The organism is Microbispora oryzae (assembly GCF_017896165.1).
Classification (GTDB): Bacteria; Actinomycetota; Actinomycetes; order Streptosporangiales; family Streptosporangiaceae; genus Microbispora; species Microbispora oryzae.
On record NZ_JAFCNB010000019.1, the window covers coordinates 57672 to 115342 of the forward strand.

Annotated in this window: 38 protein-coding genes and 1 pseudogene (1 of these 39 only partly in view); 17 read left to right on the forward strand and 22 right to left on the reverse strand. The window is 68.1% G+C overall.

Annotation, left to right across the window (positions count from 1 at the left end; translation table 11 throughout):
• Positions 1 to 143 precede the first annotated feature (143 nt).
• The 4 genes and pseudogenes from JOL79_RS26780 to JOL79_RS35980 form a co-directional block, all read left to right on the forward strand.
• Positions 144 to 2084 carry an McrB family protein gene (locus tag JOL79_RS26780; RefSeq protein ID WP_372446814.1) on the forward strand — a complete coding sequence of 647 codons (1941 nt, stop codon included), beginning with the start codon at positions 144 to 146 and terminating at the stop codon, positions 2082 to 2084.
• Entirely contained in the window at positions 2081 to 3274 is a 1194-nt protein-coding gene (locus JOL79_RS26785; RefSeq protein WP_210158669.1) for an McrC family protein, read from the forward strand. Before JOL79_RS26780 ends, JOL79_RS26785 begins: the two co-directional genes overlap by 4 nt.
• Before the next feature lie 271 nt (positions 3275 to 3545).
• Positions 3546 to 6899: a type I restriction-modification system subunit M gene (locus JOL79_RS26790; protein WP_307848742.1), complete on the forward strand. Its 3354-nt coding sequence runs from the start codon at positions 3546 to 3548 to the stop codon at positions 6897 to 6899.
• Positions 6900 to 7899: 1000 nt separating this feature from the next.
• Positions 7900 to 8574: pseudogene (locus JOL79_RS35980) on the forward strand (ISL3 family transposase); the annotation flags it as partial.
• Positions 8575 to 11202: 2628 nt separating this feature from the next.
• Here the strand turns inward: JOL79_RS35980 and JOL79_RS26800 are convergent.
• The 4 genes from JOL79_RS26800 to JOL79_RS26815 form a co-directional block, all read right to left on the reverse strand.
• Entirely contained in the window at positions 11203 to 11931 is a 729-nt protein-coding gene (locus JOL79_RS26800; protein ID WP_307848743.1) for a DUF2637 domain-containing protein, read from the reverse strand.
• 301 nt (positions 11932 to 12232) lie between these two features.
• A complete protein-coding gene (locus JOL79_RS35165) occupies positions 12233 to 13576 on the reverse strand; it encodes a tyrosine-type recombinase/integrase (protein WP_372446815.1) in 1344 nt (447 codons plus the stop codon).
• 476 nt (positions 13577 to 14052) lie between these two features.
• Positions 14053 to 15534 carry an RICIN domain-containing protein gene (locus JOL79_RS26810; RefSeq protein ID WP_210158672.1) on the reverse strand — a complete coding sequence of 494 codons (1482 nt, stop codon included), beginning with the start codon at positions 15532 to 15534 and terminating at the stop codon, positions 14053 to 14055.
• A gap of 689 nt (positions 15535 to 16223) precedes the next feature.
• Entirely contained in the window at positions 16224 to 18386 is a 2163-nt protein-coding gene (locus JOL79_RS26815) for a vWA domain-containing protein (RefSeq protein ID WP_230985562.1), read from the reverse strand.
• 684 nt (positions 18387 to 19070) lie between these two features.
• On the opposite strand from JOL79_RS26815, the gene JOL79_RS26820 reads away from it, so the two are divergent.
• Positions 19071 to 19316, forward strand: a complete 246-nt coding sequence (locus tag JOL79_RS26820; RefSeq protein ID WP_269143940.1) for a winged helix-turn-helix transcriptional regulator — start codon at positions 19071 to 19073, stop codon at positions 19314 to 19316.
• A 36-nt stretch (positions 19317 to 19352) separates the two neighbouring features.
• Here the strand turns inward: JOL79_RS26820 and JOL79_RS26825 are convergent, their stop codons facing one another.
• Both JOL79_RS26825 and JOL79_RS26830 read right to left on the reverse strand, forming a co-directional pair.
• Positions 19353 to 19886, reverse strand: coding sequence for a P-loop NTPase family protein (locus JOL79_RS26825; RefSeq protein WP_307848744.1), 534 nt, complete (start codon positions 19884 to 19886; stop codon positions 19353 to 19355).
• A 165-nt stretch (positions 19887 to 20051) separates the two neighbouring features.
• Positions 20052 to 21566: a non-reducing end alpha-L-arabinofuranosidase family hydrolase gene (locus tag JOL79_RS26830; protein WP_210158675.1), complete on the reverse strand. Its 1515-nt coding sequence runs from the start codon at positions 21564 to 21566 to the stop codon at positions 20052 to 20054.
• A gap of 19 nt (positions 21567 to 21585) precedes the next feature.
• Here JOL79_RS26830 and JOL79_RS26835 point away from each other — a divergent pair, with 19 nt between their 5' ends.
• Positions 21586 to 21726 carry a hypothetical protein gene (locus tag JOL79_RS26835; RefSeq protein ID WP_210158676.1) on the forward strand — a complete coding sequence of 47 codons (141 nt, stop codon included), beginning with the start codon at positions 21586 to 21588 and terminating at the stop codon, positions 21724 to 21726.
• Between the two features lie 608 nt (positions 21727 to 22334).
• Positions 22335 to 23501: an aromatic ring-hydroxylating oxygenase subunit alpha gene (locus JOL79_RS26840; protein ID WP_307848745.1), complete on the forward strand. Its 1167-nt coding sequence runs from the start codon at positions 22335 to 22337 to the stop codon at positions 23499 to 23501.
• On the opposite strand, the gene JOL79_RS26845 is transcribed toward JOL79_RS26840, so the two are convergent.
• A complete protein-coding gene (locus tag JOL79_RS26845; RefSeq protein ID WP_210158677.1) occupies positions 23429 to 23917 on the reverse strand; it encodes a hypothetical protein in 489 nt (162 codons plus the stop codon). The genes JOL79_RS26840 and JOL79_RS26845 overlap by 73 nt on opposite strands.
• A 20-nt stretch (positions 23918 to 23937) precedes the next feature.
• On the opposite strand from JOL79_RS26845, the gene JOL79_RS26850 reads away from it, so the two are divergent.
• Both JOL79_RS26850 and JOL79_RS26855 read left to right on the forward strand, forming a co-directional pair.
• Entirely contained in the window at positions 23938 to 24111 is a 174-nt protein-coding gene (locus JOL79_RS26850; RefSeq protein ID WP_210158678.1) for a hypothetical protein, read from the forward strand.
• A 112-nt stretch (positions 24112 to 24223) separates the two neighbouring features.
• Positions 24224 to 25549, forward strand: coding sequence for a hypothetical protein (locus JOL79_RS26855; protein WP_210158679.1), 1326 nt, complete (start codon positions 24224 to 24226; stop codon positions 25547 to 25549).
• A gap of 68 nt (positions 25550 to 25617) precedes the next feature.
• Here JOL79_RS26855 and JOL79_RS34530 read toward each other — a convergent pair whose 3' ends face one another.
• Positions 25618 to 26175, reverse strand: a complete 558-nt coding sequence (locus JOL79_RS34530) for a TetR/AcrR family transcriptional regulator (RefSeq protein ID WP_307848746.1) — start codon at positions 26173 to 26175, stop codon at positions 25618 to 25620.
• An 83-nt stretch (positions 26176 to 26258) separates the two neighbouring features.
• On the opposite strand from JOL79_RS34530, the gene JOL79_RS26865 reads away from it, so the two are divergent.
• Positions 26259 to 26672 carry a nuclear transport factor 2 family protein gene (locus tag JOL79_RS26865; RefSeq protein ID WP_210158680.1) on the forward strand — a complete coding sequence of 138 codons (414 nt, stop codon included), beginning with the start codon at positions 26259 to 26261 and terminating at the stop codon, positions 26670 to 26672.
• Between the two features lie 114 nt (positions 26673 to 26786).
• Here JOL79_RS26865 and JOL79_RS26870 read toward each other — a convergent pair whose 3' ends face one another.
• Complete coding sequence (locus JOL79_RS26870; RefSeq protein ID WP_210158681.1) at positions 26787 to 27296, reverse strand: MarR family winged helix-turn-helix transcriptional regulator; 510 nt, start codon at positions 27294 to 27296, stop codon at positions 26787 to 26789.
• A 75-nt stretch (positions 27297 to 27371) separates the two neighbouring features.
• On the opposite strand from JOL79_RS26870, the gene JOL79_RS26875 reads away from it, so the two are divergent.
• Positions 27372 to 27950: a cupin domain-containing protein gene (locus tag JOL79_RS26875; RefSeq protein WP_210158682.1), complete on the forward strand. Its 579-nt coding sequence runs from the start codon at positions 27372 to 27374 to the stop codon at positions 27948 to 27950.
• Entirely contained in the window at positions 27941 to 28108 is a 168-nt protein-coding gene (locus tag JOL79_RS26880) for a DoxX family protein (protein WP_210158683.1), read from the forward strand. Before JOL79_RS26875 ends, JOL79_RS26880 begins: the two co-directional genes overlap by 10 nt.
• Before the next feature lie 225 nt (positions 28109 to 28333).
• Here the strand turns inward: JOL79_RS26880 and JOL79_RS26885 are convergent, their stop codons facing one another.
• Both JOL79_RS26885 and JOL79_RS35615 read right to left on the reverse strand, forming a co-directional pair.
• Positions 28334 to 30145: a cellulose binding domain-containing protein gene (locus JOL79_RS26885; RefSeq protein WP_307848748.1), complete on the reverse strand. Its 1812-nt coding sequence runs from the start codon at positions 30143 to 30145 to the stop codon at positions 28334 to 28336.
• A gap of 443 nt (positions 30146 to 30588) precedes the next feature.
• Entirely contained in the window at positions 30589 to 34776 is a 4188-nt protein-coding gene (locus tag JOL79_RS35615; protein WP_210158684.1) for an nSTAND1 domain-containing NTPase, read from the reverse strand.
• Between the two features lie 759 nt (positions 34777 to 35535).
• Here JOL79_RS35615 and JOL79_RS26900 point away from each other — a divergent pair.
• Positions 35536 to 37734 (forward strand): cellulose binding domain-containing protein, encoded by a 2199-nt coding sequence (locus JOL79_RS26900; RefSeq protein WP_230985548.1) that lies wholly within the window; start codon positions 35536 to 35538, stop codon positions 37732 to 37734.
• 158 nt (positions 37735 to 37892) lie between these two features.
• A complete protein-coding gene (locus JOL79_RS26905; RefSeq protein ID WP_210158685.1) occupies positions 37893 to 39380 on the forward strand; it encodes an arabinofuranosidase catalytic domain-containing protein in 1488 nt (495 codons plus the stop codon).
• Positions 39381 to 39461: 81 nt separating this feature from the next.
• Here the strand turns inward: JOL79_RS26905 and JOL79_RS26910 are convergent, their stop codons facing one another.
• From JOL79_RS26910 to JOL79_RS26930, 5 genes are all read right to left on the reverse strand, one after another.
• Positions 39462 to 40664 (reverse strand): glycosyltransferase, encoded by a 1203-nt coding sequence (locus tag JOL79_RS26910; RefSeq protein ID WP_210158686.1) that lies wholly within the window; start codon positions 40662 to 40664, stop codon positions 39462 to 39464.
• Between the two features lie 192 nt (positions 40665 to 40856).
• Positions 40857 to 41903 carry an ABC transporter ATP-binding protein gene (locus tag JOL79_RS26915; protein ID WP_210158687.1) on the reverse strand — a complete coding sequence of 349 codons (1047 nt, stop codon included), beginning with the start codon at positions 41901 to 41903 and terminating at the stop codon, positions 40857 to 40859.
• Entirely contained in the window at positions 41885 to 42694 is an 810-nt protein-coding gene (gene modB, locus JOL79_RS26920; RefSeq protein WP_210158688.1) for a molybdate ABC transporter permease subunit, read from the reverse strand. Before modB ends, JOL79_RS26915 begins: the two co-directional genes overlap by 19 nt.
• Positions 42691 to 43503, reverse strand: a complete 813-nt coding sequence (gene modA / locus JOL79_RS26925) for a molybdate ABC transporter substrate-binding protein (protein WP_307848750.1) — start codon at positions 43501 to 43503, stop codon at positions 42691 to 42693. The genes modB and modA overlap by 4 nt, the downstream gene beginning before the upstream one ends.
• A 196-nt stretch (positions 43504 to 43699) precedes the next feature.
• Positions 43700 to 44527: a class I SAM-dependent methyltransferase gene (locus tag JOL79_RS26930; protein ID WP_210158689.1), complete on the reverse strand. Its 828-nt coding sequence runs from the start codon at positions 44525 to 44527 to the stop codon at positions 43700 to 43702.
• Positions 44528 to 44588: 61 nt separating this feature from the next.
• Here JOL79_RS26930 and JOL79_RS26935 point away from each other — a divergent pair, with 61 nt between their 5' ends.
• Positions 44589 to 45179: a TetR/AcrR family transcriptional regulator gene (locus tag JOL79_RS26935; RefSeq protein WP_210158690.1), complete on the forward strand. Its 591-nt coding sequence runs from the start codon at positions 44589 to 44591 to the stop codon at positions 45177 to 45179.
• 214 nt (positions 45180 to 45393) lie between these two features.
• Entirely contained in the window at positions 45394 to 49728 is a 4335-nt protein-coding gene (locus JOL79_RS26940; protein WP_210158691.1) for a bifunctional nitrate reductase/sulfite reductase flavoprotein subunit alpha, read from the forward strand.
• 40 nt (positions 49729 to 49768) lie between these two features.
• Here the strand turns inward: JOL79_RS26940 and JOL79_RS26945 are convergent, their stop codons facing one another.
• Complete coding sequence (locus tag JOL79_RS26945; RefSeq protein ID WP_307848751.1) at positions 49769 to 50542, reverse strand: TetR/AcrR family transcriptional regulator; 774 nt, start codon at positions 50540 to 50542, stop codon at positions 49769 to 49771.
• Positions 50543 to 50697: 155 nt separating this feature from the next.
• On the opposite strand from JOL79_RS26945, the gene JOL79_RS26950 reads away from it, so the two are divergent.
• Positions 50698 to 51708, forward strand: coding sequence for an aldo/keto reductase (locus JOL79_RS26950; protein ID WP_307848752.1), 1011 nt, complete (start codon positions 50698 to 50700; stop codon positions 51706 to 51708).
• A 69-nt stretch (positions 51709 to 51777) separates the two neighbouring features.
• Here JOL79_RS26950 and JOL79_RS26955 read toward each other — a convergent pair whose 3' ends face one another.
• The 5 genes from JOL79_RS26955 to JOL79_RS26975 all read right to left on the reverse strand — a co-directional run.
• Positions 51778 to 53739, reverse strand: a complete 1962-nt coding sequence (locus JOL79_RS26955) for an alpha-L-fucosidase (protein WP_210158692.1) — start codon at positions 53737 to 53739, stop codon at positions 51778 to 51780.
• 270 nt (positions 53740 to 54009) lie between these two features.
• Positions 54010 to 55104, reverse strand: coding sequence for a sensor histidine kinase (locus tag JOL79_RS26960; RefSeq protein ID WP_210158693.1), 1095 nt, complete (start codon positions 55102 to 55104; stop codon positions 54010 to 54012).
• 38 nt (positions 55105 to 55142) lie between these two features.
• Entirely contained in the window at positions 55143 to 55796 is a 654-nt protein-coding gene (locus JOL79_RS26965; protein ID WP_210158694.1) for a response regulator transcription factor, read from the reverse strand.
• A 36-nt stretch (positions 55797 to 55832) separates the two neighbouring features.
• Positions 55833 to 57080: an ABC transporter permease gene (locus JOL79_RS26970; RefSeq protein ID WP_210158695.1), complete on the reverse strand. Its 1248-nt coding sequence runs from the start codon at positions 57078 to 57080 to the stop codon at positions 55833 to 55835.
• Positions 57073 to 57671 carry the 3' portion of an ABC transporter ATP-binding protein gene (locus JOL79_RS26975; RefSeq protein WP_210158696.1) on the reverse strand. 139 nt of this gene lie beyond the right edge of the window, so the window shows 599 of its 738 coding nt (coding positions 140–738); its start codon lies beyond the right edge, outside the window; its stop codon occupies positions 57073 to 57075. The genes JOL79_RS26970 and JOL79_RS26975 overlap by 8 nt, the downstream gene beginning before the upstream one ends.

Here is a 57671-nt window from a genome sequence, read left to right on the forward strand (position 1 = left end):
TGTTCCGTACCGCCATGGAAGTGCTCCGGGACAGCCCGGAACCCCTGACCAAGCGACAGGTCACGGAGGCGATCGCGAGCCGGTTCAAGTTCACTCCGTATGAGGACCAGCGCGACGACCACGGCCGCCCTCGCTGGGAGGTGATGCTCGGCTGGCGGACCGGCGACGCCGGCACCGTCGGTTGGATCACCAAGCGCGATGGCCAGTGGGCGCTCACCGAGCCCGGCATCGACGCCCTGGAAACATACTCCGAAGCCGAACTTTTCGCGGAACTCCTGCGTCGCTACCAGGAGATCAGGAAGCACCGTATCCAGGCACACAAGGCGCTGTCGGGCAGCGAGCAGTTGCTCGCGAATGCCCTTGGTGCGGTTCCCGGAGGGAGCTGGACCTCGTACCGCGACCTCGCCGAGGCGACCGGCCTGCCGGAGGAGCAGCTTTCCCATTTTCTCGCGCATGTCGACATCCCCGGTGCGTACCGGGTCGCTTATGAGGACGGCACGCTGCCCAGCGACGGTATGCGTCACTTCCGCTACCGGGGCGGCGACATCGCACGACGGCTCAAAGCCGAAGGTGCGACGTTCGACGACCAGGGTCGCCTGGCCGCCGAGGACCATGTGACCGGCGGGGAAATCCGGGAACGCCTGGCCCAGCTCCCACCTGCTGATCCGGAGTCGCAAGTCCAGCGGGCCTGGCTGGTGCGCGGGTCATCGGTGGACGGGCGGGACCTGGTACCTATCTGGTTGCACAAGGAGTCCGCCTCTCTGGCAGCGTCCAGCCTGCAGGAGATCCCCATCCCCGTTCCCCGCGACGAGTTGAAGGCGATCGTCGAAGACAACTACCAGCACAAGTCCTACGCGGTGCGTGAGACGAAGCTCGCCGAGTTCGACGCGTTCTGCAACCGGATGCGGCCCGGCGACTATGTTCTCACCACCACTCAGGGCAAAACATACGTCGGCCGGATCACCGGGGACGCCGCGTACGTCGCCTCCTCCGACAAGCGCTCCAACCTCCGTCGGTCCGTTGAGTGGCTCAACCCCACGGCTCCGGTGCCGTTCGCGAACCTGCCCCAGCCGCTCCCGGCCAAGCTGCACAGCCAGTCGGACGTGGTCGAGCTGACCGAGAACATCGGCGCGATCGAGGAACTGCTGGCCGCCCTCGACATCGACCTCGGCGACGCCGCGCCCGACCCGACCAAGGAACTGGCCTTCCCCACGATCAGCCAGGATCTGGCCGACGAGATTCTTGTCGACCTCACGCAACTCCAGCGGCTCGCCGACCTCCTCTGGGAGAACAAGCAGCTCATCCTGTACGGCCCGCCCGGCACCGGAAAGACCTTCATCGCTCGGAAACTGGCCGGGAACCTCGCCGAACCGAGCGCAATCAAGCTGGTGCAGTTTCACCCGTCCTACACCTACGAGGACTTCTTCGAGGGTTTCCGCCCGGTGCAGCGCGCGGACGGGCAACTCGCCTTCGAGCTACGCCCAGGGCCGTTCCGGCAGCTCGTCGAGGCTGCCAGGCAGCACCCATCTGATCCGTACATTTTGATCATCGACGAGATCAACCGGGCGAACCTGGCCAAGGTCTTCGGCGAGCTGTACTTCTTGCTCGAATACCGTGACGACGCCATCGGGCTGCTCTACTCGGGCGAGACCGACTTCACGTTGCCTCCGAACGTGTTCGTGATCGGCACCATGAACACCACCGACCGATCAATCGCACTGGTGGACGCGGCGATGCGCCGCCGGTTCCGCTTCGTCGAGCTGCACCCAAACCTCGATCCCGTCAAAGGCCTGCTCGGCCGCTGGCTGGAGCGTCTCCGCAAGGATGACGAGGCTGCCGTACACAACCTGGACGCCCCCGAGGTGCTGGACACGCTCAACGCCCGGATTGAGGATCACGACCTGGCGATCGGCCCGTCGTATCTGATGAAGCCCGGGGTCTACCGACGCGAGGACGGATTGGCCGACGTCTGGGAGACCGCGATCTTGCCGTTACTCGCCGAGCATCACTACGGCAGCCCACCTAGCGTTCTCGACCGCTACCGCCTCGCCTCCCTCCGCCGAGGGCCGGCCGCGCCCGAATGAGGATCGAGGTCGCCGAAACCGGCCACACTCTGGAACAGCTCACGCCCTCGCAGGGACGCCGGCTGGCAAGCTCCGGAGTCGTGGACGCGCGGCCGTCGCCGTACGAGCCGGACCTGTGGGAGATCACTCCGCGCGGCAAGGTCGGCGTTGCGCTGATTGGCGACGTCGAGGTGTGGGTGACGCCGAAACTGCCGATCGACCGGCTGCTCTTCCTGGTCGGCTACGCGGTCGATCCCAAAGGGTGGCGGGACGAGACCGTCCACCTGGACGTCAGGGACGGGCTGATCCCGGCCGTGGCACAGGCCCTGTGGCGACAGAGCGAGCGTGCCCTGCGGCAGGGTCTGCTCCAGGGATACCGCACCGTCGAGGAGACCTCGTACGTGCTCCGCGGGCGCCTCCGGGAAGCCGATCAGCTCCGGCGGCACCATGGGGGCGTTATCCCCATGGAGATTCGCCACGACGACTTCACCGTGGACACCCCCGAGAACCAGATCCTTCTGGCCGCCATCACGCGACTACTGACCGTACATCGAGTGGATGGAGAGTCCCGGCGGCGGCTGGCCGCTCTGCGGGCCAGACTGGCGAACGTCACCACCCTGGTCCGGGGGACTTCGCTACCGGACTGGCACGCCTCACGACTGAACACGCGCTATCACACTGCGCTGCGGCTGGCTGAGATCGTCTGGAGAGCGACCTCCCCGGAGCACTCCCCCGGCTCCCTGGCCGCCAACGGCTTCCTCTTCGACCTCCCGAAGATCTTCGAGGACTTCGTGACCGTGGCCGTCTCGGAGGAACTTCACGCCAGGTACGGCGGAGCCGCGTACCCCCAGTACAACTGCCACCTGGACGAGGCCCTGGCCGTACGGATGCGGCCCGACCTGGTGTGGGAGCTGAGCGGCCGCCCGGCGGCAGTGGTTGACGCCAAGTACAAGCGAGAAAAACCAGCCGGCTACCCGGACGCGGACCTCTATCAGATGCTGGCCTACTGCACCGCGCTGCGGCTGCCGCGCGGCCATCTGATCTACGCTAAGGGGAACGCCCCCGCAGCCTCGCACGTAGTGCGGCATGCGGGGACAGAGATCGTCTGTCACGCGCTCGACCTCATGCTGCCCGCCGAGCGACTCCTTGCCCAGGTAAGCGGCATCGTCACCGAACTGGCTTCTGAAGTGCAGACGGCCCCAAATACGTGAGCTGTGATCCGGGAGTTGGGCTCTCCGCACAGTCTGATTCGTACCTGGGCAGTATCAAAGCGCTTCCTCCCGCGCAAGGTCGTCTTGGTCAGCTGCAAGTGCTGACCCCGACTCGCTTTGCCCGTCCATACAGGTCGCCTCCTGAGCATGTCCGTCACGCTCAGGCGCGAGCACGGCACGAGCGTCGAGGTCGGCGCCATATCGGCCGAGCCCATAAGTGACGGGAAGACCGCGTAGCTGTGCCCTCCTGTTGAGGACCCCTTCAGCAAGAATGCTGGGCACGATCCGCCGCCAAGCGGGGCTCAGGATCATCATCCCTCTCCATCTTCAACATCTGAAGTTGAAGTGCGATGATCATATTCGTTCGACGGCCGAGCCGACGGAGGGCTCTATGAGTACTGGATCGAATCATTTGGCGGAGCTGATTTGGTCCGTCGCCGACCTGCTGCGCGGCGACTTCAAACGGCACGAATACGGCAAGATCATCCTACCGCTCACGGTCTTGCGCCGTCTCGAATGCGTCCTGGCACCGACCCGTGACAAGGTCGCCGACGCCTACGAAGCTGGCGAGCAGCGAGAGCTCTTCCTACGCCAAGCTGCCGGACACAGTTTCTACAACATCAGCCGCTACACGCTGAAAGAGATCGCTGGTGATCCCAAGCACGTTGCCGGCCGCCTGACCCGTTACGTAACGACCTTCTCCACGAACGTTCGTGAAGTGCTGGAGAAGTACGACTTCGCCCATCAGATCAAGAGGCTTGACGATGCTGAAATCCTCTACCAGATCGTCAGCAAGTTCGCCGACCTCGACCTGCGGCCTGAAGTGGTCCCCAACCAGCAGATGGGCTACGTATTCGAGGACCTGATCCGGCGCTTTCCTGGCGTCTCCGCCGAGACGACCGGTGAGCACGTCACGCCCCGCGAGGTAATTGAGCTGATGGTGAACCTGCTCATCGTCCCCGACGCTGACCTGCTGCAGGAGAGCGGCGTCGTCCGCACCGTGTACGACCCTGCCTGCGGCACCGGCGGCATGTTGTCGACCGCGGAAGAGCACATCACCGCTTTCAACCCCGGCTCCACCATCAAAGTGTCCGGGCAGGAGATCAACCCAGAGACGTGGGCTATCTGCCGCTCCAACCTCATGATCAAGGGCCAGGTCCCCGACAACATCGCCTTCGGCAATTCCTTCACCGAGGACGGCCACCTGCGCGAGACTTTCGACTACATGCTCTGCAATCCGCCTTTTGGGGTGGACTGGAAGAAGATCAAAGATGAGATCGAGGCCGATTCCGAGGGCAAGTTCCGGGCTGGCCTGCCCCGGACCAACGACGGGTCGCTCCTGTTTCTCCAGCACATGATCTCGAAGATGAAGGCGCCCGCGATTGGCGGCAGCCGCATCGCGATCGTCCTCAACAAATCCCCACTGTTCACCGGCATTGCTGGATCAGGCGAGTCGGAGATCCGCCGCTGGATCCTGGAGAACGACTGGCTGGAGGCGATCGTCGCCCTCCCGGACCAGCTCTTCTACCACACTGGGATCTCCACGTACTTCTGGATCCTCACCAACCGCAAGACCCCTGACCACCAGGGCAAAGTCATCCTGCTGGACGCCCGGGACCATTGGCAGAGGATGCGCAGATCGCTCGGCGACAAGCGCAAGGAAATCGGCAAGGACCAGATTAAGGAGATCACCTGCCTGTACGGCGAAGCCCTCACCGTGGCCGACGATCCCGACCATCCGCTACACGGGAAGGTCAAGGTCTTCCGCAACGAAGACTTCGGCTACCGCCGCATCACCGTCGAGCACCCGCTCAAACTCCGCTTCGAGCTCACCGAGGAGACCCTCGAAGCCATCCGCCACTCTGCCAAGCTCGGCGTTCACATCGACACCGAGAAGCTGGCCGACGCTCTTCGACTTCGCATCGGAACCACGTCGACGACGAAAGACAAGGTCTTCGCATCCATGAGGAAGGCGGTGGGCACCGCTGGTCTGCAGTGGCCGTCAAAGGCACTGTTCTTGGACACGCTGCGTGATCTCATTGGCGTCCGCGATACCCAGGGCGAGGTCCAGTACAAGAACAAGAAGATCGAACCCGACCCCGAGCTGCGCGACTACGCGAACGTCCCCTTGAGCGAGGACGTCGAAGAGTACCTAAAACGGGAGATCCACCCACGCTCCCCCGACGCTTGGATCGACCATCCCAAGACCAAAATCGGCTACGAGATCTCCCCGATGCTCTTCTTCCATACGGAACTTAATTGCACCTTCGAACCGCTTTCGCGGTTCGTCCAAATAGAGGCTAGACGAATAAGTCGACCACTTCGTGACGGTGAAGCAAAAATAACCGACAGGCCTAGATATCTCAGAGCGCAAGATTTGTATCAGACTGACTCGGCCGCGGACCTACCAGACTCCCCCACAGAAGGCCCAGTGCTTACACCGTGCACAGGTGGTGATCTCGTAGGACGCCCAGGGAATTGGCGGCTACTTCCTGCAGACTTTGGCGAGGCAGCTACCTTGATGTTTGTCTTGCGGCCGCTGCGTGGGAATGGCAGAGCACTTTGTGAATGGCTCAACTTACGAAACGATGTGGGGCAATTTTCGCATGCGCGGGATTTGATGAATCTACCTGTCCCCGTTGACCTCGTCGCCGATGAGGCGGTTGACAACTTTCTTGAAGAAGTGCAAGAAGCCCGGCGCACGCTAAGAGAGTCAATATCAGGCATTTTACCTAACGTATTCGCGAGCAGCGAGACAGACGTTCGGCGTAAACGCAATGAGATACGGTACGCCGCCTACGAGGCACAGTTGATTAGCGAGCTGGTACGCCCTCTAGACGATCCTATCTGGCGAGCAGAGTGGAGCTATCCTTATCATGTCGCTGCACTAGCCCGCAGATACCGGATCAGTACTCATCCGGCCGAGCGCAAAGACTCACTCCTCAAACTCGGCGAGGGAATTGCGCGAATGCTAGGGCTGCTGGCGCTCTCCGATCTCATCGTCGAAAAAGGCTTCTCGAGAAGTCTTCGCGATCAATTCTACAGGGGCGCCACCTTTGGCACTTGGCTGTCCATGATGGGCAGATTTCTCGATGAGGTCAGTTCACCCCGCCTGCAAGAGCTAGTGAGATTACACGAAGGCGACAACTCGCCACGCGTACTACTTGACGCAATTAGAAATTTCAGGAACGACTCGCATCACGCACACGGCGTGCGAACCAACCACGAACTCAATGAGGAAGTAGAGAAACTTGAGCCCTATGTTCTATCGGCCCTCAGCTCTGTCAGCTGGCTCTCTGGTGCACATTGGGACTGGGTGGAGAGGTGCGAATATCTCGACGAATCATCGTACAAGCTTGTAGGCTTGCGACTTCGTGGAAGCCATCCGAGCTGGGAACCCTTCGAACGTCCCAGCACATTCCCGCTCAAACCCGAAAGAATCTATATCGACAGCACCCCTTCAGGAACTCCAGTTGATCTTTGGCCTCTCGCCGCTGTTAGCGTATGCCCAGAGTGTCGAAGTCGCGAACTATTCCTACTTAATCAGGTTCAAGACGGTCTTCTAACCCTCCGAAGCTTGGAAGAGCACTCGTTACAAATCCCAGAGACCGGTGTCTGGTCGTAGCCGCCAGATAGAAAGCAAGCGATCTGGGGCGTCAGGTCAGTTCAACTCTCCAGCGAGTCCGGCCTTTTTGACCAGGCGGCCCCATCGGGCGCTGCGAGCAAAAGCCTGAGCGATGGCGACGCCGCTGGGCAACTTACCGTCCCTTGGCGGTTCTGCTGGGCGCACGAAAGCCCGAGGCTAGAACGCCGGGTGAGCCTGCCAGCTGCTGCCGCCGCCGCCCAGGCGGTCCAAACAGCCGCCCAGCGGGGGCACTCAGTTGCTGTCATACGCCTACAGGAGGTCTGGACGAAGGTTCGTTCGCTCCATCCTGACCCTGGAGGAGCTTACGCGGACGCCGTTCGCTCCGTTGAGGCAATCGCTGCCCCGCTGTTCCTGCCTAACCACCCAGCCCCGACGCTCGGCAAGGTTCACAAGCACCTCAGAGATTCGCTTCATAGGTACGAGTTGGTGATCTCTGACCAGCATGGCGCGCCAGCCGGTATCGAGATAGTCCCCAGCATGATCGGGACCCTGTGGTTCGGACATCGTGACCGGCACGAAGGCGGTCCCACAAGCGCCCCAATTAGCCAGGCTTCAGCGGAAGCGGCTGTCATGCTAGCGACGGCCTTGGTCCAGTTGCTCGTTACTGACTCGGTGCGATGCAAGCTCTAGAACAACCTTGCCGTCCTCGCGCGCATGCGCCCGACATCAAACGGAAACCGACAGGCTGCTCACTTTGGCAGGTTGGCAGTCCATACGTGTGTGAGAGCATGAAGACGCTCGAGAGGCCGCGGCGAAGGTCGCCCGCGAGGTGACAGGCCGGAAGTCACGAGGCCTTACCCTGGGCGACACCTCTTCGCAACGAATACTTGACTGACTTGCCGCACCTGACCCCAGGGGGAGGCGGCCGGCTCTCCAACCAGCCACGATCTGCGGCGTGTTGATCAGTGAGATTGTCGGGGCGTTGTTCCCTCACCTGGCCCGCGTGTGTATTGACCAGGTGTTGCGTGCGGGAAGGACGGTGCGGATCCGGGCCAGCACCGGCACTGTGGAGGCTGCGTGCCCGGACTGCGGAGTTCGGTCGCGGCGCAGGCACAGTCACTATGAACGGCGGTTGTCCGACACCGCAGCCGGCGGCCAGGAACTGCTCATTCACCTGCGGGTACACCGATTCTTCTGCCGCAACACCACCTGCGTGAGGGCGACGTTCGTTGAGCAGATTCCTGGCCTGACGGTGCGATACGGCCGCCGCAGCATCCCGGCGGCCAGGGCGTTGCGGGCGATTGCGCTGGCGCTGGGCGGTCGCGCTGGGGCCCGGCTTACCCAGCGCCTGGCCACCTCAGTGAGCCGGACGACGCTGATCAGGCTGATTCGCGGCCTGCCCGAGCCGCCCCTCGCGGCGGGCCCGCGGGTGCTCGGCGTGGACGACTTCGCCTACCGGCGGGGCCACTCCTACGGCACCATCCTGATCGACATCTCCACCAGCAGGGTGGTCGACGTGCTGCCTGATCGGACGGCCGAGACCCTCGCGGCCTGGCTGCAGGCTCACCCCGGCGTCGAGATCGTGTGCCGGGACCGGGCCAGCGCCTATGCCGAGGGTGTGGCCCGCGGCGCACCGCATGCGACCCAGGTTGCAGATCGCTGGCACCTGTGGAGGAACCTCGGCGAGGCCGTCGAACGCACCCTCACCCGGCACCGCCATCACCTGCCGTCCCTGATCCCCGCGCTCAGCACTCACCCCACACCTTCTCCACCGCTGCAGGCGCCCAACCCGCCTCGGATACCCGCCGACCGCGACGACCGGATCGCCGTCCGCACCCGGGAACGGCATGCCGTCGTTCACGCTCTGCTGAAGCAAGGCCACGGCGTCCGGGAGATTGCCCGTCGGCTGAACCTCGGTCTCAACACCGTCCGGCGCTTCGCTCGCGCCGGCAACCCTGAAGACCTGCTCGTACACACCGGCACCGGCCAACGCCCCAAGGCCTTGGACGCTTATGACGGCTACCTGCTCAAGCGGTGGGCACAAGGATGCACCAACGCCGAAGTCTTCTGCCGTGAACTGCGGAATCTCGGTTACCGCGGCAGCAGCACCGCCGTCCGCCAATACGTCCGCCCCTGGCGAGCCGGCCTACCACCCACCCCGGCTTCGCCCCGCCCGCCCACGGTCCGGCAGGCCACAAGCTGGTTCCTGCGCAACCCCGCCCGCCTCGAACCCAGCGAGCAACGCCAGCTCGACACACTCACCGCCTCATGTCCCCAGCTGGCAGCGCTCCGGGTCCACGTGCGCCAGTTCGCCGAAATGATGGTTCGGTACTCCGCGACGACCTGCCTGACCTGCGCTCCTTCGTCACCGGGCTACGCCGCGACCAAGACGCCGTCACCGCCGGGCTCACCCTGCCCTACAGCTCTGGTCTCGTCGAAGGGCACGTCAACCGGGACAAAATGCTCAAGCGGCAGATGTACGGCCGCGCCAACCCCGATCTCCTGCGCAAACGCCTCCTGCTGAGCGACTGACCAGGGTCTGATCACGGAAAGTGTGCCTGATCCAGTTTTCACGCGTCGTCGACACCCGATCGCGGTGTGCAGGCGCTGGTGATTGAACCAGTCTGTGGCTCAACGAGGTGACGTCAGCCGAGTGAATAACACCTGGTCCCGGACGATGACTGGGGCAGGGCGTGCCGCAGCGGTGCAACTCGCATACCAAATGCGAGAGGACCGTTCCGCCTCGTCCGCGCCGACCTCATCCCAGCCGACTCCATCAGCCCGTGTTGACGACGATGACGACAGCGCTGGAGACAACTCTGGCTACTGTGAGCGCCGACCCCTGGCCTTGGGACGGCCCTTGGAAGTGGAGCGGTTGGCCCACCTGACAAAACAGAGGGTTGCAGGCTCGGGACCTAGTTCGGATGCCCGGCCCGACAGGACTGGCCGTCATAACTGAGTGGCTCGCGAATCTCCAGTTAAGTTGCAGTGCTTGGACTAAGTGACTGACTGGATAGCGTGACGGTTGACCTCGTCGGCGTCCCTGCCAGGGATGCGCCAATCATGCCGCTCCTGGTTCGGCCCTGCTGTGATAGGCCCAGCAGCAGCCGTAGCCGCGGAGATTTATTCCTGACCAGCGCACTCCGCAAGTGCCGCATCGAACGGCCACCACCCGCTGACCAGCCCAGGCCAGCGAGACTCTCGGAGCGGGCAGGAAGTGTGCCGCCGCCCTGGCGGTAAGGCTCTCCTCCGCAGTTTGCACTTCGAGAATAATTATTTATTTCCGGACCAGGGCTATCTCCACCGTCTCAACGGCTGAAACTACCCGAGGTCGTGCTCAGGGCGTTCCGGCTCGGCTTTGCTCTGCAACCTGTCTGCTGGATCTGCCAGATACGGTGACGGCGGCTCCTGACTCTGCTCGGGACTGCGCTGGTCATGGCTTGCACGTGCGAGCTCGCAGGAGGTAGGCGAGCCTCGCCGACAACTTCATCGCCGCGAGCGCTGCTGACACGCAGTCAGTAGGAGCAGGACGAGCGGATGAGCTCTCCGCAGTCTCTACCGCTGTACCCAACAACCGATGCGGCGGGTAGCGGCTCCAGACGGCCCCGATGTCGCCGCTGAGAGGCGGACACCTCCGGTCCGTACCCCCCTACCAGGGCATTTTTAAGCGAGATCGTTGATTTGGAATTGCTAAGCTGGCCGAAATCGTGAGAGACTGAAAGTTTGGGCGCAGACTTGACGATCTTGGGCATGCTGAAGTAGCCTAATCGCGCGCCGCTCCGGCACGGCTCCAACCAAGGCCGGAGCGGCGCTGTCGAAGTAACCGTCAGATAGGAAACCCCGACGTGGAAAGATTACCCGCACGTGGCGGCTCCGCCCTGCCTCTCCTCCTCCTCGGAGCGCTAACGGTGGCGCTGATTGCTCTCCGCGTTAGACCGGACAAGGTTCGACTGATCCTCGCGGACCTTGTGCCGATAGCGACGATGTCCTGCACGCCGCAAGAGGAGCTCTCGGCTGGCGACAAGAGCTAGCAGGGGTAGGGGTGCCCAAACATGGCGCACCCCTACATCCCGCACGCACGACGTTCGCGAAAGCTCAAGCCGGGTTGATCGAGGGAATTCCTCACCTCAAGGCAGATGCTGTACAGCAGCGCTCTACAGCAACAGTCCTTACAAGATTGCGCCGCATCAAGTCCTCGCATCTACCGCCGAAGCGGGGGTGGCGCCATCAACGAGCGTCCTGTCCTTCTGGTAGTGAGATCGTGTGAGCAGCCGCATCTCAGGACGAGCCGGCCAAATTTGCGTCGGGAGTGTCAGCAGCTCTTCGAGTTATTCGTTTGAGTTCAACCTCTCCCGGTCACCCCGGGCCGGAGTAGCGCCCTCGTGGGTGCGTCGGTCAGTTCACCGGCGAGGCCGGCCTTCTTCACCAAGCGGCCCCAACGGGGGCTGCGGGCAAAAGCCCGAGCAATAGCGACGCCGCTGGGTAGGTCTCCGTCTTCCTGACGGTTCCGCTGTGCCCACCGCCAGGCCGCTCGCTGTAGTGTCCGGCCATTCCCATGAGGCTCAGTAGACAGTTCCGCGTTCTCTTGCTGCTCGTCTTGCTGCTCGACGGGGTCAGCATCCGCATCGGTGGCAGGCTCAGGGGCCGACAAGTCTGGGGCCTCTGGCTGAGCTCCCGTGCAGCGGCGGATCTGGGACATCAGGAGTTCATAACTGCCGATCAAGGCTAGGGACGGCCATGCGGCGATGATGCGACCAATCAGGCTCGGCTCGGCGACGGCGATGTTGGCGCCGAGGCTGGCCAGGCTACCCATCGCGAGCAGGTTCCACGCCAGAACGCCGCCGCGGCTGCCGTACCGGTTGGCCAGGAGGATGGACATCGAGGCGACGACGATCAGGCCATCGACGGCGAGCGGAATGAGCACCGCCGCCAAACGATCCTCGCCGTGACGCAAACACAGCTCGTGCATGTGACGAAACGACACGACGGCCGCGATCAGCGCCAGTAGCGCGACGCCCGCGATCGTGGTACGCCGGATGCGGCGCACAGCCAGGGAGAGATCGGTTTCCACAACCGCTCACCTCTGGCCGAGCAGGAAGCGGGTGGTGAGGGCGAAGGGATGTGCAATTGCTTTGTCTCCCCCCACCGTCATAAACCGCCAAGGGCACCGGGAACGGGACATCCCAACCCCAGCATTCACTCGCATTGACAGCGAACCGACGAGGATACGGCGTGACGATCGTCGCGCGTCGGATGGGTGGGCGAGGATGCATCCTCTCCTCCGGGTCTCGCCCGCTGTTCTCCCTCTGATTAGGGCTCTCCTTTCCGCGAATCGGGATTGGGCCGAAGGCGCCGTACTGAAGCAGACCTGCTCACCTCGCGCACCGATTCCGAATCTTCGAGAACGCCTCCAGCGCGGTCTCGTCGGCGTCATCGAGGGTGTGCAGGTACTTCTCGGTGGTGGCGATGGAGGCGTGGCCAAGCCGCTCCTTGACCACCTGCAGGTCGGCGCCGCCAGCGAGCAACCATGAGGCATGTGCGTGCCGCATGTCGTGAATGCGCACGTGGATCCCCAAGTCGGCTTCCTTCAGCGCGGGCTTCCAGACCTGCCGTCGAAACCAGTCGGCCGGGATGTGGCCGTCGGTGTCGCGCTGCCGAGGCTGGCGTGGGGTGTCCTTCCCTTCCTCGCCTCGGCGTTTCGCCCGGTACTGCGCGAAAGCGGCGCGGCAGTGCTCGCAGCGGCACTTGCCCGCGTTGTAGGCGGACAAGGTCCCGTGCTTGTACGTCTTGCCGTTCTCGTTTGGCTTGGTCCAGCCGAGCGTGTCCACATCGGGAAGCGCCTTGGTCCGCAAACGAGCCCGCGGAACATGCTTCCAGGTGAAGAACAGGTCGTCGCGCTCCAGGCCTTCGCTCCTGATGTGCTCCTCGAGCTTGTCGACCATCTGCCGGCTCAGCTTGAACCGACGGAACTCCTTGTCCTTGGGGTACTCCTTGACGATGAAGCGTCCGCCGTCCGGGTGGAACTTCGGATTGACCTCGACCACGGCGCGGCTCACGGTCAGGATCCGGGTTCTCGTGTTGAGGTCCTTCACTCGAAGTTCGGACAGCTCTCCCCACCGAAGCCCAGTCTCGATCGCGGTTTCGACGAGCAACTGAGTGTCGCTGTCGGGCAGGGCTTGATAGAGCACGTCGAACTGCTCGGGCGTGATCACAGTCCGGGGCTTCACGGCCACGGTCGGCGTTCTCACACCACGGCCGGGGTGGATGTACGTCACCTGGTCGTTGAGCGCGGTCGTGAAGATGACGCTGAGCAGAACTTTGGCGTACTTGATGGTCGGCGCCTTGACGCCGTCGTCCTTCAGCTTGGCGATCCACGCCCTGACGTGCTCGGGAAGGATGTCGACCATTCGCATGGGACCAAAGGTCGGCAGGATGTGCCTGTTCAGCGTGTACGTGTAGCTCTGCATGGTCGACGGCTCCACCTGGTGGTTGGGAAGCCAGGTGTTCTTCACGTACTCGGCGAAGGTCTGCTTGCCCCGGCTGGGATGGCCGATCTTCCCCTGGTCCATACGGGCTTCGGCCTGCTGCCAGGCTTTGTCCGCCGCCCGCTTCGATGAGTAAGTGCCCGCTGAGACAACGTTCCCGCGTATGTCCTTGTAGCAGGCCGTGTAGCGAACCCGACCGCGCGAGTCGAGCCGCTTGAACGAGTAGCCCAATTCACCCCCTTGATCGTCCGTTAGTGCTGCGTTAGTGGACCCTGAACCAGGAGCTGACATTCGGCAGGACCACGTAACACTCACACTAGGGCTTCTACCTGGGGTTTTACACAGATGGTGATGCCTTAAACACCTTCTGTTGAAGCGGCGCTCGCGGTTCGGGACGAAGAGGCCGTGGGTTCAAATCCCGCCACCCCGACCCAGAAGTACCAGCTGAGAGGCCGGTTCCGATCATCGGAACCGGCCTTCTGCGTTACTGAGTGACTAGGAACCGCCTCGGCTTCGGTGGAGACCCCAGGGGTTGATTCCAGCGGGTTCGCCGGCGCACGGTGGCCGCCTGCGGCCAGGATGCCGGTTCCCTTGTACGGGGATGCGGTGGCGCTGGGGGTGTCCGCATCCCCGGCGCCGAGCGCACAGCACAAGATCGGCACCGGGGAGGGGTGTACCGCGGATCCGCGGTTACGTCGAGACCACCGTTAGACGGCCGTGCGCGACCACTGCTGGTTGGCGCCGGTGTTGCACGGATACTGCTTGAGGATCACGCCATCCGCGGTCGATGCGGCCGGTACGTCCACGCATTTGCCGCTGTGTCGTGCCCGGAGCTGGAAGTAGCCACCGTTGGCGACCATCTGGAACTGCTGGTTGGTGCCGGTGCCACAGGTGTACTGGATGAGCTCGGCGCCGTCGGCGGTTGAAGCGCCCACCACATCAAGACACTTGCCGCTGTGGCGGCTGATGATGCGCCAGTAGCCGCTGCCGGCGTCCTGGAAGCGCCACTGTTGCCACGCATTGCCGCCGTAGGTGTACTGGTCGACGCGCGCGCTGTTGCTGGTGCTTGCTTGTTGGACGTCCATGGCCTTGCCGCTGTGGCGCGCGTTGATCCGGTAGAACGTCTCCGGCGCTGGCGTGGGGGTGGGGGATTGGGTGGGGGTGGAGTCGCCGACGGTGTCGCCCCAGCCGTAGCGGACCCGGTCGGCGCCGGACTGGTTGCGGACGGCCAAGGTGAGGTTGGTGCCGCTGCCGCCGAGGGCCCACATCGAGTAGTGGTCGTAGCCGAGGCCCGCGGTGACCTTGCCCCCGAGGGCGGGCCAGTAGGTGCCGCCCATCTGGTTGTCCCGCATCACCTGGGCCACAGCACGGAGGTAACGCACGAAGTTGTCGGTGCTGTTCGGGTCGGCGTAGTTGAGGCCATCGGACATCGGTGCGCCGTACTCGGTCGTGATCGCGCGGGAAGCGCAGTTGCCCAGAAGCGTCTGGATGTGGCTTCGGAAGGCGTCGTAGGTCATCGCGCTGTAGAAGAAGGCGTAGTAGTGGAAGGACAGCAGCGTCGAGTTGAAGCGGCTGTCGTTGCAGATGTCCCGGAGGTCCTGGCTGAAGCCGGTGCCGCCGATGAGTACCCGGCCGGGCACCGCCGAGGTGTGAGCGCTGAGCCAGTTCGCCGCGACGTTGCGCCATTCCGACGATGAGTAGCCGTGCGGCTCGTTCATCGGCTCGAAGTAGACGTTGCTGTTCGAGCCGTACGTGCTGATCACGCTGGACCACATCGCGTTCCATGCGGCGAGGTTCGTGATCCTGCCGCCGGAGGCGGCACCGTCCTCCCAGTAGGCCAGGATGACCTTGAATCCACGTTCAGTGGCGGCGTCGATGGCGCCGCGGTAGGAGTTCCACCAGGTCGTGTCGGCCACCGTATGGGTGTTGATGGGCAACCGGACGGTGTTGACGCCCATGATGTATTCCATGTAGTCGTAGAGCGAGTTGGCCTTGGCCCGTACCGTCGCGTTGCTGTCAGACTGGCTCAGGCCCTGCACGACGAGCGGGCCGGTGCTGAAGTTGTCACCCAGCACGGCCCAGTTCATGCCACGGAATTGGCTGGTGGCGGCATTGGCCGACGGCGCGGGGACGAGGGTCGCCACTGCGGTGAGCGCGGTCAACGCAAGGGCGATCAGCAACTGGCGCAACGACCAGATGCTCCGCGATGGTCCTGATGAGTAATCATCAGACGCCATGCTCAGTGCCATGAAATGTCCCATCACTAGATCTCGAATTGCCGGATCAACCTTCGCTTGTGCACATTGTTAGCGCTAACAAAAATGCCGACCACCACGGAGGCCTCACGCTAGAGAGGAGGCGGTAGTGCGTCAACGGAAAGGGAGACGACCTACTCGAACCGCTGGTCCGCGACGGGCACCGCTGTAAATTTCAGGCAGACGTCCTGGTCGCGCCAACGCCCCGATGGCGCCGATGCAACTCCACCGCACCTCTGCCGACGCGCAGGCCGATGACCGGGACAAGGGCCGGCACCACGAGGATGGTCTGGAGCCTCGACCGTGAAAGCCTCCGCCGTGGCGTGGCTGGGGTCGCGCCGGTGCGCACGACGGGGCCGTCCGAGGTCTCCTGCCGCTGCCAGGTCACGGTCACCTCGGCCGGGCTGGGCACCCCGGCTCCTCCGCCGTAATTCAACGGGATGGCCCCGGTGGCAGGAACGGCAGGTGCGCCTTTCAGGCACACCGCTGGGCGGTGAAGACGGTGACCTTCGTCAGCTCCTGGCGTTCTACCAGCGGGAAGCTCACGTCAGGTTAGGTAGCGGGCCGGGCGGAGCCACGGTGGTCCGCCCGGCCTTGGGTTTTATTGGTTCAGGTGGATGGGGTTATGGACAGTTGCCGATGTCGCTCTCGGATGAGGCCAGGACGACGTTGGTCTTGGCCAGGCCGAGGGCGTCGACGGTGACGTGGACGGCGTTGACGGTCAGGCCCTTGTCAGGGGTGGTGAATGAGGTCTGCTCGTTGAGGACGAGCTTGACGACGCCGACATTGACCGTGGTGTTGGGCTGGATAGTGGTGGGTTCCGCGATGACCACCGTGTTGCCGACCTTGAGGAAGGCGATCGTGGTGGTTCCGGTGGACCCGGCGCAGGTGGTGGTGGAACTGGAGTTGATCGTCTTGACGCTGATCACCGGGATGCCGGTGATCCCGATGGTGGTGTCGTCGATGGACGCGGTCGCCACGGATTTGCCGGGGAATTCCGTGGTGGCCACCTTGGCGCACAGGGCGTGCGCGCTGATCAGCCCGCTGAGAGTGGCGGTGCAGGGCACCGAGGTGGTGCCGGTCGAGGTGGTGGAGACAGGGCCGGTGTCGGGGGTGCGCGCGATGTTGACCAGTTGGAGGCCGGCCAGGGTGGCGCCGGCGGTCAGGCCGTAGGCCCGTCCGGTGAGCCGCTGCGGCGTGACGGTGACCTGTTCGTCGCTGCACGGGGAGGTGACGGAGTTGTTGTTGTCGTCGCCGTTGTAGGTGGCGGTCCACCGGTAGGTGCCGGCCGCGCCGATGGTCACGTCGCCGGACACGGCGATGCCGTTTCCGAACAGCGTGCCGGTTGGGGTGGCGATGGGCGTCGTGCAATCGGTGTCACCGGGAGCGTACAGCTTGAATGTGACTTGGCCGTCGGGGTGGAACCCGCCGGAGAGGTTCGCGGTGTCGGACACGACGCCGCCGGCCGGTACGGACCCCGAGGGAGTGGTGGTGATGCCCGGGGTCGCCTTGACGACCACGACCTGTTCGTCGCCGCACTCGGACGTGACCGGGTTGTTGCTGTCATCGCCGCTGTAGGAGGCCACCCATCGGTAGGTGCCCACTCCACCCGCGGCGATGTTCCCGGACGCGGCGGTGCCGCTGCCCGACACCGTCCCGGTACGAGTCGCGATGGGCGTCGAACAGTCGGTGTCACCGGGTCCGAACAGCTCGAACTTGACGGTGCCCGTGGGGTGGTACCCGCCGGTCAAGGTCGCCGTATCCGAGACGTTCCCGCCCGCGGGCGCCGTGCCCGATGGCGTCGTGGCGATCGACGGCGTCACCTTCGGGACGTGTTCGGTGATCGTTTCAGTGAAGCCCGGTGACAGGACGCCGTTGAGCAGGAAGTCCACCTTGCAGGTAACGGTGCTTCCCGGTACGGCTCCGGCGCCGACGGAGACGTTCTCACTGAAGGTGGCGTCATCGCCGCTGGTCACCGTCCGGCTGCCCGGACTCAGGGACACCGACAGGTTCGAGTCACAGTCGCGCAGCTGGTGGGTGACTGTGACCGGCAGGTTGTGCAGGGCCGTCAGGATGGTGTCGCTGACCTCCGAGGCGTTGAGGCCGGAGAACAGCTGTCCACCCGTGGCGTCCGTGATCGCGGTCGCCTGCCCGCCCGAGTTGAGCCCGGACAGGTCGAACGCGAGTACCGTGATGTCGGCCGCCTGCAGCGCGCTGATCGCAGCGGCCAGCGTATGGCCGTTGCTGGGGTCATGGCTGGGCGCGTCCCCGATCAGCAGCACGATCCGGGTGCTGTTCGGCCGGAAGCCGACCGCCCCGGACGCGACCTGGAACAGGCCGTTGATGCCGTCTTCGGGGATGTCACCGCCGCCCGACGCGACCAGCGAATTGATACCGTTCGTGACGTCTGTCTGGTTGCCGGTGAGGTTCTGCGCCACCCGGAACGACGTCGCGTCCGCCGACACGTCCCTGTACTCGGCGACCGCGAACTGCGCGTCCGGCTGCGCGGAGGCGACGTTGGACAGGATGGTGTTCGCATTGGTCCGCACGTTCGAGATGACCCCGCCCATGCTCCCTGTTGTGTCGATCAGAAACGCGATATCCGGCTTCGGCGGAATGGCCGGAGTGGACACGGTCTTGGCGATCGTCGTCGATCCGCCCGGGGCCAGGTTGAGCGTCACGTTCGCGGGGGTGACCCCGGGCGCGGCGGACGCCGTCCCCACCCCGGCCGCCAGCATCGCACCGGCCGCCATCGCGCACACGGCGGCCCGTAAACTTCGCGTCATTCTCACGGTGGTGTCATTCCTTCTGTGTGGCGTTCTGCCATAAACGAATTTGGGATCACCGGCCGTGCGGAATTTCTATGATTGCGCCATCCGGGACGCCCTCTCCTCACACGTCGGCACGTACGGATACCAATTCGCATTGGGCTGACAGCCTCGGTGACTTTTCAGCGTCAGCCGCTGATCAACGAGGCGGGGTGTGGCCACCGTCATATGGTGACTGGTCGGCTAATAGATGTAAATAGGCAACTTACGGCAAGTTGCCGACTGGCCACAGTCGGCCACCCCCTGCCGATGAGAGGCGTCCGCGAGAATCGATCTTTGCCGAAATCTTCTTCAGACATGCCCGATAAAATGAGGAATCCGCAGTTCTCCCCTTCGAATGGAACAGCCGTTTCCCGCCCTCCGGACCGCCTGAATTTCGGATATGGGCATCGCCGCAGGACTGACCGCCGGTCTCCCACGTCTGGTCGACATCGATCAGGTATCACGAATACGACTCATTTCGGCCAGGAGCCCAGGACTGATCATCCAAAAAGGACCTCGACCAGAGCGCCCTCGCAGACATCGCGATCGGCGCGGCACCCAGTCGACCGCCATCGGGATGCGCGACCACGATGTGGACGGTGATGCCGCGCTCCGCGGCCGGCTTGGCGCTCGGCTGTCCGCTCGGGATGCTCCCGCAGGCTGGCCGGGGTCAGCCAGACGATGCTCACCCAGACGCCGCGTTCCCTCGAACGGGACGGGCTGGTCACCCGCACCGTGACGCCGACGGTCACGGTCACGGTCACGGTCACGGTCACGGTCACCTACGAGCTGACCGGCCTCGGTCTCTCACTCCACCATGTGATGCGCGACATCAAGGTGTGGGCCGAGGTGCACATGGACGAGGTGCTGGCCAACCGCGAGGACTACGACACTCGCATCGCCTGAACATTTTCCAGGGGTCGCCACCGTGAGGAGTCGTCGTCACTGACCTGCCTGTGCCGGCGTCAGGCGTGCGTCGCGGAGCACCTGCCGCACCGACGCTTCCAGCGGACTGTCCTCGCCGATGACCGTCTCGCACCCGTCCGGCAGCAGGTCGCGCTCCTGATACCACTCCCGCATCTGGTCGGGGGTGAAATCCAACCGCTGAGGGCGGCTGTCATGGCGCCGGAGCGTCTCCGGAAAGGACACGTCCAGGTAGAAGAAGGCACTGGTCCCGGCGTGGTCACCGCGCAGGGACTGCAGCATCGCGCCGTACCGGCTCGCGGCAAGGATGCCTTCGAGCACGACGTGATAGCCGTGGTCGAGGGAGTAGCGGACGATCGTGTCGATGAGGCCGATGTTCACGCCGCCATCCACGTCCCATTCCCGCAGCAGTTCCCTACGTATGACGTCTTGGCCGACCAGCGCCAGCCCACGACCGTAGGCCCCCCGCACGGCTCGGGAGACGGTGGTCTTCCCAGAACCGGAGTTCCCACGGAGAACGATCAGACGGGTGTCGGGAGAGCCGGTACGCACCGCCCCAAGGTAGAACAGCCCTGGGCGCGACACGCCGTCTTCCCGGCCGGCCGGTGTGCGAGGTCCCCGTGGGCCTTCCGCTGCTGCGGAAGGGCGGGCTCGGTGTTCGCACCGAGCCCGCCGCTTCACATTCACCGGATCCTGATCAGGACCCGGGTCACGCCATTAGTGCTGCAGGGTCAGCAGACCCGGCCGGTACGGCAGGAGGCCGTAGTCGACGCCGTTGGAGCTGGGGCTGCGGCCCTGGTAGAGCAGCTGCAGGTTGCAGGGGTCGACGGTCATGGTCTGGTCGGGGTTGTTGCGGACCAGGTCGCCGTGGCTGATGTCGTTGGTCCAGGTGGCGCCGCTGTTGGCCTTGCCGGCGAACGGGTTGCTCTCGGACGTTGCCTGCGGGGTCCACGAACCGCCCAGGCTGGTGGCCGTGTACGAGCGGAAGTAGCGGCCCTGCGAGCCGATCGACTCGACAAGCATGAGGTACTTGTTCTGGCCCTGGAGCTTGTAGACCTGCACGCCCTCGAACAGGTTGTTCGTCGAGTCGCTCATGATCTGGGTGTAGTTGGAGCCGAAGCTGCCGGGGAAGTTGCCGATGGGCATGCTCTGCCGGTAGATCTTGCCGTTGTCGCCGGCGAAGAACAGGTACATGTTCTGGCCGTCACCGATGACCGTCTGGTCGATCGGTCCGGTGCCCGAGCCGGAGATGCTCGCGGTGGACAGCGCCTGCTGCGACGACCAGCCGTTGGGGTTGGTGGGGTCGCTCGACGTCCGGTAGGAGAACGCCGTCCCGCCCCACTGGTAGGCGAGCACCCAGATGTTCTTGGGAGCGAAGTAGAACAGGGTCGGCGCGACGGTGCCGGAGTTCATCCCGGTCTGGGTGGCCGAGGCCATGTCGGACCAGTTCGTGAACGTGCTGAAGCCCATCGAGCCCCAGCTCGACCCGTTGTCGTGCGTCGTCGCGTAGACGAGGTGCTTGCCGTTGTAGACGACGTTGGTGAAGTCCTTGAGCGAAACCCAGCCCGACTTCGGAGTCGCCAGCGCGCCCGTCGAGGTCCAGCGGTACGTCGACGGAAGATCACACGTGCCCGTCGGCGTCGACGACGGGGAAGGCGACGGAGAGGGCGAGGGGGAACGCGACGGCGTCGCACTGGGCGACGGCGACACGCTGGGCGACTGCGACGGGGTGGCGCTGGGAGTGGCGCTGGGCGTGCCCGGGTTGCCGGTGCAGGCCACACCGTTCAGGGAGAACGAGGTGGGCACCGGGTTCGAGCTGTTCCAGGAGCCGTTGAATCCGAAGTTGGTGCTGCCGCCACTGGGGATGCTGCCGTTGTAGGAGACGTTGGTGACCGTCACCTGCGAACCGGACTGGGAGAGCGTGCCGTTCCAGAGCTGGGTGATCTGCTGACCGGCGCCGAACGACCAGGACACTGTCCATCCGTTGACGGCGTCACCGAGGTTGTTGATGGTGACGTTGGCGTTGAAGCCGCCCGGCCAGCTCGAACTGATGGCGTAGTCGACCCGGCAGGCGACGGCGGCCTGGGCGGGCTGCATGGCCAGCAGGCCGGTTCCGGCCAGCAGAACCGTGGTGGCGCCGATTACGAGGCCGCGGCGCGGGGCCCGCCGGGGCGGCGCCGGGGGTGTGACGGCGGAGGGGCGCGGTGACCGCGCTCGCCAGGGCAGACGCATCTGTATTCTCCTCATCATCATGTCCGGCCGCAGTCAGGGGCTGGTGCGGGGAGCGGCCGGGGTGGCCACGGTGCCGTTCGCGGTGAACACGAAGGTCGTGAAGTCGCCGGCGGCGATGGAGCCGTTGCAGGAAAACCGGAAAAGCGGACACGCGGGGTGACCCCGCACGATCGACGCCGCGTCCCGTGATCGGGAACGCACACCACCAGGGCGTCGCGAACGGCGGTCCTCACCGCGCACCACCACATGGCAGGAGGAAGCCGCCTCAGGGACACAGTGTGGAAACCGTGCCGAAATGTGTCAAGACCCCCAAGAAAGTTTCAGAGTGGCGCACTCGCCGTCACGGGCGGCGGCCCCTGATAACGCCTGATGAGCCGCGCGCCCGCCCGCCTGCCCTCCGTGGGCGCGAGGTGCCGTCCTTGACGTCGCCTCTTCGTCTCGTATTGGCTCCGACCTGCCACCACAGCCACCTGACAGAGAAGGAACCGCGACAGCAGACATGTTGTGTTAGCGCTAACATCCGACCTGTGGCCACCGCCCGGCGGCCATGGTGCGGGGACGGTCCGGCGGACAGACACCACGTCCCTGGAGCCGCCCTCTGGAGGGTCATTGATGAGGAGGTTCGCTCGGCCACCGTAAACATGATCGACCTTGAAACCTGGCGAAAAGGATCTTACTCTCAATTCGGTCGACACGGGATTTCTGTGCCGTCTCACGGGACAGCCGCCCGGCCGCCCGTGCGCTTGGTGTCATGCACGCGGAGGTACGGTGACACCGCACTCGATCACCGCGATCGATCACATTTCCGCCGGATACGACCCTGACCCGGCGCTGTCGATGTCGTTGCACGCCGACGCCTACACGGATCCGACGTGGTTCGACGTCGACCAGCGAGCGATCTTCGCTCGTACCTGGCAGTGGTTGTGCCATGTGGAGAGGCTGCGGGAGGCGGGCAGCTATGTGACGGGCACAGTGGCCGGCATGCCGATCGTCGCCGTCCGCGACGAGGCGGGCACGCTGCGGGCGTTCTACAACGTGTGCAAGCATCGGGCGCACGAACTGCTGTCCGGTTCCGGAGTCCGCCGCAGCATCGTGTGTCCCTACCACGCGTGGAACTTCGACCTGACCGGCCGGTTGCGGCGGGCGCGGGGCACCGGCGAGATGCCGGCCTTCGACGCTTCCGCCGTATGCCTGGACCAGATCCAGGTCGCCGAATTCGGCGGCATGGTCTACGTCAACCTCGATCCCGAGGCCATCCCGCTGCGGGAGCAGGCGGGAGACCTCGAAGCGGAGATCGCGGAGCGTGCACCCGACGTGGCCGGGCTGACCCTCGCTCGCCGGCTCACCTACGACATCGCCTCCAACTGGAAGAACGTCGTCGACAACTTCCTGGAGTGCTACCACTGCCACGTGGCCCACAAGGACTTCGTGTCCCTGGTCGACATGAGCACCTACCGGGTTACCACGTATGGGATCTACTCCAGCCACATGGCCCAGGCCGGCCGGACGGAGAACTCCGCCTACGACGTGTCGGGTGCGACGGTCACCGAGCACGCGGTCTGGTGGCTGTGGCCCAACACCTGCCTGCTGCGCTACCCCGGCCGCGGGAACTTCATGGTCCTGCAGATCATCCCCGACGGCACGGAACGTACGCGCGAGATCTGGGACTTCTATCTGGAGACCCCGGAGCCCGACGAGGCCGAACAGGACGGCATCCGATACATCGACGAGGTCCTCCAGAAGGAGGACATCGCCCTGGTGGAGAGCGTCCAACGCGGCATGCGCACCCCCGCGTTCACCCAGGGGAAGATCGTCTACGACCCCGACGGGTCCGGGCTGTCGGAGCACGCGGTCCATCACTTTCACGGACTCGTCCTCGACGCGTACCGGCGCGAGCTCGAACGATCCCGCCCGTCGCGAGATGGCGGGTCGTAGTCGCCCGAGCCCGGCGCCGGGATCGGATGGACGCGTTCGGCGTTCCAGCCGTCCTCGCTCAGCGTCCGCCGCAGCGACTCGGCTCGTACGGCGGTCACGCCGAACTCCGCGAACAGAGTCCCCAGGTCCTCGGACGTCGACGAGGTGACCTCGTCGGAGCCCACCTCTAGCTCCTGGAGCCTGCCGAGCAGCAGAGCCAGCTCTCCCGGCCGTCCCTCGACCGCGACACGTAACCGCACGTGGCTCGACGGCCTGCCGGGATGCCTGCCGCGGATCCTGTCGAGTCCCGCGTTCCCGCGGCTCAGCAGGTTCTCTATCGTCGTCACGCTGTGCCGCTCGCGTACCGGTTCGGCCGCGACGAGGTCCTCCAGCGCGGTCAGCACGGCGGAGAGGTCCTCGTGCAGCGCCCGCAGCACCCGGGCGACACGGCGGCGTCGTGCGCCTGGCTCTCCATCATCACGGGACCGTCGGGGCGACCCTGTTCGACCGGAGAAGTCCCCGGATCGCTCTTACGGCGGCCGGTGCGCGTCTGCTGCCCTACGCGGAGACCATGCTGTCCATCGCGGCGGCGGCCCAGAAGGACGTGGGAGAGACTGTGACCGCGGCATAGTCCCGGCGGTTCTCTGAGTCGAATCCGGCCCGGCGCCCACGTGATCGAAACTGTCCGTGGGAATCGCTAGGGTTGGCGCCTCACCCCCCGCTTGATCTCCTGGATGTGACGCGTGCGCCATTATCGGACGATCCTCCCCGCCGTACTCGTGACCGGCGCATATGTGACGGCACTCGCGGTCGCCGCCGTGCTCGCGCTGACCGGTGACGACATCGGCCTCCTGTGGCGGCTGTCGCTGTTCTCCGATGCGGACGAGGATGTCGCGGCGACGTGGCCCAACGTGTTCGTCCTCGCCGTGGCGGGCGGCCTGTGGGCCTGGGCGCTGTGGCTTAGCCTGCGCGGCCTGCCGTACGGGAGGCCCATCCCGGCCGACCGCGAGACGCGCGCGCTGCGACGGGCCCTGTACGCGGCGGTGGCGTCCTGGGTTTTCTACGCGGTCATGCCGGTCTGGCCCTGGTGGGCGGTGGTCCTCGACGCGCTCCTGATGTCGGCGGTCGTGGTTCTGTTCCACCCGGTGCTGCGCCGCGAAATACGCCACGCCGATCTCGCGCTGGGCGCCGGCCTGCTGGGTCAGGTGAGCCTGGCCGCGACCGAGATATTCGACGCGCTGAACTGGCACGAGGCGGAGCGGGCGGCGGCGTTGGGCGGGTTCGCCCCGGTAGGGACTCTGGTGTGGTCCGTGCTGGTGCTCATGGCGCAACGACGCGACGGCCGCTGGAGGCGGTCGACCGTGTGGTACGGCATCGCCTCCCTGCTGACGCCGTTCGCGCTCCCCATCGCGGGCATGGCTCTGAACGCGGCCGGCGACCTGGCGGACGTCTACGGCGAGGCCGTCTCGGCCGCCGACGCCCTGTTCCTGATCTGGCTGGCCCGGTCCGCGCACGACCTCGCCGGCACAACCGGCGACGCCGCGCCTTACGTCCCGTCGGTGCGCGCGAAAACCGCGCTCACGACGACGGCCCAGCTCACCGCGTGCGTGGTCCTGCTCCTCCCGCCCCTGGCCAACCGCCATCCGGCGTGGATCAGCCCGCACGTGTCGATCGATCGGCTGCCCCGTGTCGTGGGTGAGGCGGCGGGCGCCGTGCCCACAACGCTCTTGCATGCTTTCGAGCTGTTCGTGGGCCTCGGCGGCCTGGCCGCACTGGTGCTCGTCGCCCTGCACCGGCGGACCATGTTCTGGCCGGCCATGAGCGGCCTGCTCGTCACCGCGCTCGCCGGGCTCGCCGCCGTGACGATGGTCGACCAGCAGGACGGCTGGGGCCTCACCCGGCCGTACGGCCTCGACGTGTACGGGATCGTCGCTTTTTCTTCGAGGCCGGCCATCTCCCCGCTGTGGTTCACCGCCGCCTGCCTGGTCTCGGCCGCCCTGCTCTGGTGGTCACACAGTGGGCGGCGATCCGATGCCGCCGCCGTGTTCTCGCGACAGGTGCGAGCGTAATGACGGACATGTGCCCGGCCAGAGGCGTATCGCGTCCGCATGCGTGTCAGCCCCCTCGCGCACGGCCGTCACGGCTCGATCAGTGCCTGTACGGCCGGGCGGAGCACGGCGGCGATCCGCTCGGGGGAGGCGTCGCGCAGCGCCTCGATGTCCAGCAGTTGATGCCCGATGGTGACTCCCACCATGAGCATGACGGTCAACGCGGCCCGTAGCCGGGCGTCCTCCCCCGCGACCGCCTCGGCGATCTCGTCGATCTGCGTGTTCAGCCCGGCCCGTACCGCCTCGGCCGCCTCCGGGTGGGTGAGCATCGAGCGGAGCATGGCCAGCGACGTCTCCGGCAGCCCGGCCAGCTTGACGCCGAGCGTGGCGAGCAGCAGGTCGGCCGGCGTTTCGAGGCCGTCCGCGGACCGGTCAAGCGGCGTGTGCACGGACCGCCGGAAGAGTTCCTGCTTGTTGCCGAAGTACTGCATGACCAGCGCGGGGTCCACTCCGGCCGACGTGGCGACCGCCCGGATCGTGGTCCGTTCGTAGCCCCGCTCCGCGAAGAGCCCGCGCGCCGCGTCCAGGATGCGCCGCTCGGTGGACCGGCGGCGCTCGGCTCGTGAGGACGGTGTCAGATCGGGCACAGCAATTCACTCTACAGATGTTGAGCGATTCCGCGGATCACGCTACCGTTCCCTCAACACTTGTTGAGCGAATGGAGACCGCAATGCAGCAGACCCCGCGCGACGTGCTCGGCCGCTACCGGCGCGCGATCCTGGACAAGAACGCCGACGCCCTTGCCGACCTCTACGCGGACGACGCCGTACACGAGATCCCGTTCCGGTTCCCGGGAATGCCCGCGCGCTACGAGGGACGGGAGCAGGTCAGGGCGGCGTACCGGGCCATCTGGGGCGCCAGCCCGGTCCGGCCGGAGGAGATCCGCGACGTGGTCACCCACGAGACCGCCGACCCGGAGGTGATCGTCGCCGAGCAGGTGGTCGCCGGGCTGGTCCCGGCGACCGGCGATTCGTTCGCCGTGCCGGGTGTCCTGGTCCTGCGGGTCAGGGACGGCCTCATCACGCATGTCCGCGACTACATGGACGCCCTCGCCGCCACCCAAGCCCTCGACCGTACGGCGTAGAGCGCGGGACACCCGGGACCATCCCGTCCGTTACAAGGGGCAGGAACTCAACGCGTCCTTCGGTGCCTGGTGATGGCGGCCTGAGGGATTGCTCGTGGCGCTGGCGTGGTGTTGTCAGGTGACGGTGTCCAGCATGGTGCGGAGGATGCGCGTCATCGTGGCGACGTCCTCGGGGGCGAGGCCGGAGATCAGGCGGTTGAGGGTGGCCGCGTGGTCGGTGAGTGTGGCGTCGATGATCGCGCGGCCTTGGTCGGTCAGCGTGACGCGGAAGCTGCGGCGGTCGGCGGGGTCAAGGCTTCGCTGCAGTAGGCCGGCGGACTCCAGGCGGTCCAGGCGGCTGGTCATGCCCGCGCGCGACATCATCAGGGCTGCCGACAGTTCCGAGGGGATCTGGGTGTACGGCGGGCCCGAGCGGCGTATGGCGGCAAGCACGTCGAACTCCCCACGCCCGAGGCCGTGACTCGCGAGCATGTCATCCACCCGGGTTTCCACGGCGCGGGTGAGCAGCGAGAGGCGGCCCAGGAAACCCATGGCCGAAAGGTCCAGGTCAGGACGTTCGCGCCGCCACTGCGTAAGGATCACGTCGATCGCGTCGTTGGGTTCCGGGTTCGCCTCTGCCGTCATGTCGGCCGATTCTATTCGACAGGAAATAGTTAGCTGGCGTACTATCTCGGAGCGAACTACTGCGGAGGAGTGACAGTGACAGTGATCGATCCCAACGACGCTCGGGCGGTGCTGGTAAGGGCGGGCGAGGCCGAGGTCCTCGGCGAGTTCCCGAACACGCTGGAATTGCTGGCGGACGCTGAGACCACGGGTGGACTGGTCAGCGCGATCCGTAGCAAGATCGGCAAGAACACCGATGGGCCGCCGCCGCACTACCACAACGAGGCAGCCGAGATCTTCTACATCATCGACGGCGGCCTGCACGTCCTGACCGGGGAGCATGTCGTCACCGTGGGGGCGGGCGACTTCCTGGTCGTGCCGCCTCGGACTCCGCACGCGTTCAGTACCCCCGCGCACACTGGCGTCGACATGGTGATCTTCAAGCCGGGCGCTGAGCGATTCGGCTACTTCCGGCTGGGGGATCTAGTCCGCCGGGGCGAGGCGAGCCCGCAGGAGATCCTCGACGCGCAGGACCTCTACGACAACCACTTCCACCACAGCGCGGTCTGGCGCCGCTTCCGGGGTGCCGAAGCAGAGAACCGCCTGCTCGTCCTGCCGCCGAATGACGACGCGACTCCGGGTCAGGGCAGGGACGGAGACACCCGGTGGACGTGACGGCCGTCATCCTGTCGATCGTGCTCGCGACCTCGACGCTGGCCAGTGGCACCACCAAGCTCGCGGGGACCCGCGCCATGCGTGAGGACGCGAGGCGGTTCGGCTTCTCCTACTCCGCCTACCGGCTCATCGGCCTCGGCGAGGCGGCGGCCGCCTGACCGTCCGTACCTCGCCGGGCCGCGGCACCGGGCGAGGTGTCCGGAGGGGGATGTTCTAGGGCGTGCACCCCACACCTGCTTGGACATAGGAATCCAGCACGTAGCGACTCGGCTGCCTGCCGCCTTCACCAGGTCAAGCAGGCTCCGCCACCGTACCGCCGAGCACCCGGCGGGCCCAGCGCGCTTGGGGTCCCGCCGGGTGGTGTCACTCGCGGCTGATCAGGGTCAGGGGCTGGTGCAGGTGGCGGTCGGCGTGGCCGCCGAACCGTTCGCGGTGAAGCCGAACGTCGTCGACCCGCCCGCCGCGATCGACCCGTTGTAGTCGGCGTTGCGGACCGTCACCGAGGAGCCGGACACCGTCTGCGTGCCGTTCCACAGACTGCTGATCGTCTGACCGCTTGGCCACGTCCACTTCACCGTCCAGCCGTTGACCGCCGAACCGCCCGCCCGGACCGTCACATTCGACTGGAACCCACCCGGCCACGAGTTCGTCGTCTCAATCGTCGCCGAACACGCACCCGTCACCGGAACCGACGGAGACACCGAGGGAGACGCCGAAGGAGACACCGACGGCGAAACCGACGGGGACGACGACGGAGACACACTCGGGCTCGGGCTGGGCGACGCCGTGCTCCCGTTCGGGGGCAGGAGGGTGATGGTGAAGGTGTCGTCGACGGCGGTGTGGGGGAGGTTGACGGTCGTGCCGTTGTTGGACAGGGTCACGACGGTGTCCTGGACGGTGACGGGTCCGGTGACGGCGCCGCCGCTGTTGTAGGGGATGCGCTGGGTGAGGACGCGGACCTGGTTGTTCTGGACGATGCCGCTGGTGGTGTTCAGGTTCTGGAGGTTGACGGCGACGTTGCCGGTGGTGGTGCCGCCGCCGACGAGGATCTTGGCGTTGCCGCTGTCCTTGGTGGCGAAGGCGTCGTAGTTGGCGCTGGGGGTGACCGCGGCGATCTGGCCGGTCTGGGAGCCGTAGAAGCGGTAGACCCACCATTCGCCCTTGGTGGAGTACTGCCCGGCGGAGTTGTGGGTCAGCAGGTTGGCCAGGTCGTTGTGCAGGTTGCTGCCGCCGGCCCAGTTGGCGCGCAGGCCGTCGGCGCCGGCGCGCTCCAGGCGGGAGATGTACCAGGCGCCGTCGGCGGGGTTCTGCTCGTTGGAGGCGCCGTACTCGTTGATCTGGTACGGGCGGGGGTGGGCGATGCCCCGGGAGTTCAGTGTGGTGTTGGCGGTGGAGACGTTGCTGACCGGGTCGCCGGGCAGGGAGTGCCAGCTGACGATGTCGGGCACGACGTTGTTGGCCTTGACGTAGTCGAGGTACTGGGTCCACCAGCCGCCGGTGGACGGCACTCCCGCGAAGCTGGGGCCGACGATCAGGTGGGAGGGAAAGGCGGCGCGGATGCGCTGGTAGGCGCGTTTCCACATGTCGAAGTACTGCGATTGGGTGCGGTTCCAGAAGATGGTGATGTTGGGTTCGTTCCACAGGTCCCATTCGACGGGGACGCCGGTGGCCTGGACGTCGTTGATGAGGCGGGTGAGGAAGTTGTCGTAGTCGGTCCAGTTGCCGTTGTCGCCGGGGAAGCGGGAGATGGGGTAGCCGTCGGCGCCCCACAGGTCGTGGACGAGCAGGACGAATTTGCCGCCGAGGGCTTGGGTGCGCAGCATCTGGGCGCGGGTGGCGTTCCAGCGGCGGTCGTACTTGCCGGAGACCCAGCCGCCGGGGCTGTCGAGCTGGGCGCCGCCGGCGCGCATGTACTGGAACTTCACGTCGGTGAAGTAGTTGTCGGCGGGGGCTGCGCCGTTCTCGGTCATGCCGTAGATCCAGCCGGAGGCCCGGTAGGTCGGCGAGCCGTTGGTGGTGGCGAAGTTGACCGTGATGGACTGGTCGGCCGCCTGGGCGGGCGCGGCGGACAGCACCGAGGCGGCGACGAGCGCGCCGAGGGACAGCAGCGCGGCGAGACCGCCCCGGCGTCCGCGCCGCCTACGAGATCCGGCGTCCCTACTGGTTGCGGTGTCCCTACTGGTTGTGGCGTCCACTGGTGACTCCTTGGACATCGGGGGGTGTTGGGAATCGCGGGTTTCGCCGATGGTCAACTCGCACTCCTCACGAAGGGTTCGGGTGCTGTTCGCGTTGAGCTCCGTGGCCCGGCGAACGGACCGCCATAGGGAACAACGATCAATCGAATCGGTTCGCGCGCAGCCTAGGTACGGTGCCAGTGGATGTCAATTGTCGGCACGGGCGCTACAAATCACCTATTTGACCATTCGAAACGTCCGGGAGAGCGGCCTCGGGCCAGAAAACGCCCAGTCGAATCGGTTCTGAAATTGGCTTCTTCGCTGGCAGCGGCGGCACCGGGATGTATCGACACCGGATGCGGACATCGCCATACGAAGGGCTCCGGCGACCGTCAACGCTGGGAGCCGCCCGGGCCGTGCCCTGAAACGTACACACATCCGGCCGGCGCATTCGCCGGCCCGTCTCAGCCACAGGCCGGCCGGTAATCCTCATCCGGCGCGTAGAGATCCCACTCCTGCGCCGTCAGCGACCGGCCCGCCACCGAACAGACGAATCCCGGAAGGTCCCCGGGCCTCCCCACGTCCCAGAGCCGTGCCCCCTTCTCCCGTCCGGCGGTCACCAGCTTGCTGCCGTCAGGGCTGAAGGCGATCGAGAAGATGTAGTCGCCGTGGCCGGTCAGCGGCACGCCCTGGGCCCGATGGGCCGCCACGTCCCACAGCCGTACGGCGCGATCTCCCCCTCCGCTGGCGAGGGTCCTCCCGTCCGGGCTGAACGCCAGAGCGAAGATCTCGTCGTTGTGCCCCACCAGGGCGCCGCCCACCGGCCGCCGCGTCGCCACATCCCAGAGCCGCACCGTGCCGTCGTGGCTCGCCGTGGCCAGCCGGCGCCCGTCGGGGCTGAACGCCAACGCGCGGATCGTTCCACGATGGCTGGTCGTGAGGGTGAACCGCAGCCGGTGAGTGGTGACGTCCCAGAACTGGACGTCCGTCTCGTTCACCGTCGCCAGCATCCGGCCGTCGGGGCTGAAGGCGGCGGCGAACACGATGCCCTTCTGCCGGGTCGGGAGTGAGGCCTTCAGGGTCCTGGTCGCGGTATCCCACAACAGGATCCTGGTGTCGTCGCCGGTGGCGAGCGTCCGGCCGTCGGGACTGAAGGCGATCGCCCGTACGTCGCCCCCGAAGGAGTTCGCCTGACGGACGCCGGCGGTGAGCGGGGCGCCGATCGGCTTCTGATCCGCCGTGTCCCACAGGAGAACCGTGTCCTTCTCGCCCGAGGCGGCCAGCGACCTTCCGTCCGGGCTGAAGACGACACCCGGGAGCGTGGCGCCGAGCCTGCCCGGGAGAGGCGGCCCGAGCGCCCTGCGGCTCGCGACGTCCCAGAGCCGTGCCGAGTCTCCGGCTGTGGCGAGCGTTCTCCCGTCGGGGCTGAAGGCCGCGGTGCCGGTCACCTCCCCGGTTGGGACGATGTCGGAGTGACTGTGCCTCGCGTCCCAGAAGAGGACTGCGGACCCCTGAATTGTCATGAGGGTCCGGCCGTCGGGACTGAAGAGGACGGAGTCGACCTGTTCCGCCGGACCGGCGAGCCCGCTTCCGGCCTGCCTGCCAGTCGCGACGTCCCACAGCCCGACCTTGTCGGGTTCGTTGGGCTCGTCCCAGCTGACCGTGGCGAGCGTGGTGCCGTCGGGACTGAATTCGACGGCTTTGACATTTCCGGTAATCCCGTGAAGTGGGGAACCGGCCGCACGACCGGTCTTCACGTCGTAAAGGCGGACGGGGCGAAATGAGCTTCCCGCCGCCAGGTATTCGCCGTCAGGGCTGAAAGCGGCCTCACTGCCGGGAACGACCGCGGTCTTCTTGAGGTCCTTCATGCTCCAGACGGTGACCGACTCGTAGGGAACTCCCACGACGGCCAGGTGAGCGCCGTCCCGGCTGAGAATGATCCGCTTCGCGAAACCGCCGGGGCCGCCGGACAAGCGGGTTTCCACTCTCTTCCGCTCAAGGTTCCAGAACCGAACCTCGGCGGATGACGAGGTGAGCACCGCCAGCGTCCTGCCGTCGGGAGTGAAGGCCATATCAGTGACCGCACCGATGGACAGCGGCTCCTTCACACGCGGCTTTCGGGTCGCCAGGTCGAACAGCCGGATCTCATCGTCGATAGCCAGGGCGAGAGTCGTGCCATCGGGACTGATCTCCATGTCCCGGACGACCGGTCCCGACAGGTCGCCGCCCAGGGGGCGCCGAGCCACGATGTCCCAGAAACGGACGGTGCCGTCGTCGAGGGCGGTGACGAGGACCCTGCCGTCCGGGCTGGCGGCGACGGCATTGATCGAGCCCTTCCGCACGGGCAGTTCTCCACGGTACGGGCGTCGGTAGACATTGAGGAGGCCGAGTTCCGTCTCCGGGGTCACGGCGGTCCGGTAGGCGGCCGCGGCGAGACGGGCCGACAGGGCGGGGTCGGCGGTGCTGACCAGTTCGCTCTGGGAGGCGAGCAGGCGGGCGAGAGCGAAGGTGTGCTCCTGCTCGGCCGAATCGGCCGCCCGGACGGCGACCAGGGCGCTCGCGGCGATGAGGACGACCACGACGGCGGCGGCGAATACCAGGGCCCGGCGCGCGAGGACGGTCCGCCGCCTCGCGTTGTCGGCGGTCGTGAGGAACTCCGCGGCGACCCCATCCAGCGGACGAACCTCCGACGCCCAGCTCGGCAGAGCGGCGTGGACGGCGCCCAGTTGCGTTCCGCGGTAGAGGAAGGACGGATCGCGGCCGTTCGCCGCCCATTCCTCGGCGTCGGCGGTGAAGGCGCTGTAGAGGGCGAGGTTCGACACGTCGTCCTCCAGCCACTCACGCAGCCGTGGCCACGCATGGAGCAGCACGTCATGGGCGATCTGAGCCGCGTCGGCGTCCAGGATCACCAGACGGCGGCGGGAGAACGTCTCCAGGACGGAACCGGCGGCCTCCGGGAAGGAAGAGCGCGGCAGCGGACGGCGAGCCAGGGCCCCGTCGCGGCCGACCACGGTGAGGCCCCGGAACAGCTCGCGAGCCAGCTCTCGTTGCGGGGCCGACAGATCGGCGTAGGCCTCCTCCGCGCTGGTGGCGACCGCGCGCCGCACGCCTCCCGTCCGGGCGTAGCCCCGGCTGGTGAGCCGGTCCTCCTCACGGTGATCCCAGATTGTCAGCATCGTCTGGGAGACCAGCGGGAGGACTCCGGTGCCGTACCCGTCTGCGCCGGAGCCCAATTCGGCGAGGATGACGTCGACCAGACCGGGTTCGATCGCGAGGCCCGCGGCGTCCGCGGGCCCGGTGATCGCGCGTCGCAGCTGGGCTCCGCTCATCGGGCCGACGATGAACGGGCCGCGCTGGAGCGCGGCGGCCAGCAGCGGATGAGCCGCGCACCGGTCGACGAAGTCACCGCGCACCGCGAGGATCACCAATGCGGCGCCGGACTCGGTGATCGCGCCCAGCGCGGCCAGGAACGACGATCGCTCCGCGTCGGCGCCGCCGAGGGAGAATACCTCCTCGAACTGGTCGATGATCAACATCAGCCGGGCGGGGGTAGGCGTGCCCCGGCGCCGGGCGTCCGCCTCCAGCCCCTGGCACACCAGCAGGTGAGCCTGCCGCGGATCATCGGTCAGGCCGCGCAGAGCCGACGGAGCGTCGACCCCGGCCAGCCCGGCGAGCAGAACGGCCAGCCGCGAGAGCGGTGACCGCGTCGGCTGATTTATGACGCGCAGCGGCCACTCACGCGCCTCCTCCGACAGCTCGCCGCGGCCGACGGCCGGAAGCAGACCGGCGCGCAGCAGCGACGACTTCCCGGCTCCGGAGGCTCCGGTCACCACCACCAGACCCGGCCCGCTCAGCCGCTGGGACAGGAAACTGATCAGCTCGGCGGTGATCTCTTCGCGGCCGTGGAACACCTCCGAGTCGCTCTCCCCGAACGGCAGCAGCCCCCGGTAGGGCGAGCCGTGCGCCCACCGCACGCCGGGCAGGGATCCGTCCGAATCGACCGGCCGGGTCCGGCGCTCGATCGCGGAGACCTGCTCCAGCAGCAGGCGGGTGTCGGTGGCCTGCCGGTACTGAAGACCGACAGCCAGTTGCAGGTCGGCGCTCTGCCGGTCCACCGACTCGCGAATCAGCCGTAATCGCTGATCCAACTCGGCCAGCACGAACCCGAACTCCGCGAAATCGCCGCCGAGTTCGGCCAGGCCGGCGGTCAGAGCCGCCTGAAGCTCGCGGTCGCCCGACCGCACGGCCTCCTCGACGGCGACGCCGACCGCGCCGATCTCGCGCAGGACGGCCGCGATCTCCGCGCGTAGCGCCTCGGACCGACGGCCGCCTTCTTCCAGCACCCGCTGAACGGCCTGCTCCAATTCGGCGGTGAGATCCTCAGGCGAGGCGTCGGCGCCCAGCCGCTCGACACCGGCCTTCACAATGTCGGTGAGCACGTTGCCGCCGACGGCCGTCACCGCGCCGACCGCCGCGCTGACCAGCGCCGGCCCACCCACACCCGCGGTGAGCAGCGGCCCGAAGGCCCCGGCCGACAGCACGCCCAGCAGGAGCTGGGACGACCAGCGCTGAGTCCGGCCGCCTGTGGCCCGCGCCAGCGCGGCGATCCGTGCCCGCACCCCGTCCCGCATCAGGTTCGAGGAATCCTCCACCGGCCCAATTTCACCCGACGGCATCGGAAAAGCATGCGCCCCGACAGATCGGGATCAATCCGTGACGCGATTGCCATTCTTTACTCGGCACCATCATCAGGATTCAAGGCTCCATTAAAGCCAGATCGGCATTTCGCACCGACGGGTGGAATGTCGGGCACTAACCGCATAATCGGACAGCTGAAAGACCGTTTCCGCCCGCGTCCACCACGCGATCGTCATGCCGGGCGAGCGACGCCACTCACCATGGGGGCCGCACGGCCGCCGCGCGGGGCGTGTCCTGAAACGTACACACCTCCCGGCCCGTTCACCGGACGCCGGGGACTCGCGGGCGGACGCGTCGGCGGCACACGATTTCCGAGCGCCGTGCGGGCGGGAAGACGTCACGTCGCCGCCTTTCCCCGACATGTAATTTTCAGCCACTCCCGTTACCGCGCGGAGGCGTGATCAGCCCCGTGGGCGGCGTCGATCCCGCCGTGCGGGGCGGCCAGGCGGTGCGCGCCCGGCGGCTCCGTTGACGCCCGAACCGCCGTCTGCGTACCGTCCGGCTGCTACCCCAAGTGTCCGTTAAGGAAATCGTTTGTCAGGACTCGTCGAGAGCCATGGCCGGCGGACATCGCACGTGGAGTGCCCAATGGTTCTGGTGTTCCGGTCCGCCACCATCTCGTCGGCAACCCGTGGCGGCAATCGATGTCTCGGCCAAATGGTCCCCACGCCGGAAACTCCCCCGCACCCCACACACCGCCTTCGAGGACACAGATGCGACTTTTCTCCCACCGGTTAAGGCCGGCGCTGGCCGCCGTCGTCTGCGCCGCGGCCGCCGGCGCCCTCACCCCCGCACTGGCCGCCAACGCAGCGGCCGGCTGCCAGGTCACCTACACGGTCAACAACGAATGGCCGGGCGGCTTCGGCGCGAATGTTAGCGTTAACAACATCGGTGATCCCGTCAACGGCTGGCGGCTGACCTGGTCGTTCACGGCGGGGCAGACGATCACCCAGCTCTGGAACGGCAGCTACACCCAGTCGGGCGCGCAGGTCACCGTCACCGACGCCGGCTACAACGGTTCCATCCCCACCGGAGGCACAGCCAGCTTCGGTTTCAACGGCTCCTGGAACGGCACCAACCCCGTCCCCACCGATTTCGTCCTCAACGGCACTGCCTGCACCGGCACCGTCACCAGTCCGTCGGCGAGCCCCAGCTCGTCGCCCAGCGCGAGCCCGAGCGCGTCCGCCAGCCCTTCGGCGAGCCCGTCCGCGAGCCCGTCCGCGAGCCCGTCCGCGAGCCCGTCGCCGACGCCGTCGGTCAGCCCCTCCGGCATCACGCCGCCGGCCAACCCCGTGGGCAGCGTGCTCACCGTGGCCGCCGGCTCACCGTTCCGGCCGGTCACGCACGTCGCCACCGGCGGTCTGTACGGCCTGGCGGAGAACAGCAAGCCGGCCGACTCGACCCTGTTGCCGCTGAAGGTCAACTCGCTGACGCAGCCCGCTCCGGGGGTGGGGCAGCGGCCCAACGGTCAGCCGCCGGGCGGTGATTCGCTGCTGGTGTCGCCGCAGGCCACCCGGGTCGGGGCGGGGGAGTACATCCGGATGCCGGACATCTACCCCAATTTCCCCTACAAGTGGGTGAGCTGGAACGACTGGCTGGCCAAGGTGGACACGATGGTCCGGGCCCGGCTGAACGCGACCTCGGCGACCAACATCGTCGGCTGGGAGCTGTGGAACGAGCCGGACTGGACGTGGAACACCTCCGCCGCCGGGGCCTTCAGCGACGGCTGGACGCGCACCTTCCGGGCGGTGCGGGCGCTGGACGCCGCGACGCCGATCGTGGGGCCGAGCATCTCGTACTACAACCGGTCGTGGATGTCGTCGTTCCTGACCGCGGCCAAGGCCGCGAACACGCTGCCGGACATCATCTGCTGGCACGAACTGGGCAGTCCCAACAACATCGCCGCCGACATCGCCGACTACCGGGCGCTGGAGTCGTCGCTGGGGATCAGCCCGCGCCGGATCTCGATCAACGAGTACGCGGCCACCAGTGAGGTGGACGTGCCCGGCCGGATCGCCAGTTATGTGGCGAAGTTCGAGCGGGGCGGGGTGGAGACGGCGCATCGGGCGTTCTGGTACGAGTACGGCACGATGAACGGCCTGGTGGTCAACAACAACCAGCCGACCGGTACGTGGTGGCTGTACAAGTGGTACGGCGACATGGCGGGCCGGATGGTCACCACGACCCCGCCCAACCAGACCGGGCTGGACGGCTTCGCCTCCTACGACAGCACCCGCAAAATCGTCAACGTGGTCCTCGGCAACATCTCCGGCACCAACACGGTCCGGCTGACCGGCATCGGCGGGCTCGGCCCGTCCGTCCAGGTGACGCTGGAGTCCACGCACACCCAGAGCCGCTTCACCTCGGCCCCGGCGGCCACCTCCATCTCCAACGTCGTCTACCGGGTGACCGGCGATCAGCTCCTGGTGATCGTGCCCAACATGGCCGCCTCGGACGCGTACCACGTGGTCGTCCAGCCGGCCAGCGGGGTGCCCTCCTACCAGGAGAGATACGAGGCGGAGGACGGGTCGGTCTTCCGCGCGCAGCGGCTGACCACCTCCGGCGCGTCCGAGGGCGGCTACGTCGGCCGCATCGACAACAACACGAGCGCGCACAACACCGACAGCTACGTCGACTTCGTGGTTAACGTGCCGACCGCCCGGACGTACACGATGGCGATCGGCTACGCGAACGGCGGCGGCGCCACCGCCACCCAGGGCCTGGCCGTGAACGGCGGGTCGTGGAGCACCGTCAGCTACCCGGCCACCTCCGGCTGGGGCCAGTTCGGCGCCACTGTGAGCACCAGTGTCAGTCTCAAGGCCGGATACAACGTGATCCGCCTGGCCAAGGGATCCCCCGGCTTCTCCGGCGGCACCGGCAACGCCGAGCTGGACTACATCCAGCTCACCTGACCCACACCGCCGTACCCGTCCGCCCGCGCCCGCACCATGGGCGCGGGCGTCGGGGCACCACCATCACCTACGACGGCCCGAACCATCACTTACGACGGCCCGGCCAGACGGCCGGAACAGACCTTTTCTTCCTCGCGGAAAAGCCCCCAGGAGTACGGATGAAGATTCCTCGCCTACGGCTCTGGCTCGCCGCCGGGGTCGCCGCGGTGGCCGGCCTCACCGGCACGCTGACCACGACCGCCGCCCAGGCCGCGGCCGGATGCCGGGTCGACTACACGGTGAACAACTCCTGGCCAGGCGGCTTCGGCGCCAACGTCACCATCACCAACCTCGGCGACCCCGTCAACGGCTGGCGGCTGACCTGGTCGTTCACCGCCGGACAGACCATCACCCAGCTGTGGAACGGCACCGTCTCCCAGTCCGGGTCACAGGTCACCGTCACCGACGCCGGATACAACGCCAGCATCGGCACCGGCGGAAACACGTCCTTCGGCTTCAACGGCTCCTGGAACGGCACCAACCCCGTCCCGGCGAGCTTCGCCCTCAACGGCACGACCTGCACCGGCGGCGTCACCACCTCACCGTCGTCCTCGCCCTCGGCTTCGCCGTCGTCCTCCCCGTCGGTTTCGCCTTCGGCCAGCCCCTCGCCCTCGCCGTCCGTCTCGCCGTCGGCGTCCCCGTCGAACCTGCCGTGTGACATCTACGCCGCCGGCGGCACGCCCTGTGTCGCGGCCCACAGCACGACGCGGGCGCTGTTCCGCTCCTACAGCGGGAACCTCTACCAGGTGCGGCGTTCGTCGGACAACACGACCAGGAACATCGGCGTGCTGACCACGGGCGGCACCGCCAACGCCGCGACCCAGGACTCCTTCTGCGCCGGCACCTCCTGCGTCATCACCGTGCTGTACGACCAGTCCGGACACGGCAACGACCTGTGGTACCAGGGATCGAGCGTCGTTCCCGGCTCGCCGCAGAGCAAGCCCGCCACCGCCACCACCGAATCGCTCACCGTCGGCGGCAACAAGGCCTACTCCCTGTACATCAACCCCAGCAACAGCTACTGGCGCGACGGCCACACCACCGGCGTCCCCACCGGAACCGCGCCCGAGGGCATGTACATGGTCACCAGCGGCACCCACGTCAACAGCGGCTGCTGCTTCGACTACGGCAACAGCGAGACCACCCGCAAGGCCGACGCCGCAGGCGCGATGGACGCCATCAACTTCAGCAAGCAGTGCTGGTTCGGCGGCTGCTCCGGCTCCGGCCCCTGGGTGCAGGCCGACCTCGAATGGGGCCTGTTCCCCGGCGGCAGCCAGTCGTGGAACCCCAACCAGCGGGCGTTCACCAGCAAGTTCGTCACCGCGATGCTGAAGAACAACGGCACCACCCGCTTCGCCCTCAAGGGCGCCAATGCCCAGTCAGGCGGCATGACCACCCTGTGGGACGGCGCACTGCCCAACGGCTACAACCCGATGAAGAAGCAGGGCGCCATCATCTTGGGCAGCGGCGGCGACTGCTGCAAGCCCGACGGCGGCGCCAACCTCAGCGCCGGCACCTTCTACGAGGGCGCCATGGTCGCCGGCTATCCCTCCGACGCGACCGAGAACGCCGTCCAGGCGAACATCACCGCCGCCGGCTACCGCTGAGACCGGCCCGGCCGGACGGCGCCCCGCCGTCCGGCCGGGCATCACACGCCGCCGCGAACGGCACCGCCGCCACGCCCACGCTCACCCGGACCAGTCCCTGACGAGGCGTTCGGCGGCGGTCGCGGCGCCGTCGGCGCGGATCCGCGGGGCCAGGTCCCGTGCACGTGCCGCCACCTCGGGGTGCAGTGCGTGACCGAGCGCCGCGGACAGCGAGCCGGCGGTCGGTACGGCGGGAGGGTGCGCGGCTCCGACGCCGAGCAGCCGGACGCGCTCCGCCCAGTAGTGCTGGTCGTAGTGCTGGGGCAGGACGACCTGGGGCGCGCCCGCCCGCGCCGCGGCCGTCGTGGTGCCCGCGCCGCCGTGGTGGACGACGGCGGCCACCCGGGTGAAGAGCTCCTGCTGGTTGACGTCGTCGACGGCCAGGCAGTCGGGCAGGTCGTCCACCGGCGACAGATCGGCCCATCCACGCGACACGATCACACGTCGGCCGAGGCCGCGGGCCGATTCGATCATTACCTGGGCGATGCCGAGCGGCGCGCGAATGCTGCCGAAGCCGAAGTAGACGGGAGGCTCGCCCTTCCCGAGGAAGGCCTCCAGCGAGGGAGAGAGCGGACGCCGATCCGGCAGGATCCACGCGCCCGTCTGCACGACGTACGGGTCCCCCGGCTCGGGCCAGGGCCCGAGCACCGGATCGGCGGCCAGCCAGGGCCGGTCGGTGAAGATGTGGTCGCGCACGCCGTCGACCGGGGGAAGACCGGCCGACGCCCGGTGGGAGTTGAGCGACGCGCCCCACGTCGCGTCCCAGCGCCGCGCGTCCTCGGCCCAGAGGGCGCGGTCGTCGGCTCCCGGCGTCGGTTTCCACGTCGGCAGCGGAGGCGGCGCGTGGTGCGGGGACGGCAGGGTCACCGCGCAGAAACCCGCGTAGACGTAGCCGATCCCCATCCGCTCGGCGATCGAGCGGGCGGCGATCTGCAGGGCGCCGCATGCCACGATGACGTCGCAGCCCTCGGCCGCCGCCGTGATCGTGGCGAACTGGGCGCCGACCGTGCCGTCCACCAGCTCGCGCAGCCGCTCCGGAGTGGGCGGCGCCTGAGTGCCCGACGCGGTGCGGCGCAGCTCCGGTCCGATGGGCACGACCGGGATCCCGAGACCGTCGATCCAGTCGCGGAAGTCGGGAGGCACGCACACACGGACGTCCTGGCCGAGCGCGCGCAGCTCCGACGCCAGCGCGACCACCGGCTGCACCTCACCCCGCGTGCCGATGGCGGACAGCAGAACGCGCATGGAATCCTCCTGTGACAGCGTGGCCACGTCGACGGACGTGCCGGGGAAACGCGAGCCACGCGGACATCCGGCCCTGGTCAGCCGAGCCCTGGTCAAGAGCCCGGATCGGCTCACGGCCCCCGATTCTGCGCCCACACCCGGGTCTTGCCGCAAGCCCCCCTCTGCTCTATACGTTGAAAGTGGCGAGGGGTGTCAGGCCGGGTAGGCGTGGGTCTCCGTGGCCTTCACCGCCGCCCAGATCTCCTGCCCGGGGATGAGGTCGAGGTCGGTGGCCGCGGCCGGGGTGACGTCGGCCGCGAGCGGAAGCGGACCGCGCAGGTGGACGCGGATGTGATCGCCGTGCCGTTCCACTCCGTCGATGTGCAGTTTCCACAGGTTGCGGGGGCTTCCGTCGGGGCGGGTGCGGTAGAGGGCGACCGCGGACGGAGGGAAGGCGACGAAGGCGGGGCCGGTCACCCGCTCCGCCGTGCTGAAGCGCACGTCTCCTACGACGACCTGGTCGCCCCCGGCCTCGCCACGGTAGAGGTTGAGACCGACGAGGCGGGCGACGTAGTCCGTACGCGGATGACGGGCGATCTCCCCCGGGGTGCCGGACTGGACGACGCCGCCGTTCTCGATGACCACGAGCCGGTCGGCCAGCACCATCGCGTCAAGTGGATCGTGGGTGACCAGCACCGTCGCGCCGTCGAAACCGGCCAGGTGGCGGCGTAGTTCCGCGCGGATCTCCAGCCGGGTGTGCGCGTCGAGCGCGGCGAGCGGCTCGTCCAGCAGCAGCAACCGGGGCCGTACGGCCAGGGCGCGGGCCAGCGCGACCCGCTGCGCCTGCCCGCCGGACAGCCGCCCGGGGCGGACGCCGGAGAAGCCGGTGAGGCCGACGCGGTCGAGCAGGTCGGCGGCGATCCGGCGGGCCGCGGCCCGGCCGGCTCCCTGACACCGCGGCCCGAAGGCGACGTTGTCGAGTGCTGACATATGCGGAAACAGCAGGTAGTCCTGGAAGACGACGCCGATCGGGCGGCGCTCGGGCGGCAGGCGGTGCAACTCGACGCCCTCCAGCTCGACGGTCCCGCCGGCCAGCGGGGTGAGCCCGGCCAGGCCGCGCAGCGCGGTCGTCTTGCCCGCGCCGTTGGGGCCGAGCAGCGCCACCACCTCGCCGGCCGCCACGTCGAGCTCGACGTCGAGGCGGAACGGCGGGCGCTCGACCACCAGGTGGGCGCGCAGGCTCACGCGGAACCCACCCATCGGTCGCGCAGCCCGGCCAGCACGATCACCGAGACCGCGAGCAGCACCAGGCTGAGCACGATCGCGGCGTCGGGCTCGGTCTCCAGCGCCAGGTAGACGGCGAGCGGCATCGTCTGAGTGCGGCCGGGGAAGTTGCCGGCGAAGGTGATGGTCGCGCCGAACTCGCCGAGCGCCCTGGCCCAGCACAGCACGGCCCCGGCGAGCACGCCGGGCGCGACCATCGGCAGGGTGACCCGCCGGAAGACCGTCCAGCGGGACGCCCCCAGGGTCGCGGCGGCCTCCTCATATCGCTGGTCGCTGCCCCGCAGCGCCCCTTCCACGGCGATGACCAGGAACGGCATCGCCACGAACGCCTCGGCGACGACGACGCCCGCGGTGGTGAAGGGCAGGGAGACGCCGAACGTGTCGTACAGCCACTGCCCGGCGAGCCCGCGACGGCCGAGCACCAGGAGCAGCGCGACGCCGCCGACGACCGGCGGGAGCACGAGCGGCACGGTGACCAGCGCGCGCAGCAGCCGCCGCCCGGGCAGCGCCGTGCGGGCCAGCAGCCAGGCCAGCGGCACGCCGAGCAGCAGGCAGACCGCTGTCGCGATGGTCGCGGTCACAAGGGAGAGCCGCAGTGCCTCCAGCACCTGCGGCTCGGCCAGCTGACGCGGCAGGGTGGACCAGGGGGCGCGGACCAGCAGCCCGGCCAGCGGGAGGACCAGGAAGGCCAGGCCCGCGAGCGCGGGTACGACGAGCGGCCACGGGGTGCGGCCCGTGACGGCCCTGGTTCGCGCCCGCACGGTCACGGCGCCTGGAAACCGGCCTTGGTCAGCACGTCCGCGCCCTGCGGCGAGAGGACGAGATCGACGAACCCCTTGGCCAGGTCGAGTGCGGGAGCCTTGGTGAGCACGGCGACAGGGTAGTCGTTGACCGCCTGGGCGGCCTCGGGGAAGTCGATGCCCTTGACCTTGCCGGCGGCGGCGATCACGTCGGTCCGGTAGACCAGCGCGGCGTCGACCTCGCCGAGCTCGACCTTGGTGAGGGTCGCCTTGACGTCCTGTTCCAGGGTGACCGGCGTGACCTTCAGCCCGGCGGCGTCCAGTGCCTTGATCGCGGCGGCGCCGCAGGGCACCTGCTCGGCGCACAGGGCGACCTTCACCTTCGGGTCGGTGAGGTCCTTGAGCGACTCGACCTTGGCCGGGTTGTCGGCCGGGACGGCGATCTGCAGCGTGTTCTTGACGAACACGGTGGGCGACGCGGCCAGCCCGGCGTCGGTCACCGTGTTCATCGTGGCCGGGCTCGCCGCGGCGAAGACGTCGGCGGGCGCGCCCTGGGTGATCTGCTGGGCCAGGGTCGCGCTCGAACCGAAGTTGAAGGTCACCTTCGTTCCCGGATGGGCACTCTCGAACCGCCTGCCCAGCTCGGTGAACGACTCGGTCAGCGACGCCGCCGCGAACACCGTCACGGACGAGGCGCCGGCCGCCGCTCCCGAGGCCGGAGCCCCGGACCCCGGATCGGCCGTGCCGGAGGAGGAACCGCACGCCGTGAGGCTCACCGCTGTAACGCTCACCACCGAGGCGAGAACGGCGACCAGGGAGAGACGCTTGAGCACCACAGTTCCTTCCGCTGCCTCCCGACGCGGGCGCGACCGGGGATCCCTACGACGCCGCGATCGACGGCGGCACACCACCGCCCCCATCACCCTACGTCGCAGTTGCAGGTCGATTATGACCATTCGAAAGGCATAGCGGAATCCCCAGCCTCGATCACCTCGCATCTGCGAGGTATCCATACGTCGACCGACCGGCCGTTCAGCGTCGCGCGCCGGTGACGGCGACGGTGGCGTAGCGCATCACGAACGCGCCCCCCATCGCGTCGACGGCCGCCCCGACGGCGTCGAGCACCTCCGCCTGCCGGTCGGCCGGGACCCGGGTGAGAGAGCCCAGCGTGGGCATCTGGTCGAGCCACGCGTCCCGCGTGTAGGTGTGCTCCCAGTCGAACCGCCACTGCTCCGGCCCGCCGAAACCGCCCGCCTCCCGCATCCCGCCGGCGGCCTTGTCCATCATCGCCTGGTAGGCGTCCAGGGGGCTCGCCGCCGCCCCGAGGTCGAACGGCGAGTCGGGCACCGCCCGCTGATAGGCGGTGACCAAGGCGTCCGCCACCTCGGCCGGAGGCTGGGCGACGTGCCAGAACGCGGCCAGCAGGCCCCCGGGACGCAGCACCTGGGCCGCCTTGGCCGCACCCGCGACCGGGTCGACCCAGTGCCAGGACGTGCCGGCGACGACCGCGTCGAACGTCCGGCCGGCGGCGTCCCAGGCTTCGAACGTGGCCACCTCGACCTCGATCCCCGTACGGCGGGCGAAGGCGGCCATCCGCGCGTCCGGCTCGACGCCGAGCACCCGGCAGCCGGCGTCGCGGAGCTGCCGGGCCTCGATGCCGGTGCCGCAGCCGACGTCGAGGACGTCGCGGCCGGGGCTCGCGGCGACAAGCCGGTCCACCAGGGCGCCGGGATAGGCGGGCCTGGCCCGGTCGTAGCGTTCGGCGTCGACGCCGAACGACTCCGCTATCTCTCGGGCATGATGAGTCTCACGAGACGCGGTCGCAGAGGAGCGCGCCTCCCCAGGGGGCAGAGTGGGCATGTGCCCACCCTAGTGGGCACATGCCCACTCGGGCAACGGGTGAGACGGAGGATGACGCACGGTGCCTACGGGAGTAGCCATCCGCGACGTGCGCGAGCAGCTCTTCGACGCCGCCGACCGCATCCTGCTCAGGGACGGGCCGAGCGCGCTGACCAGCCGGGCCGTGACCACCGAGGCGGGCTGCGCCAAGGGCGTCCTCCACCGGCACTTCGACGACTTCGACGCGTTCCTCGCCGAGTTCGTGCTGGACCGGGTCGAGCGGATGAGCCCCCAGGCCGCCGCTCTGCGCGAGTCCGCCGGGGCCGGCACCGTCGTCGGCAACCTCGCGGACGCGCTGACGGCCCTGTTCGGGTCGGTCGCGGTGGCGGTCGTCGCCCTGGTCACGTTCCGGGACGAGCTTCGCGCCCGGCTGCGCCGGACCTGGCCGGCCGGCGTCCCGGTGCTGACGGAGGCGTGCGACATGATCGCCGCCTATCTCGCCGCGGAGCGCGATCTCGGCCGTATCGCGGCGGAGGTTGACATCGACGGCCTCGCGCCCGCCCTGATCGGTTCCGCGCACCTGCTCTTCGCCGACCGGACCGGCACCCCGCCGGACGCCGAGGCCGTTCGCAAGGTCGTGACGACGGTCGTCGGCGGCGTCGTACGCGCGTGATCGGAGCCTGACGGGAGCGCCCGCCGCGGACTCCGCGTGGCCGTCTGACAACGCCGGTGATGAGCTTGTAACAGTGGGGCGCGGCACTTTGTGACGCGCGCGTAACGTCTTTTTCTTACTTTTCCGTCGTTGGATCCAGATCCGCCCGCTGCGGCCGTGGCACCTCCCCGCTACTCGGTGGACGCCGCCGTGCCCCCGCTCAGGAGAAGGGCCGATGACGACGTCAGACCCGAAGTCCGCCACACGTGTGAAAACCGTCTGCTCCTACTGCGGCGTCGGCTGCGGAATCGTCCTCGATGTGGCGGACGACGCGAACGGACGGCGCAGGGTCGTCAAGGCGTCCGGAGACAAGAGCCACCCCGCCAACGCCGGGCGACTGTGCACCAAGGGCGCCACCGGCGCCGACATGCTCGCCGCGCCCGGCCGGCTGGAGACCGCGCTCGTCAGGGCCGCCCGCGGCGCCGAACCCGCCCCCGCGGACGTCGACGAGGCGATCACGGCGACCGCCCGGACCCTGCGCCGGATCCTCGACGAGCACGGGCCCGACGCGCTGTCGTTCTACGTGTCGGGGCAGATGACGCTGGAGGCGCAGTATCTGGCCAACAAGCTCGCGAAGGGCTTCGTCGGCACCAACCAGATCGAGTCGAACTCCCGGCTGTGCATGGCCAGCGCGGGCAGCGGCTACAAGACGTCGCTCGGGTCCGACGGGCCGCCCGGCTCCTACGAAGACTTCGACCACGCCGACCTGTTCTTCGTCATCGGCTCGAACATGGCCGACTGTCACCCCATCCTGTTCCTGCGGCTGATGGACCGGGTGAAGGCCGGCGCGAAGCTCATCGTCGTCGACCCCCGCCGCACCGCCACGGCCGACAAGGCCGACCTGTTCCTGCGGATCAATCCCGGTACGGACCTGGCCCTGCTCAACGGGTTACTCCACCTGCTGGTCGAGGGCGGTCACATCGACCACGAGTTCATCGCCCGGCACACCGATGGCTGGGACGCCATGCCGGACTTCCTGCGGGACTACCCGCCGGACAAGGTGGCCGCCATCACCGGCATCCCCGAGGCCGACCTGCGCACGGCCGCGCGGTGGATCGGCGAGGCCGGGGAGTGGATGAGCTGCTGGACGATGGGGCTCAACCAGAGCACCCACGGCACCTGGAACACCAACGCGCTGTGCAACCTGCACCTGGCCACCGGCGCGATCTGCCGGCCCGGCAGCGGCCCCTTCTCCCTCACCGGCCAGCCCAACGCCATGGGCGGGCGCGAGATGGGCTACATGGGTCCCGGTTTGCCCGGACAGCGCTCGGTGCTCGTGGAGGACGACCGCCGCTTCGTCGAGGACCTGTGGCGGATCCCGCCCGGCACGCTGCGCGCCGAGGCCGGCCAGGGCACCGTCGACATGTTCTCCCGGATGGCCGAGGGCCACATCAAGGCGTGCTGGATCATCTGCACCAACCCCGTGGCCAGCGTCGGCAACCGCAGGACCGTCATCGAGGGCCTGGAGGCCGCCGAGTTCGTCGTCACCCAGGACGCCTACGCCGCCACCGAGACCAACGCGTACGCCGACGTGGTCCTGCCCGCCGCCATGTGGGCCGAGACCGAGGGCGTGATGATCAACTCCGAGCGGAACCTGACCCTGCTCCGGCAGGCCGTCGAGCCCGCAGGACAGGCCCTGCCGGACTGGCTGATCATCGCCCGGGTCGCCCGCGAGATGGGATTCGCCGACGCCTTCTCCTACGAGAGCGCCGAGGAGGTGTTCGAGGAGATCAAGCAGGCGTGGAACCCGGCGACCGGATACGACCTGCGCGGCGTGACCTACGACCGGCTGCGCGAGACACCCGTCCAGTGGCCGAGCGCGCCGGGCGGTGGCGAGCGCAACCCGATCCGCTACCTCAACGACGGCGGCAGCCAGACGCCCCGCACCCTGCCGGACGGCAGCCGCCCGCGCCTGTCCTTCGCCACCCCGAGCGGACGGGCCGTCTTCTTCCCCCGGCCGCACCTGCCCGCCGCGGAACTGCCCGACGACGCCTTCCCGTACGTCCTCAACACCGGCCGCCTCCAGCACCAGTGGCACACGCTGACCAAGACCGGCAAGGTCGCGAAGCTCAACAAGCTCAACCCCGGGCCGTTCATCGAGATCCACCCCGGGGACGCCGCGGGGCTCGGGATCGCCGAGGGCGACCTGGTGGCCGTCTCCTCCCGCCGCGGCCGGGCCGTGCTCCCCGCGGTCCTCACCGACCGCGTCATGCCCGGCAACTGCTTCGCGCCGTTCCACTGGAACGACCTGTTCGGCGAGTACCTCAGCGTCAACGCCGTGACCAGCGACGCCGTGGATCCCATCTCGTTCCAGCCGGAGCTCAAGGTGTGCGCGGTCTCCCTCGCGAGGATCGCCCCCGAGCCGTCCGCCGCCGTCGCGCCGCCGACCGCCGTCACCGAGACCGGGCCCGGTCCTGACCCCCGTGGGGAGACCGGTGGGGAGTCCGCCGTACCGGTGCGCTCCGGCCCCCTCTCCGGGCCTGCCGGGCCCGTCGCCGCGCTGGCGGGTCTGCTCGGCCTCACGGATCTCGCCCCGCCGGTGCTCGCCGACCACGAGCGCCGTTACCTGTCCGGCTTTCTGTCCGCCCTCGGCGGCACGGCGTCCGCGGGCACGGCCGTACCGGTCCTGCCGGAGCAGACCCCGCTCGACCCCGCCCACGCGCTGTGGATCAACGGAGCGCTGGCCGGGGCGTTCTCCCGCCTCGCCGCCCCCCTGTCGCCGCCGCCCGGGCCGGCGAACAGACCGGCGGACGCGCCGGGCTCCGCGGACGAGGCCGCGGTGGAGGTACGGGAGATCGTCGTCCTGTGGGCCTCCCAGACCGGGAACGCCGAGGACTTCGCCTCCGTCGCCGCCCGCCGCCTCACGGAGACGGGCCGCAACGCCCGGCTGGTGAGCATGGACGACTGCACCCCGGCCGCCCTCCCCCGCGACGCCGACCTGCTCGTCATCTCCAGCACCTTCGGCGACGGGGAGGCACCCGACAACGGCACCGCGTTCTGGGACGCGCTCGCCGATCCGGAGGCGCCGCGCCTCGACGGGGTGCGTTACGCCGTGCTCGCCTTCGGCGACTCCAGCTACGACGATTTCTGCGGTCACGGGCGCAGGCTCGATGCGCGCCTGGAGGAGCTCGGCGCCCTGCGGATGAGCCCACGCGTCGACTGCGAGCCCGACGATCAGCAGGCGGCGCTGAGCTGGCTGGACGGGATGCTGACCACGCTCGGCGACACGGCCCCCGCCTCGGCGCCTGGACCGGACGGGCCCGTCGGGGGCACGTACGGCGTGGACCCGGGCAGCGGAGGCACGAGCAGCGGCGACTTGACCGCTGAGGGTACGACCGCCGGGGGCGCGTCCGGCGAACTCGCGGTCACCGGTGAGCTGACGGCGTCCCCCGGCTCCGGCAAGGACTCTCCCTTCACCGCCACGTTGACCGGCAACCGGCTGCTCAGCCTGCCCGGCTCGGCCAAGGAGGTGCGGCAGTTCACGTTCGACACCGCCGGAGAACTCACCTACCGGGCCGGGGACGCGCTGGGCGTGCTGCCGGTGAACGACCCCGGGCTGGTCGCCGAGTGGCTGGCGGTGACCGGGCTCGATCCGGCGGACGAGGTGGAGATCGCCGGGCTCGGCGCCCTTCCGTTCGGCGTGGCCCTGCACCGCCATCTCGACATCACCAAGATCACGCCGGGCCTGCTGCGCTTCGTCGCGGAACGCACCCGCGACCGCGACCTCACCCGCTTCCTCCGTCCCGGCAACAAGGGTGAGCTGGAGAAATGGACGTGGGGCCGCCAAGCCGTGGACGTCGTCGGCGAGCTCGCCGTCCGGGCCACCGCCCAGGAGTGGGCCGGCGTCCTGAAGCGCCTGCAAGCCCGGCTCTACTCCATCTCCTCCAGCCCTCTGGTCAGCCCCCACGAGGTGCGTCTCACGGTGTCCGTCGTCCGGTTCCCCAACCCTCGCGGGACCGTGCGGAAGGGAACGTGCTCCACCTATCTGGCCGACGGCGCCGGGGACGTGGGGGTGCCGGTGTTCGTCCAGCGCACGAGCCATTTCCGTCCTCCGGCCGACCCGGCGACCCCGATGGTGATGATCGGGCCGGGCACCGGGATCGCGCCCTTCCTGGGCTTCCTCGACGAGCGCAGGGCGCTCGGACACCGGGGCCGCAACTGGCTGTTCTTCGGCGAGCAACGGCGGGCGACGGACTTCTACTACCGCGACGAACTGGAGACCATGCGGCGCGACGGCATGCTGACCCGCCTCGATGTGGCCTTCTCCCGCGACCAGCGCTCGAAGGTCTACGTGCAGGACCGCATGCGGGAACACGGCGTCAAGCTGTGGGCGTGGTTGCAGGACGGCGCCCATCTCTACGTCTGCGGCGACGCGAGCCGGATGGCCAAGGACGTCGACCAGGCCCTCCAGGAGATCGCCGTCACCCACGGCGGCCTGAAGCCCGAGGGGGCCGCCGAGTACGTCAAGAGCCTGGCCGCGGCCAAACGTTATGTCCGCGACGTCTACTGAGTGACCCCCGCCTGGGGGTGGCGTCCATCGAGGCGTCCGTCTACTGAGGCGGCTCCGGCGCCCGCGGCAGGCTGATGCGGTCGAGCAGTTCCTCCAGCAGGCACAGCTCACCGCGGCTGAAGCGATCGGCGACGTCCGGGAGGACGGCCCTGAGCGCCACGGCGCGCGCGGCTGCCGTGCTCGCGCCGTGGGCGGCCGGAGCGTGTTCGACGGGGCCTATCGTGATCGCGTCGAGGACGGCGTCGCGGACGCCGATGGACATCACCGAGCGCGAGGCGGTCGCGGGGTCGGCTCCCGCGGCGATGAGGGCGAGCACCACGCCCGACCCGGCGGAGTGGACCATCTCTGCGGCGGCGTCGACGCTCATGCACAGCCGACCGGCCCCCGCGACGCGGCGGACGGTCCTCCGCAGGGCCTCGTGCACGTCTCCGGCCACGGCCCAGGCGCCTCCCGGCCGCGGGTTTCCGTACATGAGCGCGTACATCGCCTGGTGGGCCATGCCGAAGTCGACGTTACGGTCCCAGCCGACACGGAGCTCCTCGACCGGGTCGTCCATCGGCTCGCGGGCGGTCTTCTCGGCGAGGTAGTCGGCGAAGCCCCGGCGCACCACAGCGTCGAGCAGCCCCTGCATGTCGCCGAACTGCCGGTAGATGGTCTGCGCCTGCACTCCGGCCGCCGCGCTCACCGCCCGGGTCGACACCGCGTCTCTGCCCTGCTCGTCGAGGAGCGCCATCGCGGCGCGGAGGATGCGCTCCCGCGGGCTCTCCACGGCCTTGTCATCCATGGTCTTGTGATCCATGGCCTTGTCGTCCACGTGAGCAACGATAACGGATATCCGTGATCGATGTTGCGTTATCAGTGATGCTGTGGTTCAGTGGTCATCGATCACATCGCCTCCCGGTGGGAGCGCCGGCCGGTTCCGCCGCGCCCATGCCCCCGTCGGCCGGAGTCAGCAGGCAAGGAGAACGCGTGGCCACCATCCCCACCCGCAAGCTCGGCACCGACGGCCCCGAGGTCTCGGCCATCGGCCTCGGCGCCATGGGCATGTCCGACCTCTACGGTCCCGCCGACGAGCAGGAGAGCGTCGCGACGCTGCACGCCGCCATCGACGCGGGCGTCAACCTCATCGACACCGGCGACTTCTACGGCTCCGGCCACAACGAGATGCTGATCGGGCGGGCGCTCAGGGAGCGCCGCCGCGAGGACGTCGTGATCAGCGTGAAGTTCGGGTCGCGGCGCACGCCCGACGGCGCGTTCCAGCCGGTCCCCTATGACGTGTCGCCCGCGGCGGTGAAGGACCGGCTGGCGTACTCGCTGCGCCGCCTCGGCACCGACTACATCGACATCTACCGTCCCGCGCGGCTGAACCGGGAGATCCCGATCGAGGAGACGGTGGGCGCGCTGCTGGAGATGCGGCAGGCCGGATACATCCGGCACATCGGCCTGTCGGAGGTCGGGCCGGAAACGCTGCGCCGGGCGGCCGCGGTGGCGCCGATCAGCGACCTGCAGATCGAGTACTCCCTGGTCTCCCGCGGCCCCGAGAACGCCATCATCCCGGCCCTGCGCGAGCTCGGCATCGGTCTCACCGCGTACGGCGTGCTCTCCCGCGGTCTGCTCAGCGGCCACTGGACGCCCGAGAGAGAGCTGGCCGCCGGCGACTTCCGCGCCAACAGCCCCCGCTTCCAGGGCGAGAACCTGGAGGCGAACCTGCGTCTGGTCGGCGCCCTCTCCAGGATCGCCGAGCGGATCGGCGCGACCACGAGCCAGGTCGCCATCGCGTGGGTCGCGGCGCGGGGCGACGACATCGTCCCGCTGGTGGGCGCCCGCCGCCGCGACCGGCTGACGGAGTCACTCGCGGCGGTGGCCCTCACCCTCGACGAGGACGTCGTCGCCGAGATCGAGGCCGCCGTTCCGGCGGGAGCCGCGGCCGGTTCGCGGTACGCCGCCCCGCTCATGGCCACGCTCGACAGCGAGAACTGATCGGACGTCGGCCGGGGGCCCGCGCGTGCGGGCCCCCGGCCCGATGTCACCTCCGCCTCGTCCGATAGGTCAGGGGCTGGTGCAGGTGGCGGTGGGGGTCGCCGCGGTGCCGCTGGCGGTGAAGCCGAACGTCGTCGACCCGCCCGCCGCGATCGACCCGTTGTAGTCGGCGTTGCGGACCGTCACCGACGAACCGGACACGCTCTGCGTGCCGTTCCACAGACTGCTGATCGTCTGACCGCTTGGCCACGTCCACTTCACCGTCCAGCCGTTGACCGCCGAACCGCCCGCCCGGACCGTCACATTCGACTGGAACCCACCCGGCCATGAGTTCGTCGTCTCAATCGTCGCCGAACACGCACCCGTCACCGGAACCGACGGAGACACCGACGGAGACACCGACGGAGACACCGACGGCGAAGCCGACGGGGACGATGACGGAGACACACTCGGGCTCGCGCTCGGCGACGGCGTGCCGGTCGAACCGATCTGGCCGTTGAAGGTGAGCTTCACGACGTAGGCGAGGGCGGAGTAGGGCTGGTTGGGCAGCGTGATGTGCAGGCCGCTCCCGTCCTGGTTGCGGTTGGGCAGGTTGATGTAGGTGCCGGCGGTGTTGCCGATCATCTCGACCCTGCTCAGGTTGGACAGGTTGACCTTCCCGTTGGCCAGCGAGGCGAGGTTGAGGCTCGCCCCGTTGCCGGGCCAGCCGAGCACCGTCGCGTACAGCACGGTGTTGTCCTTGCTGCGGGTGTAGCGGATGTCCTGGGCGGTACCGGCCCGCGGCGTGGTGAACGACCCGCCGCCCATCTTCGTCGGGCCCTCCCCGTACGTGCTCCAGGCGCGCGTGGAGTAGATCGACTCACCGTTGCGCTTGAGGTAGGTGCCGATGGCGTTCAGCACGTCCTTCTGACCCTGCGGGATGGTCCCGTCGATCATCGGGGAGATGTTCAGCAGCATGTTGCCGTTCTTGCTCACCCGGTCGATCAGCGCGTGCAGCATGGCGGGCGCGCTGTAGTAGGAGATCCCGTTGGTGTAGGACCAGCTGGAGGCGCTGATGGCGTCGTCGGTCAGCCAGTACGGGTACTGGATGCCGGCCGGGCCGCCGCGCTCGTAGTCGTACACCTCTCCCTTGTTGTCGAAGCCGTCCTTGTAGGTGGCCACGACCTCCTTGCCCCAGGAATTGGCCTGGTTGTAGTAGTACGACAGGAAGTTCAGCCGCTTCGACTCGCTGATGCGGCTGAGGTTGAAGTCCTGCCAGAGGATGTCGGGCTGGACCTTGTCCACGACCTCCTTCAGCTTGTCGTACCAGAGCTGCTCTTCGGCTGTCGTCCCCAGCTGCCCGTACAGCTTCTTCAAGGAGTTGGACGACTGGGTGGGCACATGATCGTAGTAACCGGTGAAGTTGTAGGCGTGGTGCATCGACACCAGCAGCTTCAGGTTCTTGGCCCGGATGGCGTCGGCGAACAGTTGCAGCAGGTCGAGTTTCGGCCCCTTGGCGGCCGAGTTCCACTCGTTCACCGAGCTGTTCCACATCGAGAACCCGTCGTGGTGCTCGGCCACCGGCCCGGCGAATTTCGCGCCGGAGTCGGCGAACAACTGCGCCCACTCGTTCGGGTCGAAGTTGCCACCGGCCGACTTCAGCTTCGGCGCGAACTGCACCCAGTTGCCGGCCTTGTCCCGGGCCCCGTCGATGAAGTTGTTGTACGGCCACACAGACGGGTCGCCGTAGACGCTCTTGTGGTGATTGTTCTCGTTGGAGCCGCCGACGTACATGTTCCGCGGGTACCACTCGCTGCCGTAGGCCGCTGTGGCGAAGGCGCCCCAGTGGAAGTAGATGCCGAACTTGGCGTCCTGGAACCACTCCGGCGCGGCCGGATGCTGGTCCACCGACGCCCAGGTCGGCTGGTAGGTCGTGGGAGCCGCGGAGGCGGAGCCGGTCAGGCTCGGAATCGTGAGAAGGGCTCCGGTGAGTAAGGCACTACCGGCGAGCGCGGTGCGTCTGCGAAATGCCGACGCCATGGTGGGGGGCACGCTGTCTCCCGAAGAGTATCGATGACGACCATGACAGTCCGACGCGTCAGAGATCCGACGTTAGAGCCGGTTTGCCCCCTGTCAAAGCCGTAAATAAGCCCACCAATCAACGTAGACATAGGATTAATTCGTGCGCGGACTTCCCTTCGGCGCCCCTCACCAGGGATTCGGCCGACCACGACACCCGTGCACGGACCTCTCCCGAGGACAGAAGCGATATAGCACGGAGGCTTCTGAAGTGAAACGTTCAGGTCACCGGCGGGATCGATTTCAATCCGCCGAATAGCGGGGAAACCGCACCGTCACGGTGAGACCGCCGCCATTCCGGGGGGCGGCCTCGGCACTCCCGCCGTGGGCGCGGGCGACGGCCCGCACGATGGACAATCCGAGTCCCGCTCCGGCCATCGAGCCGGTGCGGTCGGCGTCCAGGCGGCGGAACGGCTCGAACAGGCCCTCCACCAGCGCGGGCGCGATCTCCAGGCCGGTGTTCTCCACCGTGATGAACGATCCGCCGGGATCCGTCCCGGTGCGTACGGAGACCGTCGCGCGCTCGTCGTTGTACTTGAACGCGTTGTCCACGAGATTCGTGATCACATGCTCCATCAGCACAGCGTCGCCCACGGCGAAGGCGGGGCGGAGATCGGCCTCCGTCGCCGGGTAGCGGGCGAGCGTGGCGCGGACGAGCGCGGCCAGGTCCGCCCGGTCGCGTTCGGTCAGCTCACGCTCGGTCCTGGCCAGCGTGAGGAGGCCCTCGATGAGGCGCTCCTGACGGACGTTCCCGGCCAGCAACTCGTCGCGCACCGGCCGTAGCGGCGCCGGAAGCGCGTCGTCGGCGAACGCCACCTGGAGCAGCGCGCGGTTGATCGCGAGAGGGGTCTTGAGCTCGTGCGAAGCGTTGGCGACGAACCGGCGCTGCCCGTCGAAGGCACGGTCGAGTCGTTCGAGCATGGAGTCGAAGGTGTCGGCGAGCTCCTTGATCTCGTCCTGCGGTCCCTCCATCCAGATCCTGCGGTGGAGCGTGCTGTCGGACAGCCTGCGCGCGGTCTCGGTGACCCGCTGGAGGGGCGCCAGAGCCCGCCGCGCGACGACCCAGCCCACGGCCAGACCGGCCAGACCGACGATCACGGCTGCCAGAATCGACCACGACAGGGTCGAGGTGATCACACTCTGCCGGTAGGCGTCCACCTGGGCGGCGAACTGGTGGGAGAGTACGCGTCGCACCGCCTCGGCGGACATGCCGCCGACGTCGAACCGGCCCTGCTCGGCGAGGGACTCGGTGAAGGACTGGTTGACGATCCCGGAGACGACGAAGAAGTTGACCACCAGGAGGAGCCCGGCGGCGAGGAAGCACAGGCTGCCGTACACCGCGGTCAGCCGCCATCTGACCGGCAGGCGCCCGCCGCTCAGAGCCGATAGCCGGCTCCGGTGACCGTCTCGATCACCGGAGGGTGTCCGAGCTTCCGCCGCAGCGTCCCCACGGTCACCCGGACCGAGTTGGTGAAGTAGTTGATGTTCTCGTCCCATGCCTTCTCCAGCAGATTCTCGGCGCTGACCACGGCGCCCTCCGCGCGCATCAGGACCTCCAGCACGGCGAACTCCTTGGGACTGAGCGCGACGTAGCGCCCGTCCCGGAAGACCTGGTGCCGCGCGGGGTCGAGCGTGATCCCCGCACGGTTCAGGACGGGGGGCGTCCGGGTCGGCACCCGGCGCGCCAGCGCCCGTAGCCGGGCGACCAGTTCCGGGAAGTCGAACGGCTTGGCCAGGTAGTCGTCGGCGCCGATCGACAGCCCCTCCACCTTCGAGCGCAGATCCCCGGCCGCGGTGAGCATGATGATCCGCGCCGGAAGCCGCTCCTCGGCGAGCAACCGGCACACCTCGTCTCCGTGGATCTTCGGCAGGTCCCGGTCGAGCACGATCACGTCGTAGTCGTTGGCCATCGCCCGTTCCAGCGCCGCGTCGCCGTCGTAGACGACGTCCACCGCCATCTTCTCCTTGCGGAGTCCGGTCGCCACGATGTCGGCCAGGACCCGCTCATCCTCCGCAACCAGCACACGCATGGCCCAATGCTCCCAAGAAACCCAACGTACGGACGCTTACGTCGTGGACAGAGCCGCCGTGGGCGGCATCCGAGCCGCTCGCGCGGCCGGGTAGATGCCGGCGACCACGCCGACCGCAAGCGCCGCCGCGAGTCCGCCGCCGAGCACCCACAGTGGCACCACCGACGGCAGGTCCCGCCAGAGGGCGTAGCCGTACGTGGCGAGCGCGCCGAGCAGCCCTCCGCCGATCCCGCCCATCCCGGTGAGGAGCAGTGACTCCGCCAGGAACTGGATCCGGATCTGGCCGCGAGTGGCACCGAGAGAGCGGCGCAGGCCGATCTCGTGCCGCCGTTCCAGCACCGAGATGACCATGGTGTTGGCCACGCCGACGCCGCCCACGAGCAGCGCGACCCCACCGACGCCGAGCAGCAGATTGGTGAAGGCCCCCGCGACGGCGGTCCTCGCCGCGAGCACGTCGGACGGGCGGCTCACGGTCACCTCCTCCGGATGCTCCGGGTTGGCGGTGCGGGGAAGCACCCCGCGGATGTCGGCGACGTACGCGTCCACGCATCTGACATAGATCGTCGTGGGGAACCCGTCGAAGCCGAGGAACGCGCCGGCGGCGGGGAAGCCGACGAGGGCCGACACGTCGATCTCCTCGGCGAGCGGCGATTCGCGCAGCACACCCACCACCGTCCACCACTGACCGTCGATCCACACCGCGTCCCCGGCCGTTACGCCGAGACGCTCCGCCGCCGTCGCGCCCAGCACCACCGCCCGCTGCCCGGCGGTGAACTCGTTCAGCCAGGCTCCGGCCCGGATGGTGGTCTGCAGGGTGCGCGGCAGGTCCAGGGAGGCGGCGCGCACCTGGAGACCGCCCGTGTGGGTGCTGGGAATCCGATCGTTGCGGAAGATCGGAACACCGGTGTCCCCGGTCTGACCGGCCATCTGGATCGGGTCCATCGCGCGGATCATCGTCATCGCCCGCTTCGGCAACTTGGACTCCCCACCCAAGATCTGCTGACCGGCGCCGACGGTCAGCATGTTGGTGCCGAGCCGGTCGAGCTCCCCCAGCAGCCGGGCCTGACTGGAGGACGACACGCCCAGCACGGCGACCATGGTCGCGATGCCGATCGCGATCCCCAGCGCGGAAAGGATCACCCGGGTGGAGCGGGTGCGCAGGCCCTGCGCACCCAGCCGCGCCACGTCGCCCGTGCTCAACCGCGCCGGCGTGAGCCGTTCTCGCCCGCCCGCGTCACGACCCCGCCGTCCCCTCTCGTACGGCACGGCGGCCCGGTCACTCATCGCCGCCCGCCCTTCCGCCGCCCGGCCGTACGCGCCCCGCGAGGTCGTGGCCGGACGACTCGTCGGCGACCACGCGGCCGTCGCGTAGCCGGATCCGGCGGGGAGCCGCGTCCGCCACATCGCCGTCATGCGTGATGATCGCCACGGTGGTGCCCGTCGCGTTGAGATCCCGCAGGATCGACAGCACCTCGTTTCCCGAGGCGGTGTCGAGGTTGCCGGTGGGCTCGTCGGCCAGCAGCAGCGACGGATCGCCCACCACGGCGCGGGCCACCGCCACCCGCTGCCGCTCTCCGCCGGACAGCTCGTTCGGCCGATGGCCGAGCCGATGTTCGAGGCCCACCCGAGTGAGCGCCAGGCCGGCTCGTTCCCGGCGTTCCCGGCGGGACACCCCGGCGTAGAGCAGCCCGTCGGCCACGTTGTCCAGCGCCGACACCCCCTCGGCCAGGTGGAACCGCTGGAACACGAACCCGATCCGGCGAGCGCGCAGCGCCGACAGCTCGCGGTCGCCCAGTGCCGCCACGTCGTGGCCCGCGATGCGGACCACGCCGCCCGTCGGGTGGTCGAGCGTGCCGATCAGGTGCAGCAGGGTGG

Coding starts and splice junctions, on each gene's coding strand:
- JOL79_RS26900 (WP_230985548.1), top strand. CDS start 35,536: ATGCGACTTTTCTCCCACCGGTTAAGGCCGGCGCTGGCCGCCGTCGTC.
- JOL79_RS26965 (WP_210158694.1), bottom strand. CDS start 55,796: ATGCGTGTGCTGGTTGCGGAGGATGAGCGGGTCCTGGCCGACATCGTG.
- JOL79_RS26865 (WP_210158680.1), top strand. CDS start 26,259: ATGCAGCAGACCCCGCGCGACGTGCTCGGCCGCTACCGGCGCGCGATC.
- JOL79_RS26790 (WP_307848742.1), top strand. CDS start 3,546: ATGCTGGGCACGATCCGCCGCCAAGCGGGGCTCAGGATCATCATCCCT.
- JOL79_RS26930 (WP_210158689.1), bottom strand. CDS start 44,527: ATGCCCACTCTGCCCCCTGGGGAGGCGCGCTCCTCTGCGACCGCGTCT.
- JOL79_RS26940 (WP_210158691.1), top strand. CDS start 45,394: ATGACGACGTCAGACCCGAAGTCCGCCACACGTGTGAAAACCGTCTGC.
- JOL79_RS26830 (WP_210158675.1), bottom strand. CDS start 21,566: ATGCGTCTGCCCTGGCGAGCGCGGTCACCGCGCCCCTCCGCCGTCACA.
- JOL79_RS26970 (WP_210158695.1), bottom strand. CDS start 57,080: ATGAGTGACCGGGCCGCCGTGCCGTACGAGAGGGGACGGCGGGGTCGT.
- JOL79_RS26780 (WP_372446814.1), top strand. CDS start 144: ATGCTCGGCTGGCGGACCGGCGACGCCGGCACCGTCGGTTGGATCACC.
- JOL79_RS26905 (WP_210158685.1), top strand. CDS start 37,893: ATGAAGATTCCTCGCCTACGGCTCTGGCTCGCCGCCGGGGTCGCCGCG.
- JOL79_RS26870 (WP_210158681.1), bottom strand. CDS start 27,296: ATGACGGCAGAGGCGAACCCGGAACCCAACGACGCGATCGACGTGATC.
- JOL79_RS26815 (WP_230985562.1), bottom strand. CDS start 18,386: ATGACGCGAAGTTTACGGGCCGCCGTGTGCGCGATGGCGGCCGGTGCG.
- JOL79_RS26915 (WP_210158687.1), bottom strand. CDS start 41,903: ATGGGTGGGTTCCGCGTGAGCCTGCGCGCCCACCTGGTGGTCGAGCGC.
- JOL79_RS26835 (WP_210158676.1), top strand. CDS start 21,586: ATGTCCGGCCGCAGTCAGGGGCTGGTGCGGGGAGCGGCCGGGGTGGCC.
- JOL79_RS26785 (WP_210158669.1), top strand. CDS start 2,081: ATGAGGATCGAGGTCGCCGAAACCGGCCACACTCTGGAACAGCTCACG.
- JOL79_RS26910 (WP_210158686.1), bottom strand. CDS start 40,664: ATGCGCGTTCTGCTGTCCGCCATCGGCACGCGGGGTGAGGTGCAGCCG.